The 57,671-nt window shown below is 37.7% G+C and carries 44 protein-coding genes (1 of these 44 running past the window's edge); 25 read left to right on the forward strand and 19 right to left on the reverse strand.

Going from position 1 to position 57,671, the window contains the following annotated elements; genetic code table 11:
* Window positions 1-147: 147 nt before the first annotated feature.
* The 4 genes from WC623_RS06045 to WC623_RS06060 form a co-directional block, all read right to left on the reverse strand.
* The gene (locus WC623_RS06045) at window positions 148-1,401 is read right to left on the reverse strand and encodes an anthranilate synthase component I family protein (protein ID WP_372848995.1); all 1,254 of its coding nucleotides are present in this window, start codon (window positions 1,399-1,401) and stop codon (window positions 148-150) included.
* Between the two features lie 471 nt (window positions 1,402-1,872).
* A complete protein-coding gene (locus WC623_RS06050) occupies window positions 1,873-3,150 on the reverse strand; it encodes an adenylosuccinate synthase (RefSeq protein WP_372848997.1) in 1,278 nt (425 codons plus the stop codon).
* Between the two features lie 34 nt (window positions 3,151-3,184).
* On the reverse strand, window positions 3,185-3,676 hold the full coding sequence (locus WC623_RS06055) for a transcriptional repressor (protein WP_349785988.1): 492 nt from the start codon (window positions 3,674-3,676) through the stop codon (window positions 3,185-3,187).
* Window positions 3,677-3,739: 63 nt separating this feature from the next.
* Window positions 3,740-5,947, reverse strand: a complete 2,208-nt coding sequence (locus WC623_RS06060) for a bifunctional (p)ppGpp synthetase/guanosine-3',5'-bis(diphosphate) 3'-pyrophosphohydrolase (RefSeq protein ID WP_372848999.1) — start codon at window positions 5,945-5,947, stop codon at window positions 3,740-3,742.
* 266 nt (window positions 5,948-6,213) lie between these two features.
* Here WC623_RS06060 and WC623_RS06065 point away from each other — a divergent pair, with 266 nt between their 5' ends.
* From WC623_RS06065 to WC623_RS06080, 4 genes are all read left to right on the forward strand, one after another.
* Window positions 6,214-6,831, forward strand: coding sequence for a DUF4294 domain-containing protein (locus WC623_RS06065; protein ID WP_372849001.1), 618 nt, complete (start codon window positions 6,214-6,216; stop codon window positions 6,829-6,831).
* Window positions 6,832-6,835: 4 nt separating this feature from the next.
* Complete coding sequence (locus WC623_RS06070) at window positions 6,836-7,312, forward strand: glutathione peroxidase (RefSeq protein WP_372849003.1); 477 nt, start codon at window positions 6,836-6,838, stop codon at window positions 7,310-7,312.
* A 16-nt stretch (window positions 7,313-7,328) separates the two neighbouring features.
* Window positions 7,329-8,045: a bacillithiol biosynthesis deacetylase BshB1 gene (gene bshB1 / locus WC623_RS06075; RefSeq protein ID WP_372849005.1), complete on the forward strand. Its 717-nt coding sequence runs from the start codon at window positions 7,329-7,331 to the stop codon at window positions 8,043-8,045.
* Between the two features lie 68 nt (window positions 8,046-8,113).
* On the forward strand, window positions 8,114-9,475 hold the full coding sequence (locus WC623_RS06080; RefSeq protein ID WP_372849007.1) for an acyl-CoA dehydrogenase family protein: 1,362 nt from the start codon (window positions 8,114-8,116) through the stop codon (window positions 9,473-9,475).
* On the opposite strand, the gene WC623_RS06085 is transcribed toward WC623_RS06080, so the two are convergent.
* The gene (locus WC623_RS06085) at window positions 9,450-9,866 is read right to left on the reverse strand and encodes a hypothetical protein (RefSeq protein WP_372849009.1); all 417 of its coding nucleotides are present in this window, start codon (window positions 9,864-9,866) and stop codon (window positions 9,450-9,452) included. The genes WC623_RS06080 and WC623_RS06085 overlap by 26 nt on opposite strands.
* Entirely contained in the window at window positions 9,866-11,197 is a 1,332-nt protein-coding gene (gene lat, locus WC623_RS06090) for an L-lysine 6-transaminase (RefSeq protein WP_372849011.1), read from the reverse strand. Before lat ends, WC623_RS06085 begins: the two co-directional genes overlap by 1 nt.
* A gap of 297 nt (window positions 11,198-11,494) precedes the next feature.
* Here lat and tkt point away from each other — a divergent pair, with 297 nt between their 5' ends.
* From tkt to WC623_RS06105, 3 genes are read left to right on the forward strand one after another with little or no spacing between them, the layout of a single operon-like run.
* Window positions 11,495-13,495 (forward strand): transketolase, encoded by a 2,001-nt coding sequence (gene tkt / locus WC623_RS06095; protein WP_372849013.1) that lies wholly within the window; start codon window positions 11,495-11,497, stop codon window positions 13,493-13,495.
* A complete protein-coding gene (locus WC623_RS06100; RefSeq protein ID WP_372849015.1) occupies window positions 13,492-14,103 on the forward strand; it encodes an HAD family hydrolase in 612 nt (203 codons plus the stop codon). The genes tkt and WC623_RS06100 overlap by 4 nt, the downstream gene beginning before the upstream one ends.
* A gap of 9 nt (window positions 14,104-14,112) precedes the next feature.
* Window positions 14,113-15,144: a class I fructose-bisphosphate aldolase gene (locus WC623_RS06105; RefSeq protein ID WP_372849017.1), complete on the forward strand. Its 1,032-nt coding sequence runs from the start codon at window positions 14,113-14,115 to the stop codon at window positions 15,142-15,144.
* 1 nt (window position 15,145) lies between these two features.
* Here WC623_RS06105 and gdhA read toward each other — a convergent pair whose 3' ends face one another.
* The 3 genes from gdhA to WC623_RS06120 all read right to left on the reverse strand — a co-directional run bounded on the left by gdhA (window position 15,146) and on the right by WC623_RS06120 (window position 19,115).
* Window positions 15,146-16,486: an NADP-specific glutamate dehydrogenase gene (gene gdhA, locus WC623_RS06110; protein ID WP_372849019.1), complete on the reverse strand. Its 1,341-nt coding sequence runs from the start codon at window positions 16,484-16,486 to the stop codon at window positions 15,146-15,148.
* Window positions 16,487-16,602: 116 nt separating this feature from the next.
* Window positions 16,603-18,099, reverse strand: a complete 1,497-nt coding sequence (locus WC623_RS06115) for a PAS domain S-box protein (protein WP_372849021.1) — start codon at window positions 18,097-18,099, stop codon at window positions 16,603-16,605.
* A gap of 134 nt (window positions 18,100-18,233) precedes the next feature.
* A complete protein-coding gene (locus WC623_RS06120; RefSeq protein ID WP_372849023.1) occupies window positions 18,234-19,115 on the reverse strand; it encodes a 1-aminocyclopropane-1-carboxylate deaminase/D-cysteine desulfhydrase in 882 nt (293 codons plus the stop codon).
* Between the two features lie 306 nt (window positions 19,116-19,421).
* Here WC623_RS06120 and WC623_RS06125 point away from each other — a divergent pair, with 306 nt between their 5' ends.
* Together WC623_RS06125 and WC623_RS06130 are read left to right on the forward strand one after the other, a co-directional pair.
* Window positions 19,422-20,453 (forward strand): RluA family pseudouridine synthase, encoded by a 1,032-nt coding sequence (locus WC623_RS06125; RefSeq protein ID WP_372849025.1) that lies wholly within the window; start codon window positions 19,422-19,424, stop codon window positions 20,451-20,453.
* A gap of 18 nt (window positions 20,454-20,471) precedes the next feature.
* Window positions 20,472-21,311, forward strand: a complete 840-nt coding sequence (locus WC623_RS06130; protein ID WP_372849027.1) for an aminotransferase class IV — start codon at window positions 20,472-20,474, stop codon at window positions 21,309-21,311.
* A 64-nt stretch (window positions 21,312-21,375) separates the two neighbouring features.
* Here the strand turns inward: WC623_RS06130 and fmt are convergent, their stop codons facing one another.
* From fmt to WC623_RS06145, 3 genes are all read right to left on the reverse strand, one after another.
* Window positions 21,376-22,284, reverse strand: a complete 909-nt coding sequence (fmt, locus tag WC623_RS06135; RefSeq protein ID WP_372849029.1) for a methionyl-tRNA formyltransferase — start codon at window positions 22,282-22,284, stop codon at window positions 21,376-21,378.
* Between the two features lie 119 nt (window positions 22,285-22,403).
* Entirely contained in the window at window positions 22,404-22,619 is a 216-nt protein-coding gene (locus WC623_RS06140) for a hypothetical protein (RefSeq protein ID WP_372849031.1), read from the reverse strand.
* Window positions 22,620-22,671: 52 nt separating this feature from the next.
* Window positions 22,672-23,946 carry an exo-beta-N-acetylmuramidase NamZ domain-containing protein gene (locus WC623_RS06145; protein ID WP_372849033.1) on the reverse strand — a complete coding sequence of 425 codons (1,275 nt, stop codon included), beginning with the start codon at window positions 23,944-23,946 and terminating at the stop codon, window positions 22,672-22,674.
* A 120-nt stretch (window positions 23,947-24,066) separates the two neighbouring features.
* Here WC623_RS06145 and WC623_RS06150 point away from each other — a divergent pair, with 120 nt between their 5' ends.
* The gene (locus tag WC623_RS06150; RefSeq protein WP_372849035.1) at window positions 24,067-25,287 is read left to right on the forward strand and encodes an ABC transporter permease; all 1,221 of its coding nucleotides are present in this window, start codon (window positions 24,067-24,069) and stop codon (window positions 25,285-25,287) included.
* Between the two features lie 64 nt (window positions 25,288-25,351).
* On the opposite strand, the gene WC623_RS06155 is transcribed toward WC623_RS06150, so the two are convergent.
* On the reverse strand, window positions 25,352-25,777 hold the full coding sequence (locus WC623_RS06155) for a VOC family protein (RefSeq protein WP_372849037.1): 426 nt from the start codon (window positions 25,775-25,777) through the stop codon (window positions 25,352-25,354).
* A gap of 212 nt (window positions 25,778-25,989) precedes the next feature.
* Between WC623_RS06155 and WC623_RS06160 the strand changes: the two genes are divergently transcribed.
* Window positions 25,990-27,279: a DEAD/DEAH box helicase gene (locus WC623_RS06160; protein ID WP_372849039.1), complete on the forward strand. Its 1,290-nt coding sequence runs from the start codon at window positions 25,990-25,992 to the stop codon at window positions 27,277-27,279.
* A 100-nt stretch (window positions 27,280-27,379) separates the two neighbouring features.
* On the opposite strand, the gene mazG is transcribed toward WC623_RS06160, so the two are convergent.
* The 4 genes from mazG to mnmD all read right to left on the reverse strand — a co-directional run bounded on the left by mazG (window position 27,380) and on the right by mnmD (window position 31,209).
* Window positions 27,380-28,186 carry a nucleoside triphosphate pyrophosphohydrolase gene (mazG, locus tag WC623_RS06165; RefSeq protein ID WP_372849041.1) on the reverse strand — a complete coding sequence of 269 codons (807 nt, stop codon included), beginning with the start codon at window positions 28,184-28,186 and terminating at the stop codon, window positions 27,380-27,382.
* Between the two features lie 43 nt (window positions 28,187-28,229).
* Window positions 28,230-29,342, reverse strand: coding sequence for an AI-2E family transporter (locus WC623_RS06170; protein WP_372849043.1), 1,113 nt, complete (start codon window positions 29,340-29,342; stop codon window positions 28,230-28,232).
* Between the two features lie 95 nt (window positions 29,343-29,437).
* Entirely contained in the window at window positions 29,438-30,391 is a 954-nt protein-coding gene (locus WC623_RS06175) for an aldo/keto reductase (RefSeq protein WP_372849045.1), read from the reverse strand.
* A 149-nt stretch (window positions 30,392-30,540) separates the two neighbouring features.
* On the reverse strand, window positions 30,541-31,209 hold the full coding sequence (gene mnmD / locus WC623_RS06180) for a tRNA (5-methylaminomethyl-2-thiouridine)(34)-methyltransferase MnmD (RefSeq protein ID WP_372849047.1): 669 nt from the start codon (window positions 31,207-31,209) through the stop codon (window positions 30,541-30,543).
* A gap of 55 nt (window positions 31,210-31,264) precedes the next feature.
* On the opposite strand from mnmD, the gene WC623_RS06185 reads away from it, so the two are divergent.
* A complete protein-coding gene (locus WC623_RS06185) occupies window positions 31,265-31,600 on the forward strand; it encodes an MmcQ/YjbR family DNA-binding protein (protein ID WP_372849049.1) in 336 nt (111 codons plus the stop codon).
* 186 nt (window positions 31,601-31,786) lie between these two features.
* Here the strand turns inward: WC623_RS06185 and WC623_RS06190 are convergent, their stop codons facing one another.
* Window positions 31,787-32,659, reverse strand: a complete 873-nt coding sequence (locus WC623_RS06190) for a DMT family transporter (protein WP_372849051.1) — start codon at window positions 32,657-32,659, stop codon at window positions 31,787-31,789.
* A gap of 77 nt (window positions 32,660-32,736) precedes the next feature.
* Here WC623_RS06190 and WC623_RS06195 point away from each other — a divergent pair, with 77 nt between their 5' ends.
* From WC623_RS06195 to WC623_RS06210, 4 genes are all read left to right on the forward strand, one after another.
* The gene (locus WC623_RS06195; RefSeq protein WP_372849053.1) at window positions 32,737-34,899 is read left to right on the forward strand and encodes a DPP IV N-terminal domain-containing protein; all 2,163 of its coding nucleotides are present in this window, start codon (window positions 32,737-32,739) and stop codon (window positions 34,897-34,899) included.
* Window positions 34,900-35,336: 437 nt separating this feature from the next.
* Window positions 35,337-35,597: a DUF2683 family protein gene (locus WC623_RS06200; RefSeq protein ID WP_372849055.1), complete on the forward strand. Its 261-nt coding sequence runs from the start codon at window positions 35,337-35,339 to the stop codon at window positions 35,595-35,597.
* Window positions 35,588-35,854, forward strand: a complete 267-nt coding sequence (locus WC623_RS06205) for a Txe/YoeB family addiction module toxin (RefSeq protein WP_372849057.1) — start codon at window positions 35,588-35,590, stop codon at window positions 35,852-35,854. Before WC623_RS06200 ends, WC623_RS06205 begins: the two co-directional genes overlap by 10 nt.
* 56 nt (window positions 35,855-35,910) lie before the next feature.
* Window positions 35,911-38,574 carry a valine--tRNA ligase gene (locus WC623_RS06210; RefSeq protein ID WP_372849059.1) on the forward strand — a complete coding sequence of 888 codons (2,664 nt, stop codon included), beginning with the start codon at window positions 35,911-35,913 and terminating at the stop codon, window positions 38,572-38,574.
* Window positions 38,575-38,805: 231 nt separating this feature from the next.
* Here the strand turns inward: WC623_RS06210 and WC623_RS06215 are convergent, their stop codons facing one another.
* Window positions 38,806-39,855 (reverse strand): GntR family transcriptional regulator, encoded by a 1,050-nt coding sequence (locus WC623_RS06215; RefSeq protein WP_372849061.1) that lies wholly within the window; start codon window positions 39,853-39,855, stop codon window positions 38,806-38,808.
* Between the two features lie 414 nt (window positions 39,856-40,269).
* Between WC623_RS06215 and WC623_RS06220 the strand changes: the two genes are divergently transcribed.
* The 9 genes in view from WC623_RS06220 to WC623_RS06260 are tightly spaced (at most 44 nt apart) and all read left to right on the forward strand, a layout consistent with a single transcriptional unit that may run on beyond the window.
* Window positions 40,270-43,440 carry a SusC/RagA family TonB-linked outer membrane protein gene (locus WC623_RS06220; RefSeq protein ID WP_372849063.1) on the forward strand — a complete coding sequence of 1,057 codons (3,171 nt, stop codon included), beginning with the start codon at window positions 40,270-40,272 and terminating at the stop codon, window positions 43,438-43,440.
* Window positions 43,441-43,456: 16 nt separating this feature from the next.
* Complete coding sequence (locus WC623_RS06225; protein WP_372849065.1) at window positions 43,457-45,052, forward strand: RagB/SusD family nutrient uptake outer membrane protein; 1,596 nt, start codon at window positions 43,457-43,459, stop codon at window positions 45,050-45,052.
* A gap of 26 nt (window positions 45,053-45,078) precedes the next feature.
* Window positions 45,079-45,960, forward strand: coding sequence for a DUF5017 domain-containing protein (locus WC623_RS06230; protein ID WP_372849067.1), 882 nt, complete (start codon window positions 45,079-45,081; stop codon window positions 45,958-45,960).
* A gap of 28 nt (window positions 45,961-45,988) precedes the next feature.
* On the forward strand, window positions 45,989-48,604 hold the full coding sequence (locus WC623_RS06235; protein ID WP_372849069.1) for a beta-L-arabinofuranosidase domain-containing protein: 2,616 nt from the start codon (window positions 45,989-45,991) through the stop codon (window positions 48,602-48,604).
* Window positions 48,605-48,611: 7 nt separating this feature from the next.
* On the forward strand, window positions 48,612-52,061 hold the full coding sequence (locus WC623_RS06240) for a hypothetical protein (protein WP_372849071.1): 3,450 nt from the start codon (window positions 48,612-48,614) through the stop codon (window positions 52,059-52,061).
* A gap of 6 nt (window positions 52,062-52,067) precedes the next feature.
* Window positions 52,068-53,510, forward strand: a complete 1,443-nt coding sequence (locus WC623_RS06245) for an SGNH/GDSL hydrolase family protein (protein WP_372849073.1) — start codon at window positions 52,068-52,070, stop codon at window positions 53,508-53,510.
* Window positions 53,511-53,554: 44 nt separating this feature from the next.
* A complete protein-coding gene (locus WC623_RS06250; protein ID WP_372849075.1) occupies window positions 53,555-54,466 on the forward strand; it encodes a DUF4886 domain-containing protein in 912 nt (303 codons plus the stop codon).
* A gap of 8 nt (window positions 54,467-54,474) precedes the next feature.
* Window positions 54,475-56,157, forward strand: a complete 1,683-nt coding sequence (locus WC623_RS06255; protein ID WP_372849077.1) for a sodium:solute symporter family protein — start codon at window positions 54,475-54,477, stop codon at window positions 56,155-56,157.
* A 39-nt stretch (window positions 56,158-56,196) separates the two neighbouring features.
* Window positions 56,197-57,671 carry the 5' portion of an FAD-dependent oxidoreductase gene (locus tag WC623_RS06260; RefSeq protein ID WP_372849079.1) on the forward strand. The gene runs 802 nt beyond the window's last position, so 1,475 of the gene's 2,277 nt are visible here — the first part of the coding sequence; the start codon lies at window positions 56,197-56,199; the stop codon falls past the right edge of the window.

The following is a 57,671-nucleotide window of genomic DNA, read 5'->3' on the forward strand; positions in this document are numbered from 1 at the left end:
GATTTTGCAGAACGGTATTGTTCCAACATTTGTCGTACACAATGCAACTTGAATTCAAGACTGTGTTTCTTTTTCTTTATCATAAAAATGCCCCCAGAAAGTGTCTAACTTTTTGGGGGCACTGCAAAATGGTGGCCTTTTTAGATTTTAAGAGCCAAGAGTTTGGATGATGGCCGATGCTTTCAACATACATTCCTCATACTCTGAATTTGCATCTGCGGCAAAAGTTATTGCACCACCAACCTGAAAGGATAAATAGTCTTTCTCAGCATTGTACATAATGCTGCGGATAATGACATTAAAATCAAAATCAGATTCAGGACTTATGTAGCCAAATGCACCAGAATAACTACCTCGCTTACTTGATTCGTATTCTTCTATCAGTTGCATTGCTTTTACCTTAGGTGCCCCAGTCATAGAACCCATTGGAAAAGTATGTTTAATGGCATCTATGAAATGTACATCAGGGTTTAGTTCACAACTAATCGTTGAAATCATTTGGTAGACTTGTGGAAAACCATAAATTCCAAAAAGTTCATCCACTTTTACACTTCCACTTAAGGCCGCTTTGGTCAGGTCATTCCTAACAAGGTCAACTATCATCACATTTTCAGCCTGTTCCTTGGTATTCTCCCTTAGTGCGGTTCTGATTTGTAAATCTATTTTAGGGTCTGCATTGCGTTTTGCAGTGCCTTTTATAGGCTGGGAGATTAAACGGTTTTCTCTTTTACATAAATATCTCTCCGGACTTGCAGAAAGGATATACTGATCTCTAACTTTAAAGAATCCGGCAAATGGAGTGGGAGAGATCTGACACAATCGTTGGTAAATCTCGATCGGATTAATAACAGCGTGTTCAGCAAAAAATTCCTGGCAAAAGTTTACCTCATAAATATCACCACGAGCAATATGTTGTTGTAGGGCCTTGACTGTCTCAATATAGGCCGTTTTTGAAATCCTGTTTTGTACATTGATAGGTGAATGGTTTTTCTCAATAGAACCACTATGTTGATTTATTATATCAATTACTTCTGGAGTACCTATTAATACTTCTACTTCAGCTGCTTTAACAATAATCAGGTGCTGGGGGACAAAGAAAAATAATTCAGGGAAATTGAGTTGATCTGAATTTTTTGATTCTAATTGCTCTATTTCGTTTTTTAAATCGTAACTGAGTAAACCAAACATCCAGGTTTTATGTAACTCATAAAAGGCTTTCAGTTCTTCAAATTTACATGCGGAACTGGCATCGAGTTCTGCTCTGGCACCAACGGCAAGTAGCAAATCATATTTGCCATAACGATCTGCATAGTTATTGGAGTCTAGGATGCAACATACTTCAAAAGTAGCAGCCCATTGCAGCGCTTTTTGTTTAAATGAGGGTAGGTCCTGAACTTTCATTTTAATCTGCGCAAATGTAGCGCATTTATAGTATACAAGGTAGGAGCAAAATGAAATGGTACTTGTTTTAATTACAAATTAAATCTATATTACATTATAATTTGGAAGAATTAGTTATTTTTGCCCATGGCATAGGTCATTTTCCAGCAAGTCTATTCTTAAAAAAACAGAAATAGAAAAGACCATTAAATTATAAAATACAAACAAATTTTTCAGACTGTTATCGAGCTTAGGAGAACGCTCGATCGGCCTTAAAGGTTAGGTCGAATCTAAGAGGTACCTCCTTCGTGTCTCGTTCGTGTTTGTTCGGTAAAATATCAATCAATATTGGTCGCAATTAGCTACAATACTAAAGGTTATTACGACTAAACTATTCGGGCCAATCAGCAACTCATAAAAATTTCAATTGAGAGAAAAAAAAGGCTGCATTCTAAACAGAATGCAGCCTTTTTGGAGTATGATATTTAAATCTTAAATCAATTCTAATGTTTGAACTCTGTCTGGACCTACAGAAAGGTATTTAACAGGTACTTCAAGCTCTTTCTCTAAGAAGGAAATATAGTTGCTGAGTGCAGCTGGTATTTCTTCAACCTTGTTTACTTTGGTCACATCAGTTTTCCAGCCTTCAATTGCTTTCAATACAGGCTTTGGTTGAACAGAGATGATGTCGTACGGCATATAGTCGATTGTTTCACCATTGTGCTCATAATGTGTACATACATAAATGGTATCAAAACCATCCAATACGTCAGCTTTCATCATGATCAGCTCAGTAACCCCATTCAACATGATAGCATATTTCAATGCTGGCAGGTCAATCCATCCACAACGACGAGCGCGTCCAGTAGTTGCACCGAATTCATGTCCAACCTGGCGTAAAGTTTCACCAACCTCATCGTTTAATTCAGTAGGGAAAGGACCACCACCAACACGAGTACAGTAAGCTTTAAAGATACCATACACATGGCCCACTTTATTTGGAGCAATACCTAATCCGGTACAAGCACCAGCAGTAGTGGTATTAGATGAAGTTACAAAAGGGTAAGAACCAAAGTCTACATCTAACAATGTACCTTGTGCACCTTCAGCAAGTACGGTTTTACCTTCTTTTAGATAACCATTTACAAAATGCTCGCTATCTACATGAGGTATATTTTTTATGAATTCAATTGCTTCGAAGAAAGCAGCTTCCTTTTCAGTCAGATCGTATTCAAACTCATAATGAGAAAGTATTTCTTTGTGTTTTTCTACCAGTTTATTGTAACGTTCTTTAAAGTCAGGTAATGTAGTATCACCAACCCTAAGACCATTACGTCCGGTTTTGTCCATATAAGTAGGGCCAATTCCTTTTAAGGTAGAGCCAATTTTATTATTACCCATTTTTTGTTCATTTGCTGCATCCAGCAATTGGTGGGTAGGTAGAATAAGGTGAGCTTTACGGGCAATTACCAGTTTGCCTTTAGCAACCGGATCATGACCTGCTTTTTTCAGGTTATCCAGTTCCCTTTTCAAAATGATGGGATCGATTACCACACCATTTCCAATAAGGTTCATTGTTTTTTCATTAAAGATACCAGATGGAATGGTGTTTAGAACAAACTTTTTGCCATCAAATTCTAAAGTATGTCCGGCATTCGGACCGCCTTGAAAACGAGCTATCAAATCATATTGTGGACTAAGTACGTCAACAATTTTTCCCTTGCCTTCATCGCCCCATTGCAGGCCCAGAAGCACGTCTACTTGCGTCATTATTTTAATTTAAAAATGGAAATATTATAATTGTTTAACTTGCATGTTTAATGTCAGAGTTCTGATTGTTCATTGCTGTTTTAGCAGAACAATCGAAACAAACGCCATAAAGATTTAAAGAGTGGTGTTTGATTTCAAATTTTAACAGTTCACCAACCATACTTTGTATCTGGTGAATGCGTGGATCACAGAATTCAACAACTTTTCCACAATCAATACAGATAATGTGGTCATGTTGGTGGTAACCATAAGATTTTTCAAACTGAGCCATGTTTTTACCAAACTGGTGTTTGGTAACCAGGTCACATGAAACCAATAACTCTAGAGTATTGTATACCGTAGCCCTGCTCACACGGTATTTCTGATTTTTCATGTGGATATAGAGCGTCTCTACATCGAAATGGTCATCTCGTGAGTATATTTCTTCTAAGATGGCAAAACGCTCCGGTGTTTTTCTCAGACTTTTATTTTCGAGGTAGGCTTCAAATATTTTCCTAACTAACTCGCTGTTGTGGTTTGTCGACATAGTTTTTAAACTCCTTTCAAAGGTACCAATTTTTTATATAAACGGTATGATTTATTGTTTTTTTTAGGCATCAAAGCGGGTAACTCCTGTAACGCCTTTTACTTCTAACAGATTTTTAATCAGGTTATCAAGGTGTTCCTTGTCGTTTACAAACACCATAATGGATCCATCGAAAATACCGTTATCTGTATCTATCGTTAATGAACGCATATTTACCTTGAAATCGTTTGATATAACCTTTGTAATATTATTGATCAATCCAACATCATCAATACCAATAATGTGAAGCCCGGTTAAGAAAGTTAGTTCTTTTTGACGGTTCCATTTTGCTTTTACAATACGATATCCATAATTGGCCATTAATTGTGCTGCATTCGGACAATTGGTGCGGTGTATTTTTATGCCTTCATTAACAGTAACAAAGCCAAAAACATCGTCTCCAGGTATTGGATTACAGCATGCTGCCAGTGTATAATCTATCTTTTGTAAGTCTTCACCAATTAAAAGAATATCAGATTCAGGGCCTTTAATTTTATGTAATAAGGCATCAATCTGCTGATTGTCATTTTTATCTGCTCCCCGGTTTTCAATCTCTTTTTCACTCGCCAGATAATCCTTTAAATCTTTTAATTCAATTTTTCCTTTTGCAACTGCAATGAAGAGGTCCTGTGTTGATTGTAGTTTAAAGAAGTAGCTTATCTTATTTAAGTTATCAGTATTGTAAGTGATCTTTAGCGATTTCATTTTGCGTTCCAGGGTTTCTTTACCCATCTCCGCAATCTTTCTCTTCTCTTCTTTTAAAGAGGATTTGATCTTTGATTTCGCTTTGGCCGTTACAACGATATTCAGCCAGTCTTCTTTAGGAGACTGCTTACTCGAAGTGATAATCTCTACCTGGTCACCATTTTGCAATTTGTGCGATAAAGGAACCAGCTTGTGGTTTACTTTAGCCCCAATACATTTGGCCCCAACATCTGTGTGAATCTCAAATGCAAAATCTAGTGCAGTAGCACCCAATGGTAATTGTAATAATGCACCTTTAGGAGTAAAAATAAAGATCTCATCAGAGAAAAGGTTCATTTTAAAGTCATCAAGGAAATCCAGGGCATTTGCTTCCGGATTATTTAACATCTCACGAACTTTCATGATCCATTGATCAAGGCCATTGTCATTGCTGGACTCTTTGTATTTCCAATGTGCAGCAAATCCTTTTTCCGCAATCTCATTCATACGCTGTGTCCGGATTTGTACTTCCACCCATTGTCCTTTAGGTCCCATTACTGTGGTATGCAGGGATTCATATCCATTTCCTTTTGGTGAAGAAACCCAATCACGCAAACGGTCGGGGTTAGGACGGTATAAATCTGTCACAATAGAATATGCTTTCCAACAATCTGCTTTTTCATTTTCAGGTGCACTGTCAAGTATAATTCTAATCGCAAACAGGTCATATACTTCGTCAAACGGAATGTTTTTGCTTTTCATCTTGTTCCATATGGAATGGATAGACTTTGGCCGTCCGTAAATATCTGCCGTTAAACCCTGTTCCGCCAATATTTCATTTATTGGTTCAACAAATCTTTTGATAAAGAGGGTTCTTTCTGCTTTCTTTTCATTGAGCTGTGTAGCAATATATTTATAGGTATCAGGCTCCAGATATTTCATGGAAAGGTCCTCCAGCTCAGATTTTATTGCATATAAACCTAAACGGTGTGCAAGCGGTGCATATAGGTAAATGGTCTCAGAAGCGATTTTTAGCTGCTTTTGTCTGGGCATAAAGTCCATAGTCCGCATATTGTGCAGTCTGTCCGCTAGTTTGATCAGAATTACCCTGACATCATCAGCTAGGGTTAGCAGCATTTTTCTGAAATTCTCTGCCTGCAGGGAGCTGTTGTAATCAAAAACTCCTGATATTTTGGTTAGTCCATCGATAATCTTGGCCGATTTTTTACCAAATTCACGTTCAATATCTTCTAAAGTGATGTCTGTATCTTCTACTACATCATGTAACAAAGCGCATACGATTGAAGTTGTACCTAAGCCAATTTCTTCCGCTGCAATCTGTGCTACTGCAATAGGATGATAAATATAAGGTTCGCCAGATTTTCTTCGCATATTTTTATGGCTTTCCAATGCCATATCAAAGGCCTTTCTGATCTCCTTTTTATCCCCACGTTGCATAGTAGGCTTACAGGCACGCAAAAGAGCACGGTATCTTTTCAGTATCTCTTGTTTTTCCGCTTCTAAATCTATCACTAATGCGTTCTTCATTCTAATATCCTCGTTTTATTCTGTTCTGGTTAGATTTATCCAATTTTGTGATTCCCTTAATATAAATCTTTTTACAAAGATTAGAACTATTACGGACAATAATTCTACCAAATGAATGTTTGTCATGTATCAGCATTTGTTGAATGAGTAAAATGGATGTATTATTTACGTAAAAAATATACCTATTTATGTCGAAAAAGGTATATTAGATTGTTATTGGAACAAAAGTATAAAATTAGCCCTAACTTTGCTGGACTTATAAAAGTATGAATTTTTACAGGTTGTTTATTCCTTTAATTGTCATTATTACAAGTACTTCCGCTGAAGCACAGGAGACTACTATGCCTGTCAAGATGCCTGTATTGGGAAAGAACGATACGATCAGAGTAGCAGGAACCAATGATAATGGAGAAATGATTCCCTGGATTTCATTAAAAGAAGTAGTGATTTACGGTGTAAGAATTTTTAAATCACCAGCAGACCAAGCTGCATATAACCGGTTGCGTTACAATGTGATGAAGGTAATGCCTTATGCTTTATTTGCCAAAAGGAGGTATGAACAACTGGAAAGGGAACTTGCCGTTACAGCAGATAAAAAGGAGCAGAAAAAGCTGGTTAAACAATGTGATAAGGAAATTAAAGAAATGTTTAACAGAGAAATTAAAGAGCTTACCATTAGCCAGGGACAAATTTTAACAAAATTGATAGACAGGGAAATAGGACGTACAACTTTTGATATTATTAAAGAGACTAAGGGCGGTGTTACTGCTTTCTTATATCAATCTGTTGCACGCGTAGTGGGACATAATTTGAAAAGTACCTATAGTGCAGAAGAAGACAGAGATATCGAGTCTATTATTATTTCCTCAGGATTTTACCATTAATGCTATGTTTGACGAATCTAAAAGCATACACCAGTTTAAGGTGAAACTAATCAATGGAACAGAAAGAAACCTTTCTGATTATAAAAATAAAGTATTACTTATCGTTAATATAGCATCAGGTTGTGGCTTCGCTCCTCAGTTGAAGGAGTTACAACAGTTACAGGAAGAAATAGGAGCTGATAATTTCGAAATTCTTGGATTTCCATCAAATGATTTTGGCCGGCAGGAGCCATTGGAAGGTCAGGCAATTACAACGTTTTGTGAAATAAATCATGGCGTGAAGTTCCCTGTATTTGCAAAAATAATGGTTAGAGGTGAACAAGCACACCCATTATTTAAATTCCTTACGCAAAAGTCTACACCACGCTGGAATTTTCATAAATACCTTATCAATAAGAATGGAGAAGTAGTGGACTACTTTTTCCCATTTACAAAGCCGCTGTCTTCAAAAATAAAAAAGAAGATTCAGCGTCTGATTTAATTATTAAAAGCATACTATGAAGTTAGATATATTGGTACTTGCCGTCCACCCGGACGATGCGGAGCTTGGTTGTTCCGGAACAATTTTGAAACATATTGAATTAGGAAAAAAAGTTGGAATTATAGATTTTACAAGAGGAGAGCTTGGTACCAGGGGATCGGCAGAGATCAGAGATGTTGAGGCTGCCGATTCAGCAAAAATTATGGGACTTCATGCACGTGAAAACCTTGGATTAAGAGATGGTTTTTTTGAGAATAATGAAGCTCATCAGCTGGAAGTGATCAAAATGATCCGTAAATACCAACCTGAAATTGTGCTGACTAATGCTTTACATGACAGGCATCCTGATCATGGACGTGCAGGGGATTTGGCTAATGATGCCTGTTTTTTAGCAGGGTTGGCAAAAATTGAGACAGAATTGGATGGCGAGAAACAATTGGCCTGGAGACCAAATCTGATATTACAATATATTCAGGATCGTTATATTGAACCAGATATCATTATTGATATTACCCCTTATTTTGAAACAAAAATAGCCGCAATTAAGGCGTTTAAAACTCAGTTCTTTAATCCTGACCTGGATGAACCAGATACTTATATCTCTTCTCCAGAGTTTTTTGAAAGCGTTATTGGCCGTGCCCGTGAATTCGGTAAATCAGTTGGTGCGACATATGGAGAAGGCTTTACGTCACGTAAACTTTTGGGTGTCGACAACCTGTTTAACCTGAGGTAGTTATTTTTTAAAATTAAGCTGATTACAACAAAAGCCATAGTATATTGTTTAAATTAAAACAGTATACTATGGCTAATATCTTTTCTTCTTTAAAAAACGCATATACACTTTTTAAAACTGTAGACTTTCAAAAGCTGGAAGCATTATCAAAAAAGGTAGACCTTACCAAGATGATGGATTCGGTTTCTAATCTGGATGAAACCCAGTTGCAGGGACTGATGAAAATGATGGGGACCCCTCATAAAAAGAAAGAATTACCTGCTATTGAGGGGGATTTTTATCATCTCGGAGAAGAAGCCTTAAAAGATGAAGACCGTGCGTTACAACTCTATGTAAGATCATTTTTAGAAAAGGAAGTGAAACCACTTGTTAACAAATATTGGTTAAAAGCAGAATTTCCTTTTGAGCTGATTCCAAAAATTGCAGAATTAAATATTTGTGGCCTTACTTATCATGGCTATGGTTGTCCAGGTAAAACAAATTTGATGGAGGGGATGCTGGCCATGGAAATGGCAAGGGTTGATACTTCTATGTCTACTTTTTTCGGTGTACAGAGCGGCCTGGCTATGGGGTCCATTTATTTACTTGGTTCAGAGGCTCAGAAGCAACAATGGTTACCTGATATGCAGCAGATGAAAATTATTGGGGCATTTGGTTTAACGGAGCCGGAAGTGGGGTCTGGAGTTGCCGGTGGTTTAACTACTACAGCAAAAAGACAGGGTAATAAATGGGTGTTAAACGGACAGAAGAAATGGATTGGTAATGCGACATTTTCAGACGTTACAATCATCTGGGCCCGTGATCTTGATGATAACCAGGTGAAGGGTTTTCTGGTTAGAAAGGGGACAAAGGGTTTTGCTGTCGAAAAGATGCAGGATAAAATGGCCTTGCGTATTGTTCAGAATGGCTTGATTACTTTAACCAATTGTGAGGTTGATGAAGAAGATCGTTTACAAAATGCAAATTCATTCAAAGATACTGCGAAGGTATTGAAAATGACAAGGGCAGGAGTAGCCTGGCAGGCAGTCGGTTGTGCCAGAGGTGCATATGAAAGTGCTTTGGATTATACACGCAAAAGGAAGCAGTTCGGTAAGCCTATAGCTTCTTATCAGCTTATACAGAACCATCTTGTTGAAATGTTATCTAATCTTACAGCCATGCAAACCATGTGTTTCCGTCTTTCTCAGTTACAGGATCAGGGCTTGTTAACCGATGAGCATGCTTCGTTGGCTAAGGTATTCTGTTCCATGCGTACAAGAGATGTCGTGAGCCGGGCAAGGGAAGTAATGGGTGGTAATGGTATTTTACTGGAATATGATGTAGCCCGTTTTGTAGCCGATGCGGAAGCAATTTATTCTTATGAAGGTACAAAAGAAATCAATACGTTAATTGTAGGGAGAGCTATTACTGGTTTCTCTGCATTTGTTTAAACATCTCAACACTTGCATTGCCCATTGCTGTTTTTTCATACAGCGCGATACAATACTGATTAAACCGGGGGTCAAAGTTAACCTTGCCGGCATAAAGGTTTTCCGGTACCGGAAAACCTTCTAAAAAGAAATAAACTTTTGTATTGCCTCCTTTATGGTGAGGCATAAAATTTCCATAAGTCTCCAATTCTGCAGCAGAGGCATCTTTTATGGTAACGGCAAAAATATGCTGTATTGGTCCGGTATTGTTTTCATTGCGATAGTGCGCAATCTCTTTAAAGCCGCCCTTCAAATCATTTACTCCGGGCTGCATAAAGGTTCCTTTTACCATCCATACTACTAACACAAGAATGAGTATTGCCAGGAATGTATTAAACTTTTTATTGCCCATTATAATGTTGGTAATATACGGTCCATCACCGCCATTCCTTCATCTATATGCTTTTTCTCAATACACAATGCCGGTCTGAAGCGTATGGTCTGGCTACCACAGCCTAAAAACATAACATTGTTTTCCAGACCTTTTTTGATGAATGAATCACGCATTTCTTTGTTCGCAAAGTCGAAAGCACACAATAAACCTTTCCCTCGAACATTACTTATGATGTTATATTTGCTGGCTAGTTTATGGAGTTCATCTTGTAAATACTGACCAACAACTGCTGCATTTTCACAAAGGTTATCTTCTGCTATAATCTGCAGAATCTGTGAAGACCTGACCATATCTACAAGATTACCTCCCCAGGTTGAGTTGATTCTTGACGAAACCTTAAACACGTTTTGTGGTATCTGATCTACCTTGTTGCCTACTAATATTCCACAAACCTGCATTTTCTTGCCAAAAGCAAGGATATCAGGTCTGGCTTTTTCGCTAAAATTCTGGTGGCACCAGAATTTTCCGGTAAGTCCTACACCTGTCTGTACTTCATCATAAATCAGAAAGGCATCATGCTCATCAGCAATAGCTTTCAGCTCGATTAAGAATTCTTCACGCAGGTGATTGTCGCCACCCTCTGATTGTACAGGTTCCACAATAATTGCGCAAATATCATCTTTATGATCAGCAAATGACTGTTTTACTTTGGCAATTGAAATAGCTTCAGTTTCAATGGCTGTTTTTAAATTCTCACCCTGCAATGGAAACTTCACAACTGGAACAGGTATTCTTGGCCAATCAAATTTTGCAAACCATTTTGTTTTATCTGGTAATGTATTGGTCAGGCTTAAGGTGTATCCTGTACGACCATGAAAGGCTTTTTCAAAGTGAAGTACTTTAAATCCTCTTTCTTCTTTATATCCTTTGGCAAAGTTTTTCTGAACTTTCCAATCCATTGCTACTTTAATGGCATTTTCTACTGCCAAACCACCTCCGGCAATAAAGAAAGCATGAGGTAGGTAATCAGGGATGCCGTGTTTTGAGAATGTATCTACAAACTGAGCATATTGTTGGGTATAAACATCCGAATTTGAAGGGTTCGCCAATGCAGCCTGTAATAAGTTTTTCTTGAATACTTCATCATTGATCATCTTTGGATGATTGTATCCTAAAGGTACAGAGGCAAAACAAGTGAAGAAATCGAGTAGATTCCGATCGTTTTTTGAATCATAAATATAAGCGCCCTGACTTTTCTCCATGTCATAAGTTAAATCAAACCCATCTGCTAAGATGTGTTTGCCAAGTGTCTCGTTTACCTGTTCTGGAGTAATTGTTAGTTCATACATAGACTGAGTTTTTGGTATGTTCCAAATGTAATAAAAACCGCCAAATTAACAAATGCAGGCGCTTTTTTGAATGATTAAGCAAAATATAGCTTTAAACAGTTTAAAGTATGTTTTTGAAATGAAATGGATTTTGGTCTTGCAAATGTGATACAAACTTGTGACGTAGCGCAGACCTGTTTTCTCATTTTTCATCGATTTTCTGCTAAAAATTCTTCTGAAACTTTTTGCATTTATATCACGAATTCGCTTTTTCATTCCTTACTACAAACCATTTATAAAAATGGCTGTTAATATGATATGACCACTATAAAATCTATTCAACAAGCGGGCATAAATACTGTCCGTACATTATCTATAGATGCAGTGCAGAAAGCAAACTCAGGACATCCCGGTACACCTATGGGGCTTGCTCCAATTGGACATGTTTTGTGGACGGAGAGTATGAATTACAATCCTCAGAATCCGGAATGGGTAAATCGTGACCGCTTCATCTTATCTGCTGGACATGCTTGTATGCTTCAGTATAGCTTTTTATATTTAACAGGCTATGATGTTACTTTGGATGATTTAAAGCATTTCAGGCAATTACATAGTAAAACAGCGGGACATCCAGAATATGGTTTGTTGCCAGGTATTGAAGTTACAACAGGTCCTTTAGGGCAGGGTTTTGCGAATGGGGTAGGATTCGCTATAGCAGAGCAACATCTTGCCGCACGTTTTAATAAACCTGGATTTGATATTTTTAATTATAAAATATATGCGATTTGTAGTGATGGTGATTTAATGGAAGGCATTACCTCTGAGGCAGCTTCTATTGCTGGACATCTTCAATTGGGCAATCTGATCTATTTATATGATGACAACCAAATCACTATAGAAGGTAGGACTGACCTGACATTTAATGAAGATGTGGTACAACGTTTTGAAGCGTATGGTTGGCACGTACAGGTTGTGGGAGATGGAAACGATATAGAAGCGTTATCTATAGCGATAAAAAATGCGCAAAAAGAAAATGGCAGGCCTTCTTTAATTAAAGTGCGTACGCATATAGGTTATGGTAGTCCAAATAAAGTTGATACTGCTGCTGCTCATGGTTCACCATTAGGTCCGGATGAAATCCGCTTGGTAAAAGAAAATTTTGGCCTTGACCCTGATAAGAGTTTCGAGGTATCAGCTGAAGTTCTTAAATATTATAGAACGGCTGGTAAAAGAGGAGAACAAACTGAATCTGAGTGGAATGAATTGTACAAACAATACAAAAAAAAATATCCGGATTTGGCGAGAGCATTTGAGGCGACAAGTAGTGGTAAACTCCCACATGGTTGGGATAAAGATTTGCCTGTTTACCAAGCCGGGGAGAAGATCGCTACACGCAAGGCTTCGGGTAAAGTATTGAATTCGATTGCTGATAAACTTCCAGATTTAATAGGAGGTTCTGCAGATCTTTCTCCATCAACTGATACAGATCTTCAAGGTTATCAATCCTTTTCTGCCACGAATCGTGAGGGACGGATTTTTCATTTTGGCATCCGTGAACATGCAATGGGCGCAATATTGAATGGTATGGCACTTAGCAAATGTGTTATCCCATTTGGTGCAACTTTTCTTATATTTTATGATTACATGAGGCCTTCGGTAAGATTGGCCGCAATCATGAAGATCAAACCTATTTTTATTTATACACATGATAGTATTGGATTGGGTGAAGATGGTACTACTCATCAACCTGTAGAACAGCTGCTGGGTTTAAGGTCTGTTCCCAATTTGGTTATGATCCGGCCGGCTGATGCAAATGAGACAGTAGCTGCATGGCGCGCAGCACTTGAACATACTGGTGGTCCCGTGGCGCTGGTATTAACCCGGCAGGAATTGCCTGTTATCGATCAAGAAAAATATACAAAAGCAAAGGAACTCAAAAAAGGTGCTTATATACTCTCGGAATCAGATGAAACACCACAAGTTATATTAATTGGAACAGGTTCCGAAGTCCATTTATTACTGGAAGCACAGAAGAAATTGAAAACAAAGAATGTAGCCGCGCGCGTTGTCAGTATGCCCTCGTGGGAATTGTTTGAACAACAAACTCTGGCATATAAAGAAAAGATATTTCCGAAAGGATTAAGAAAACGCCTGGCTGTAGAAGCTGGTTCGCCATTGGGTTGGCATAAATATGTAACCGATGAAGGCGATATCATTGGCATCAATAAATTTGGTGAATCTGCTCCGGGAGAAGAAGTATTTAATGAATACGGTTTTTCTGTAGAAAATGTGGTAAAAAGAGCAATAGCATTAATATGAGTAATAAGAAAATAAAAGTAGTTTTTTCGGACGTTGGCGGTGTATTGTTAAACAATGGCTGGGGACATGAATCCAGGCAGGCGGCGGCCCGAAAATTTGAACTCAATCATGAAGAAATGGAGGTTTTACATGGCTTCATCTTTAATGTTTATGAAATCGGAAAAATAACATTAGACGAGTATCTCGATACTGTCGTATTTAATCATCCAAGGGATTTTACAAAAGAAGATTTTAAATCATTCATGTTTGAACAATCAGTAGAGTTACCTGGCTTTCTTAAATGGTTAAAGGATTGGAAAAAAAACTGTGGAGTAAGGGTCATCTCTATTAATAACGAAGGGCGGGAGCTGAATAATCATCGTATCAAGAAGTTTGGTTTACACGATTGCTTTGATGCTTTTATATCATCTTGTGAAGTTGGAATGAGGAAGCCCGATCCCGGTATTTTTACACTTGCTATGGGGATTGCACAGGTTACTCCAGATGAGTGTATCTATTTTGACGATCGTTTAATGTTAGTACAAGCAGCACAGAAGCAAGGTATACGTAGTTATCATCATCAAGACTTTTTACCCACTAAAAATATACTGGAACAAATCAGGTCTTAATTCTAGGTTATGAGCATACATGAACTTAAAAATACGGCGCAACGGTTAATGGATGAAGGCAAAGGCTTACTTGCGATGGATGAAAGCCTTGGTACCTGTAATAAAAGGTTTAAAGCCCTTGGTATTCCTCAAACAGAAGAATATCGTAGGAAATATAGAGAACTGATTGTAACGACTCCAAACCTGGAAGATTTTATTAGTGGGACTATTCTTTTTGAGGAAACAATTTACCAAAAGACTGATGCAGGAGTTCCATTTTTAACTGTGCTTAAGGAAAAAGGGATCATTCCAGGCATAAAAGTAGACCAGGGAACAGTACCCCTGGCGGGTTTCCCTAATGAAAAAATTACGGAAGGATTAGATGGTTTACGCGGCCGACTGGCAAGTTATTATGAAATGGGATTACGGTTTGCTAAATGGCGTTCGGTGATCAATATTGATGCAGAAAGTCCAACGAGAGTAGGGATAAAAGCGAATGCATCCACACTGGCACGTTATGCTGCGCTTTGTCAGGAAGCTGGGATTGTTCCTATTGTAGAGCCAGAAGTATTGATGGATGGCGATCATACGCTTCAAAAATGTGCAGCAGTTACACAGGATGTTTTAAAGGAAGTTTTTAATGCACTTTATGATCAGCAGGTATCATTGGGAGGTATGATTTTAAAGCCAAATATGGTTTTGCCGGGAATAGATTGTGCAGACCAGGAGGATAGTGAAGCTATTGCCGAAAAAACGATCTCCTCCTTTTTAAAAGTTGTTCCGGCTGCGGTAGGTGGTGTGGCATTTCTTTCAGGTGGACAGCCTTTTATGCTGGCTTCCGAACGCTTAAATGTAATGCAACTTCGATTTGGACAAATTATGCCCTGGCCCCTGACTTTTTCATTTTCCAGAGCCATACAAGAGCCTGCTCTGGAGATGTGGAAAGGTGAGGACCGCAATAAAGAAGTGGCACAAATGGAACTTTATCATCGTGCTAAATGCAATAGTGCGGCCCGCAATGGAACATATTCAGTTGAAATGGAAAAGATTAAAAGTGTTTAATCTAAACTACACCTTGGGCAATCATTGCATCAGCAACTTTCACGAAGCCTGCAATGTTAGCACCTTTTCCATAATTGATATAACCATCTTTTTCTTTACCGTATTTTACACAAGCAAGGTGAATCTGTTCTATAATCAGTTTTAACTTGTCATCTATTTTCTCACGTTTCCAAGAATAACGGAGTGAATTTTGTGACATTTCCAATCCTGATACAGCAACACCGCCTGCGTTAGCAGCTTTACCTGGAGCATATAATATTTTAGCTTTTTCAAACACATGTATAGCAGCAGGAGTAGAAGGCATATTTGCACCCTCTGCCACACAAAAACAACCATTCTGCGTTAGTAACAAGGCATCTGCCTCATCAAGCTCATTTTGAGTAGCATTAGGAAATGCAATGTCGCATTTTACACCCCAAGGTTTCTGTCCTGGGAAGAATTCGCAGTTATAGCGATCAGCATATTCTTTTATTCTACCTCTGCGGTTATTTTTAAGATCCATAATAAAGGCCAGTTTGGCTTTATCAATTCCTGCCGGGTCATATACGTAGCCTTCAGAATCTGATATTGTTAAAACCTTTGCACCTACAGATATACATTTTTCAACTGTATACTGAGCTACGTTTCCTGATCCAGAAATGATTACATTTTTACCTTTCAGTGAGTCGCCACGAAGCTTAAGCATTTCTTCTACAAAATAAACTACTCCATAGCCTGTAGCTTCAGGTCTGATTAAACTACCACCCCACTCAGGCCCTTTACCTGTTAACACACCGGTAAATTCGCCTCTAATGCGTTTATATTGGCCAAACAAGTAACCGATTTCTCGCGCACCCACACCAATATCACCTGCTGGAACATCAATGTCTGCACCAACATATTTGTACAACTCAGTCATGAAACTTTGGCAAAATTTCATCACTTCAGCATCTGATTTTCCTTTAGGATCAAAGTCGGAGCCACCTTTTCCACCACCCATTGGTAAACCTGTCAAACTATTTTTGAAAACCTGTTCAAAGGCAAGGAACTTCAAAACACTTAGATTTACAGAAGGGTGAAAGCGTAAACCACCTTTGTATGGGCCAATAGCACTATTCATTTGTACCCTGAATCCACGGTTTACTTCAACTTCTCCTTTATCATTTAACCATGGTACTCTGAATATGATTACGCGCTCCGGCTCAGCAATACGCTCTAATATTTTATGGATTTTGTATTTCTGATTTTCTTCACTAAAAGGAATAATTGATTCTGCAACTTCAAATACTGCTTGCAAAAATTCTGGTTCATGCGCATCACGGAATTCAAGTTTTTTCATGAACTCATCAATCAAATTATTCATTGTTTTTTAGTTTTTAGGTTTTTTTATTATCTGTCCGCTAAAAATAGCTTTTTTTTAAAATATAGATGAATAAAAAACAATTTTTATAATGAAAACTTGAAAATAGTGTGAAATTCTTATTCTCTAATCTTGAAATGAATTGTAAATGTTGTGCCTACATTCACCTCACTTTCAAGGGTAACTTTACCTCCCATAGCTTCAATTTGGTTTTTAGTGATAAATAAGCCTATTCCTCTTGCATCAGTATTTGCATGAAAGGTTTTATACATGCCAAATATTTTATCCTGATTTAATGCCAGATCAATACCCATACCATTGTCTTGTATACTTAAGGTAACTTTATTACCCTCTGTTTCGGCTCTGAGGACTATGATCAGGTTTCTGTCTGGGGATCTATATTTAATTGCATTGGTTAAAAAGTTGAGCAGAATACTATCCAGGTAAGCAGGGACAGCATCAATAACTACATCTTCTTTTACTTCATTTCTACAGATCCCATCAGCAGCTTTTAATAAAGCCTCAACATTACCAATAGCGCAATTGATAGCTCCTTTAAGGTTAATACGACTCAGGTTCTCAATTGTTGTGTTTACTGCTACTACTTCATTTAGATGTCCTACCGTTTCCTGAAGATTGGATGTTGCATGACGGAACATTTTAAAAAGTTGTTGTCTGGACTCTTCATCAGTATCTGTTTCAATAAAGTTTAAAAGCATAGAAAGATTGCCGGAGTGTGAACGGAGATTGTGTGATACAATATGTGCAAAGTTGAGTAGACGCCGGTTCTGGTCATTGGTAACCTCCATCATAGATTGTATTTCCTGTTCAGTAGCCTTTACTTTACTAATGTCAGTAAGCTGGGAAATAAAATGTAAAGGTTCGCCAATACTGTTTTTTACAATTGATACAGTTAGAATAACCCAAACAATATGCCCCTCTTTATGGAAGTACCTTTTTTCCATTTGATAAGAGTCTCTTTTTCTTTCTAAAATTTCATTTAAAAGATTAAGGTCTTTATCCAGGTCTTCCGGATGTGTAATGTCTTGAAAAGTAAGTCTTAATAATTCTGATGGCCGATAACCAAGTATATCGAAGAGGCTACGATTAACACGTAACCACTTACCCTCTAAGCTGACAATGGCCATACCTATTGCCGCATGTTGAAAAGCCAGTCTAAATCTTTCTTCACTTAATTTTAGCTTTTCATTTAAATTCTCTTTGGTCAAACCATTTGAATGCCCATTTAGTAGTTGTAAACTTTCTCTGGATTGATGACACTGTTCAATCACAATGAGTAAAGCATACGGTAATCCTTCTGAATCTTTTTGGAGCATCCCATTACAAATGGTTTGTAAAATCGATCCATTGTGATGTTTGTAATCAATTTGGTACTGAGAAGAAGAATTAAAATCTTTCTCTTGTAAATCGTTAACCATGAAGTCTAACTGGTCTTTAAAGACGAAGTCTTCAGTGACTAATACTTGCTGTCTGGAGTCATAGCCTAAAGCCTTTCTCCATTCAGGGTTAATCCATGTTTCCTTATTTCCCAAATGGCAATAACATAGTCCTTTGGGCGATGTTTCGAGAATGAAATCAAAAAGATCCTCATTCATTTTTATCAGTTGATAAAAATCATTTTTTAGCGAGTCCATAAAATTGTACAATCTCTTGCACTGCTAATAGGGGAAGCAATGAGTTATACTCAAGATACGGAATAATCAGAACTAAATGATATATTTTTTATTTCTTAGCGAAATTTATCTTTCATTCCCATTAGTCCCAACAGACCTCCGGTATGTAGTGCCACAATTTTATCATCGGGTTTAAAATAGTTCATTGAAAGCAGATGATCTAGCGCATAAAACATCTTACCTGTATAAACCGGGTCAATCAGTATACCTTCAGTTGCTGTAAATTTTTTAATAAAGGAAATTAATCCGGGAGTAGTTTTGGCATAACCGCCAAAATGGTATCCTGTATGTAGTGTAAGCTGATCAGTATTACCAATGTATCTGTGTATTTCGTCAGCTATAAAATCACCACCTTTTAAAACAGGGATGACGTGGAGCTGGGTTTTTAACTTTCGTTGTTGTATGCCAATAAGTAGTCCGGCTGCTGTGGTACCAGTACCAGCAGCACAAAATATATGGTCTATGTCGCCTGGAAGTTCTGCTATAATCTCAGCACACCCTTTAATAGCTTCAAGGCCTGCTCCGCCCTCATCGACAAATAATGCTGATGGATTGTTGCCAAATTGATTATCGAATAAAGCAGCTTTATTTTTGTAGCTTAATCTATCTGTAAAAATAAGCTGCATACCAAAAAGACTACACAACATGAGCATTTCATTGTTCGCACATTCGCTCTCAGTTCCCCTTACAAATGCAGTACTCTTTAAACCTTTTCTGGAGCAAGCCGCTGCGGTTGCCACCAAGTGATTAGAGTAAGCACCTCCAAAGGTTACCAAATGTGTTTTTTGTTGTATTGTAGCTTCCTCTAGAATATATTTTAGCTTACGCCATTTATTCCCTGATATATAGGGATCAATTAAATCATCTCTTTTTACCAGGACTTGATGATAGGGGGAGCTTTTTAACCTTTGTAGTGGACTATCAATATCTGTAAACATTAATACAAATATAGTTGGCTTTAACTATCAATTATTGTTTAAAATAAATCTTTTTTAGTAGGTAAGGGAAGAAGTTAAGTATGATTTTAACATTCTGAGTAAAATTTTTCATATGTGTGTTTTTTTTGTTTTTCATTAATAATGAAATCATTAGCCTTTCTTTTTCTGCCTAGGCGGATCAAGTTGGAACAATTTCACGGTTGATTAATCAGTAGTAGGCGGCCAAACATATCAAAAAGCAGACCAATTCTTTGTAGATATGTAATTGTTAAAGATTAGTTTTGCAATATGGAAGTGGCAAAAAGTATGGAAAACATTAATTCGGTGGTAGAGCTAGAAGATCAGGATTTATATGAGCATTTTAATATTGTTGTAGATAAGGGACAGTCCTTACTGCGTGTAGATAAATTTTTGATGCACCGTCTTGAAAATGCGTCACGCAACCGTATACAAAATGCGATAGATGCGGGGAATGTATTGGTGAATCAGAAAACCATTAAGTCGAGCTACAAAGTAAAACCACTTGATGAGATCTCAATTGTATTTCCACACCCTCCAAGAGATACGGAAGTTTATCCGGAAGATATTCCTTTGGAAATTGTGTATGAAGATGAAGACTTGCTGGTTGTGAATAAGGCTGCTGGTATGGTGGTTCACCCAGGATTTAATAATTATACCGGAACATTGGTAAATGCATTAGCTTTTCATTTTGAGTCATTGCCTCAATTACCAGGTAATGACGGTCGTCCGGGATTGGTGCATCGTATTGATAAAGATACATCAGGTCTTTTACTGATCAGTAAGAATGAAATCACGATGACCAAACTTGCTAAGCAATTTTTTGATCATACGATTACACGGAAATATGTTGCACTTGCATGGGGTGATATAGAGCAGGACGGTACTGTAACCGGCTACATTGGACGCAGTGCAAAGAACCGTATTGTTATGGATGTTTATGATGATGAAGAAAAAGGTAAGTGGTCTGTAACACATTATAAGGTGTTAGAGCGTTTAGGTTATGTAACCTTAATTACTTGCCAGCTTGAAACTGGCCGTACACATCAAATCAGAGCGCATATGCAACACATAGGACACCCGTTATTTAATGATGCCAATTATGGTGGAGACAAAATTTTAAAAGGAACAACCTTTACTAAATACAAGCAATTTGTTCAAAATTGTTTCGAGTTATTGCCTCGCCAGGCCTTGCATGCACAGACTTTAGGATTTATTCATCCAAGGACTAAAGAGTATATGGAATTTGAGGCACCTTTGCCTAAGGATTTCGATTCGGCCTTAAATAAATGGAGAAACTATATCGTCCAATCATCCTAACGTTTTGGTAAGAAATAAATGCAGCACGAATATATTTTACATAATGATGAATTTGTCATTATAAATCACCCGATTCTTACGGCAGCTAACCGTGGATTTAGATATGGCGACGGGCTCTTTGAGACGATGCGCATGTGTAACGGCAAGTTAAAATTTGCCGAGCTACATGCGGATAGGTTGAGAGCCGGAATGAAAGCTTTAAAAATAGATGGCAGTATATTGCTTGATGATTATTTTTTAAAGCAGAAGACCGCTGAGCTTTGTAAGAAGAACAAATTAAAAGATAATGTCCGTTTCAGGCTTTCGGTTTACCGGGCTGGAGATGGCTTATATACTCCAAATAGTAATAAGTTTGGATATGTCCTGGAAGCCTCGGCCCTTCATGAAGACAATTACGAACTGAATAAAAAGGGTTTAATTATCGATGTGTTCGATGAGTTGACCAAACCAGTAAACAGCTTGTCGAACTGTAAAACAAGTAACTCGCTATTGTATGTAATGGCCGGTTTATATAAAAAACAACATCGCCTTGATGATGCTTTTATTCTAAACCAGCATGGATTTCTATGTGAGAGTATCAGCTCAAACATTTTTGTAGTTTATGACAAGCAGATTTACACTCCAGCTTTATCCGAAGGATGTGTTGCCGGTGTAATGCGAAATGTAGTAATGGGAATGGCCAGGGCACATGATATTGCTGTTATTGAGGCACAGATTAACCCAGAGATATTAAAAGCCGCAGAAGAAGTATTTATTACCAATGCAATCAGTGGTATCAGGTGGGTAATGGGCTATGGAAGGAAACGTTACTTTAACGAGGTCACCAAACTGTTAAGCGCCAAGCTGAATACGCTTTAAATTAAAATAGCCCTGTTTTATCAGTTTTTATGATACAACAGGGCTATTTATTAAATGATATATTTTACAAACGCATACCTCTGAGAAATTCATCAATCTGCATACGTTTTTTGCCTTCATATTGTAGATCGGTAAGCCTAATAAACCCGTCTTTGGCGGCGAATTTTAAATAGGTTTTACCATCTGATAAAAAAGTACCTGGAGCCAGGCCGGTTTCTTTTTCTTCCAGTTCAGCCTTAAAAACTTTCAGCGTTTTATCATTCAGTTTGGTAAATGCAGTAGGATATGGACTTAAGCCTCGAATAAGGTTGTAGACGGTTTGAACTGGCTGATTCCAATTTATTAAACAATGCTCCTTGAATATTTTAGGGGCATGTTTCAGTTCATCACTTTGTGGTTGAGGCTGTTCAGTATAATTACCCTCAGCAATTGCTTGTACAGTATTTACCAGCAAACCAGCTCCAACATTCATTAGCTTATCATGCAGGTCGCCAGCAGAATCTTCAGAAGTGATGGTTACTTTTTCTGAAAATATAACATCGCCGGTATCTATTTCATGTTTTAAAAAGAAGGTAGTAACACCACTTTCAGTTTCACCGTTAATAATTGCATGGTTGATTGGAGCAGCTCCACGATATTGTGGTAATAAGGAAGCATGTAGGTTTATTGTTCCTTTAGGAGGCATATTCCAAACGATTTCTGGTAGCATCCTAAAAGCTACAACTACTTGTAAATCGGCATGTAAAGATTTTAATTCTGCAATAAACTCCGGGTCTTTAAGTTTTATCGGTTGTAATACTTTTAAGCCTTTAGCTATGGCATATTGTTTTACAGCACTTTCCTGAAGTTTTTGTCCGCGCCCTGCAGGTTTATCAGCAGCAGTTACCACACCAACTACATCAAATCCAGCTTCTACAAGTGCATTTAAAGAAGCTACAGCAAAATCGGGGGTGCCCATAAAAACTAATCTCATTATCCTTTATTTTAGATCGCAAAATAACTAAAAATTTAGTGTTTATTTAATTCACGTAGGGTTATTAAGTATTCGAATTATAAGCAAAAAGCCTAAACGGAATGGTTCAGGCTTTTTGTTTATTCTTTAGGCGCTTTTTTTATTGGATGAACAGGTTGCTCACTTTCTTCCCTTTTCTTAGCTGGATTTTTAAAACTCGCATTTTCGCGGTTATAATCCTTGTCTTCTGTTTTTTTTACAGCTTTATCTCCGGCAGGAACTTTATCCTTTGGGATTTCTTCCCTGTAATTGCTGCTAGGATTTTCGCTTTTCTTTTTAGGTTCACTGTTCATCATCTTTATCCTTAGTTTACAATGTATGCCCTATAGCGGATCAGCATATAGACACTTAGGGATATAACAAATATTTTTTGCGCATTGTTTTATATTTACTCAACCCTGGCTCCCAGCTAGCTCTAATTTCCTTTTCAGAAACACCTGCAATGATCTGTTTCCTGAAATCTCCAACACCAATTAGTTTTTCAATTGTTCCCATCTGCTTGCTCAGACTTGAATTAAAGAAATCGGCTTTATTTGGAGAGTTTTTATAAAGTTCAATGATCCATGCCAGGTTAATCTGTTTAGTTTTCCTGAAGATATTGGTGTCGTAATTTCTAAGGTCTATACCATAACAAACCTGGTTCATAAATAAAGGACTCTCCGACATACCTTTCAAACTAACAGGGGTGAAAGAAAAACTGTATTTACCCTTCAATGCCGGTGCACCTACAATTGTGAAAGGGAATTGAGTACCACGACCATAGTTTAAATATGTTCCTTCAAATAAGCAGGTGGTAGGATACAACAATATCGATTGTGGAGTATTCAGGTTTGGCGATGGGTTTACAGGTAACTCATAAGGTGTGTCATGAGTATAGTTCGCGACTTTAATAATCTTGATTTTACACTTTAACTTATTGTCAAGCCAGTTTTCTCCATTTAACATTTGTGCATACTCGCCTACTGTTAAGCCATGTACTGCTGGTATTGGTTTTAAACCAATGCCCGATTTATATTTGGGATCTAATACTGGCCCGTCAATATAAAAACCATTAGGATTTGGCCTATCCAGAATCAGTACTTCTTTTTTATTGGCAGCGCAAGCTTCCATTACATGTTGTAAGGTGTTGATATAAGTGTAGAAACGAACACCAACATCCTGGATGTCAAATACCATTATATCAACATCCGCCAAATGCACTTTGGATGGTATAGAGTTTTTGCCATAAAGGGAAATTACTTTGATTCCTGTTTTGGTATCTACTTCATCGTCAACATGTGTCCCATTACTCGCATTGCCTCTAAAGCCATGTTCGGGACCAAATATTTTAACAATGTTGACACCCAATTTTAGTAAGCTGTCGATCGTAGTTTCTTTACCGATAATGGAAGTTTGGTTCACTACCATTCCGACACGCTTTCCTTTCAGGTAGGGAACATATAGATCGACCTGTTCTGCTCCAGTGAGTAGTTTACCTTTAACAGGTTTGTCGAAATCTTCTGCCTTAACTTTATAGGGATTAGGTACAGCCGAATTAAAAGCTACAGTTGTCGACGGGCCACAAGCCTGAAGCAGGATAGCTAGTACAACAGTATTAAGAATTTTAGTTATAGATTGTGACATAAGAACCTTTTTGCTTTAATATATTAAATATACTCATGCTAAAGGTAGGAAAAACATAAAAGTTTTGTTTACTCTTTTTAAAATGAGCATTTTTGCTGAGATACACTTTACTAAAAAAGGTTGAATACAGAATATTTCATAGCGAGGCGTATAGCCATAAAATCCGAACGTACTTTTTCAAAGCTGATTGTTAGAATAGCAATAGCAGGAGTGATGCTCAGCCTTTCGGTTATGATGCTTTCTGTAGCTATTATTAAAGGTTTTAAAACCGAGATACAGGAAAAGGTAAGAGGTTACATTGGTGATGTAAGGATATTTAAGTATGGACTGAACAACTCTTTTGAACTAACGCCTTTTGTCGCTGGAAAGGAAACACTGGAAAAACTTAAGAATAATCCTGATGTCGAGTTTTTTCAACCTTATGCTACTAAACCGGCTATCATTTCTGCCAATAATGAGGTAGAAGGTATTAATTTTAAGGGTATTGATAAGACCTTTAACTGGGATTATATCCGTAAGCACCTGGTCAGTGGCACTGTAATGGACTTTGCAGATAGTGCTAAGGCTACCCGTCAAATTCTGATTTCTCAGTTCACAGCGAACAGGTTGAAATTAAAAGTAGGTGATGATTTTATCATGTATTTCGTTCAAAATCCCCCGCGTAAACGCCCCTTTAAGATTGTCGGTATCTATGATATAGGTGTTGAAGAAATAGACAAAGGCTTTGTTATTGGTGATTTGAATATAATCAGACGATTAAATAACTGGAAACCTGATGAGGTAGGAGGGATTGAGATTAGGATTAAAGATTTTGCTAATTTAAAACCAGCATCAGAAGGTATTTATGAAAGTTTGGGATTGGATTTAAAGTCGGAATCAGTTGCCGATTATTTCCCTGCTATTTTTACCTGGCTATCACTGCTAGATGTTAATACAAAGGTATTGCTTGTGTTGATGATGATTGTAGGCGTGATTAATATGATTACTGCATTGCTGATCATGATTCTTGAGCGTACAAACATGATTGGTATACTGAAAGCTTTTGGAATGTCGGATTATAGTGTCATGAAAATATTCCTCTATAATGCGGCCTACCTTGTAGGATTTGGTTTGCTATTAGGCAATATATTGGGCCTCGGACTGGGTTTTTTACAGCAGTATACTCATGTTTTTAAGTTAGACCAGGCTTCTTATTATTTATCTTATGTACCAATAGAAATACATTTTATAGATGTGCTGATTCTGAATCTGGCTACAATGGTTATTTGTGTATTGGTTTTAATTCTCCCATCAATGCTGGTGAGTAGAATAAGTCCTTTAAAAGCGATCAGGTTCAAGTAAGTTAAAACCCCAGGTATATATTTAATAACGAAAAGAGGCTGACAATATCAGCCTCCATTCTGTTTTATTTCTGACCTGCGTTAAAGCTCATCATCCATTGGGTACCGAATTTGTCGGCCGTTATACCAAAATAGTCGCCCCAAAACATATCCGCCATAGGCATTTCTACTTTACCTCCTGCAGATAGATTAGTGAATATACGATCGGCCTCTTCCCGGCTTTCTGCGCCTATTGATAAGTAAAAGTTGTTTCCCGCTATTAATTTCTGACCCATTGATTCTAGCGTATCTGTAGCCATCAGCAGCGTTCCATTCGGAAGCTGTAAAGAAATATGACAAATTTTATCTTTTTCATTTTCCGGAGTTTTATCATCCGGTATGTCTCTGAAACGCATAATCATGGTGATTTCTCCACCAAATACTTCTTTATAGAAGTTAAACGCTGCTTCGCTGGTTCCTGCAAAGTTTAAATAAGGATTAATGTTTATCATCGTTTTGATTGTTAAAAGGTTAATACTAATTGTTTATTCAAATTTAACAGGTGTAACTCAGTTTCTCGGGGTGTGAGTACGGCAATATCAGGGGTGGCATGCGACATAATTATTCATCAATTACCAATATTTCCATCTTTTACATATAGAAAGCTATAGTACATGGTAAAATCAGTAAATTTGCAGCTTCATTAATAAATAAAAAAGATACTGTGTCGTTAGATAAATTAAAACTAAGTAAGTCGCTGGTAGCGGCAATGACTGATGCCGGATACATCTCTGCAAAGGAAATTCAGGCAAGAACTATGTCCCGCATTATAGGTGGACAAGATATCATTGCCATTGGGCCAGAAGGCTGCGGTAAGACTACTACTTATGTATTAGGGGTTTTAATGAAGCTAAAATACAGCTCAGATGAGGCTCCTAAAGTTTTGATTCTGGTGCCTGATGGTGAACGTGTTGAAGCTGTAATAGCTGAGTTTATGCTGTTGAGCAAGAACAGAAACCTTCGTATTAAAGGTTTGTATGGTACAGGTGGTATGGATGAAGATATTAATGACCTGCTGGACGGGATTGATATTGTGGTTGCAACACCTACAAGAGCACGTGCCGTTTATCTGAAGCTGGGATTAAACTTAAACAAGCTGCAAACTTTAATTGTTGACGATGCAGAAGTGATTGTAAAACAAGGTATGCAGCTGCCAGTGGCCGAATTGGCCAGGAGTGCAGGGAAAGTGCAACATCTAATCTTTACAACTGTAATGCACGATAAACTGAATTTATTAATTGATCAGTTTATGGAGTTTCCTGTTACTATTGAAGTTGAGGACCTCGGTGAAACACAAGCTGAAACGCATGATCTTCTACTATATCAGGTGCCTAATTTTAAAACAAAGATTAACCTGCTGAATTATCTGTTAAGAGATGATGAAGTATTTGATAAGGTAGTGGTATTTGTAAATAGTCGTTTAACAGCCCAAAAATTATCTAAGAATTTACATTCTGCGAAACCAGGTGCAATAGCGGTATTAAATCCTTTGTTTTTTGATGAAGAGGGTTTTGATCATATTGATGATTTTAAATATACACCTGAAGCTCGCGTGCTGATTATAGCAAATGAAGGTTTCTCTGGACTGGATCTTTCCGGGATTAACTTCATGTTCCATTTTGAGGTTCCGGAGGAGAAAGAAACATTCTTGAGCAGGGTTGTGAAAGATGATTCAGAAGAAGTGGTTGCTATTACTTTTGCAACAGACCTGGAACTTGCTGAAGTAAGGAAGATTGAACAATCTATGGGTAAAAAGATTGAAGTAATGGATTTACCTGAAGATCTTGTCATTGATAAAAGTGTTAAAACGGCCTCAGTTAAAGTTAAAAAAGAAGTAGTTGAAAACCCTAAAGGAGGTGGTGCTTTTCATGATAAAAAAGAAAGCAATGCTAAGACACATAATTATGGGATAGGGCAGAAAGCTAAAATGAATATGAAGAAAAAGCATAGTTAACAGCCTATCCACCATGCTTGACAAAAAAAATCACCTTCTTTGAGGAGACCTAAGGCGCTTTTGCTTTTTCAGCAAAAGGTGCCAGCTCCGAAAAGAATGGTTATTTTTTCTTTGCTTCATTCCAATAAACATCCATTTCCGCCAGCGTCATATCCTGTAAAGCCTTACCGTTCTCTTTAGCTTTTTCTTCCAGATACTGAAAACGCTTTATAAATTTTTTATTCGTTTTTTCAAGTGCATTCTCCGGATTAATATTGATGAACCTTGCATAATTGATTAGTGAAAACAACAGGTCCCCAAACTCAGCTTCAGCCTTTTCCACATCAATCGCTTCATTATCCACTACATTAAATTCATCTTTAAACTCCTGCATTTCCTCTTCCACTTTCTCCCAAACCTGCGATTTATCTTCCCAATCAAAGCCAACACCACGTGCCTTTTCCTGTATACGACTAGCTTTAACTAGTGAAGGAAGACCAGCAGGTACACCGGCTAAGACAGATTTATTACCCTCTTTTAGCTTCAGCTTTTCCCAGTTACGCTTTACATCATGTTCATCTTGTACCTCTACATCACCATAAATATGTGGGTGGCGACTAATGAGTTTATCACATACGCTATTTAACACATCTACAATAGTAAAATCGTTGGTTTCTGAGGCGATTCTGGCATAAAATACCAGGTGCATCATAACATCTCCAAGTTCCTTTTTAACCTCTTCCAGATCCCCTTCTAAAATAGCATCCGAAAGTTCGTAAGTTTCTTCAATGGTAAGATGTCTTAAAGTTTCCATAGTCTGTTTTTTATCCCATGGACATTCTGTACGTAGGGTATCCAAAACAGTTAACAAACGAAGAAAAGCAGAAGATGGTTCTGAAGCAGTAACAGGAGGTATATTATTAGGCATTGTGTATTTTGTTTTATGACGTTAAAGGTAACAATCATTGAAGTTATTCCTGCTCTTCGAGTTTTATTTTCTTTGTGATACGATATACCTTTCGTTTTTTTGCAGGCTTCACTTCACCACCAAGTAATATGCCCCAGGGTTTCAACTGGTCAACCTTGTCGAAGATAATCTTAAGTACAGCCAGGTAAGGAATGCACAAGAACATACCTGAAATACCCCAGATCATTTCGCCAACTACGATACCGATAAAGGCAAATAAGGCATTGATTTTAACTTTTGAACCTACCACTAGTGGCATTAAAACGTTACCATCAAGAGCGTGGATACTTACAAATGCAATCACTACCAATAAGACCTTTGCTGCACCAGCTGTGGCAAAAGTGATCAATACACTGATCAGCAAAGCCGTAAAAATGCCGAGATAAGGAACGATATTAAAAATGCCTGAAATCAGTCCCAGCAATACTGCATATTTAACATTCAATATCCATAATGTAAACATCATCAGTACCGTAACGATAAACATTTGTAAAAATAGCCCGGTGATATATTTTTTGATAATGTATTGCACCTGACGCACGATCTCACCTACTTTTTGTTTGTGTTTCTCTTCGAATACAGAGGTGAGAAAGTTGAAAAGTACGCCTCTGTAATTGAGAATGAAAAAGGTAAATAATAATAAGAAAGATAGGAACAGCAAGGTTGAAGATAATGTAAGCAGGGTGGCACCAAGAACTGTTGCACTTGTAGCTATTGCGCTGCTTGCACTTTCTTTAAGGTAGTCTATTTGCTTTTGTGTGTTGACATTAAAGGTCCTTGATACCCAGTGCTGAATGTCATGAAAGGAAGTCTCGGCCTGATGCCTTAACAATGGCCAGTCCTGCCAAAGATCCGTAAGCTGATTGGCTAAGAAGAACAGAATTGAAGATATGACAACAATCATCAATACCACAGAAATAATAGAGGCTATACTTCTTTTAAAACGCCATTTCTTCTCCATGAAATTTGCCATAGGTAACAAAAGAAGGGCAAGTAAAAAGGAAGTAAGCAATGGTGCCAGGATAGTTTGTCCTTGAATAGCCAGGTAACCAAGACTGATAATGGAAAATAAAACCATTGCCAGCTTGGTGTAAAATGGTAAGGAGATGTCTTTCATTTGTTGAGGGGCTTTAAGATGTAAATTAACAAAAAACAAATGCCCTGCCAAATATTTGACAAGGCATTCCAGAATCCAAAAATTCCTAATTATTTTTATTCCCAGGCACTGGCATCATCAAGTATGGCAATGTCTTCTGTGTTTAGGCGTAGGTTTGCTGCTTTTATCAGATCCTCAAGTTGTGTAAGAGTCGTTACACTGGCAATAGGAGCGGTAACCGATGGTCTTGCAATAAGCCAGGCTAGGGCTATGCTCGCGGGATTCGCATTGTATTGCTCAGAAACCTGATCAAGTGCATTTAAAATTTTAATGCCGCGATCGTTAAGGTACTTTTTAATCCCCTCGCCACGCTGACTTTTATTAAGGTCAGCCTCTGACCTATATTTTCCACTTAAAAATCCACTGGCTAAGGCATAGTAGTTAATTACACCAAGCTGATTGTCAACGATGACCTTTTCTAACTCTTTCTCATATCTTTCACGTTCGTATAGGTTGTATTCTGGTTGAAAAGTTTGATATAAGGGCAGGCCCAATCTTTTTGCTGTTTCCAGGGATTCAGTTAAGCGTGCAGCAGAGAAATTAGAAGCGCCTATCCAACGTACTTTTCCAGACTTTATGAGTTGATCGTAAACTTTAAGGGTATCTTCAATTGGTGTTTCAGGATCATCGTAGTGCGACTGATAAAGATCTATATAATCAGTTTTTAATCGCTTTAAAGAGGCATCTACAGATTTAAGGATATAGTCCTTTGCAAGACTTTTTTTAGGGGCTCCCGGTATAGAGCCAACTTTGGTAGCAATGATAATCTGCTGCCTGTTTTTGCGCTGCTCCATCCAGTTTCCGATAATGGTTTCTGATTCTCCACCTTTATTTCCAGGTGCCCAGTGTGAGTAAGAGTCTGCTGTGTCTATAAAATTGAACCCTGCATTCGTAAAGCCATCTAGTATTTCAAATGATTGCTTCTCGTCAATTGTCCAGCCAAATACATTTCCGCCAAAAGTGATGGGATAAACGAATAAGTCTGAGTTACCTAATTTTCTTTTCTCCATTGTTCCTTTCTGTTTTATAATTTTCATGCTCCAAATGTTCCTGATGCAATTGTTGCTGAGATCTTCTCGACTTGCGAGATGGAGTATGCTATATGTTTAACAAAAATAGCTGAATGGAGTTTGCTTATAGTCCTTGATTTGTAATTTCCTTAACCTTTTGTCGCTCTTAACATTTCTCTTTTTCCTGGTGCTCCCGGTAATTTTTCTATGCTAAAACCAATGCTTTTTAGGGCGCGTTTTAATTTTCCTGTAATGGCATAGGTTACGAAAATACCACCTGGTTTGAGGAACCGGCAAACATGAGCAATGATTTCATCTGTCCACATTTCTGGCTGATGTTGAACTGAAAAAGCATCATAGTAAATCAGATCAAACTGCTGACTTGTTTCGTAACGGTGTAGATAACTATGTACAATTCTCAAATGTTGCCTCGGTATAATTTGCACAGTTTGTTGGAGTGCTTTTCCATAGTTGTTAATCAACCCATCCCAAATGTCCTTCGGGACGTAATTGTTGTATCCTGTTGATTCTAATTCTTCAACCTGTAAAGGAAATGCCTCCAATGAGGTGTAGTTTAACTCAATCTTATTTTCCTGTCCGTAGGCTGCACTGTGTAAAAAGTTTAACCCTGTTCCAAAACCTACTTCCAGAATGTTGATTTGCTGATCAGGGAAGGAGTTAATGGCATGTTTTAATCCTGCATCTATGAATACATGGATGCTTTCCTGCACAGCACCATGTTTGGAATGGTAATGTTCGCCAATGGTTTCATTGTATAAAGTATTGGAGCCGTCTGCAGTTAAAGTGATCTTATTCATTCCTGCAAACTTAGAGAAAATAGTTTTTAACTTTAGGCCTTATTAATCGATCGTTATGGATATTGAATCTTTAAGAGACTACTGCCTGAGTTTAAATGGAACTACGGAAGGAATGAAATGGGATCATCTCTGTTTTATGATTGAAGAGAAGATTTTTGTACTGGTATCTCTGGATGACGGACATCTTTGCATGAAGTGTGACCAGGAAGATTTTGATGCTTTAACAGCCAAGCCGGGGATTAAGCAGGCGCCTCATTTCGCGAGGCGACAATGGGTAGTCCTTGAAGGTTTAGATGCCTTATCTTCTGCTGAACTACAAAGTCGGATTGCTGAATCAAGAAAACTGGTTTTAAGTAAGCTGCCTAAAAAAGTTCAGGCTAAATACGAATAGTATTACTACTTATTGAACCAGTAATAAATTTTGGTTAATCCAAGTCTTCTGAGGATGGTACCAGTAAAGGAAAATACATTTATTGTCTTCATCTCTTCTCTTTTTATATCTATTTAACATATTTTAACACAAAATATTGTGTTTGAGCTAAAATTTATGTTATAGATATGTACTTGGAGAGAGAATTTAAACACCTAGTTTTTTGCGCTGACCAATGTATAAGCCTGTTACCACCAACAGTGTTCCGGCTATAGTATAGAGTGTTATTGGCTCATCTAAAAGCCACCAGGCATAAAAAAATCCAAACAGTGGACAAAGGAATAGCCATAATGAGGCTTTTACTGTATCTATCTTTAATAGATAAAACCAGCAAATCAAACCTACAACAGAGACAGCCAGACTGAGCCATAATACGGAGTAAATTAGTCGGTTATCAAATTGTATAGTACTAAAATCACTCATTGCAATGGTAAAAGGTAGTAAAAAGATTCCCCCAAGTGCTACCTGCCAGCCATTGATCAGCAGGTTGGGTAAGGTCCATTTTACTCTTGCATAATACACACTGGCAAAAGAAACGGCAATCATACTAATCATTAATACCGTTACCCCTAAAATGCTGGTATTGCTACTTTTAAGTAGTGGGTAGGTAGCCAGACCTATACCTGCCATACCAATGATAATACTGAAGATCTCTGCCTTTGCGGGTTTACGGCCCATTAACCAAGAGGAGAGTAGAACAATGATCAAGGGGTTGGTTGAGGTAGCCAGACTGCCAATTCCTGCTGCGGTATATTTCATCGCATATACATACAAACCTAAATATACCGTAGTATTAAGGAATCCAAAAATAGAAAGTTGTTTCCATTCAGAGTAAGTGGGCAATCTGTATTGCTTATCTCTGCTAATGAGGTAACAAAAACCTAATAAAACAAAACCTGCGATAAAGAAACGGAGATTTCCAAGTACTAATGGTGGAGCGGATAATATACCAAACTTCGTGGCAACCGAAGCGGAAGCCCATAACATGGCAAAGAGTAGTCCGGTAAGTATCGTTTTCATTACGACAAAGGTACGGTATGAAGTAATGTTTTTTGCGCCATTTTATATAAGTTTGTCGAAACTAATTTTTTATACGAATGAAGAAACTGATTCTGCTGTCGTACCTGGTAGCAATTGCTTTTTGTGGTTATGCGCAAAATAAACAATTGACCATGCAGGATGCGATGAGCAATGCACGTACAACACTTGCACCAGAGAACTTATCTCAAATTCAATTTATCTACGGAACAGAGGATTATATTTATGCAAAACGTGTTGGTAATAGTCCGGTATGGTTTAGTGGTAACGCGAAATCTGCTGCTGATAAACCCTTCCTGACATTAACACAACTCAATCAAAAATTAACTGCTGCTCAAAAGGATACTTTAAAAATGATGCCTATGATTCAGTTTAATCGTGGGCCAGAGTGGATTGTGTATGTTAATGGTAGCAAGGTAGCTCTTGATCCGGTTAAAAACACAGCAACTGTATTGGTGGATAAATCATTGATGGGAAAATCTATCGTGGAAGAAAGTAAGGCTGGCTATGTTGCTTACCTGGATGACTTTAACTTATTTGTAGCCAAAGGTGGGGATCAGAAACAAGTAACTACAGATGGTTCAGCAGATATTGTTTACGCTTCTACTGTTCACAGAGAAGAGTTCGGTATTACTAAAGGAACATTTTGGAGTAATAATGGTAAGACGCTTGCTTTTTACAGAATGGACCAAAGTATGGTTACTGATTATCCTATCATAGACTGGACAAGCAGACCTGCAAAAAATGTAAATATTAAATATCCCATGGCTGGTGATAAAAGTCATCATGTAACAGTGGGTGTTTATAATGCCGAAACTAAAACTGTTGTTTATTTAAAAACAGGTGAGCCTGTGGAGCAATTCTTGACGAATATTGCCTGGAGTCCTGATGATAAATATGTTTATATAGCGGTATTGAACCGTGGACAAAACCACATGAAGCTGAATCAATATGATGCGGTAACTGGTAATCTTGTAAAGACAGTATTTGAAGAGAAAGATGAAAAATATGTGGAACCTCAGGTTCCTGTATTGTTTCTTAAGAATGACCCCTCTAAATTTATCTGGCAAAGTAGCAGAGATGGCTGGAACCACTTGTACTTGTATGATTTAAAAGGTAAAGTGCTGAAGCAGCTGACAAAAGGTCCCTGGGAAGTATTGGAAGTAAAAGGCTTTGATGCTAAAGGTGATCAGTTGTTTTATGTGTCGACAGCCGAATCTCCGATTACTAGAAATTTATATGTGTTGAATGTGAAGTCAGGTATGTCACGCAGAATTACCCAAGGTTTTGCAGTGCACAATACTCAGGTAAGTAGTTCTGGAAATACAGTAATTGATAATTATAGTACACCTGATGAACCAAGAGTAATCCAATTGGTAGAGACTGCTAATGCTAAAGCAAAGGTATTGTTAAAGGCTGCAAATCCTTTAGCAAGCTATGCTACTCAGAATTCTTCAATATTTACCATCAAGAGTAAATCTGGTGATGACTTGTACATGAACTTGTATAAGCCTGTAAATTATGATACAAATAAAAAGTACCCGGTAGTGGTTTACTGGTATGGTGGCCCTCATGCGCAACTGATTACTAATGGTTGGAATGCAGGTGCTGGAGATTACTGGTCTAGATACATGGCACAAAACGGGTATGTTGTATTAACAGTTGATGTTAGAGGTAGCGATAACAGGGGTAAGGCTTTTGAGCAGTCTATGTTCCGTCGTGCTGGTGAAGTACAAATGGAAGATATGATGAATGCTGTAGATTACCTGAAAAGTCAGCCTTACGTTGATGCTGATAATATGGGGTTATTTGGATGGAGCTTTGGTGGTTTTGCGACTACGGATTTCATGCTTACGCATCCCGGAGTATTTAAAGCTGCAGTAGCGGGTGGGCCTGTAATTAACTGGGCTTTTTATGAGATCATGTATACTGAACGTTATATGGATACCCCTCAGGAAAACCCTGAAGGATATGCTGCGACTTATTTGAGTAATAGAGTTGATCAGCTGAAAGGTAAATTGTTGTTGATTCATGGCCAGCAGGATCCGGTTGTTGTACAACAGCATTCAGTTGATTTTGTGAAACATGCAGTTGACAAAGGAGTACAGGTTGATTATATGATATATCCTGGTCATGAGCACAATGTTATGGGTAAGGATAGGATACATTTGTATCAGAAAGTAACGGATTATTTTGACCTCTATTTAAAAGGGAAAAAATAACCATTCTCTTCAATCGCTGGAATCTTTTTCCTGAAGAAGGAAAAATTTTCCTATGCGCTTTCAGAGAAGGTAATTTTTTGTTCACAAGGAGCAGAGAAAGAGGGAAGTGCTTGCACTTCCCTCTTTCTCTTTTCAAAAAAAATTCAGTGCTGTGAGCTGACATGCAAAGATTTTGCTCTTCCGCAAAAGGTTTGAGGAAGCGAATGTCCTTCTTTCTCTTTAAAAAAAAACAGTGCTGTGAGCTGACATGCAAAGATTTTGCGCTTCCGCAAAAGGTTTGAGGAAGCGAATGTCCTTCTTTCTCTTTTCAAAAAAAAATTCAGTGCTGTGAGCTGACATGCAAAGATTTTGCTCTTCCGCAAAAGATTTGAGGAAGCGAACAGCATCTGTATTTTTTTCCTTTTCTTTTTATGGGCAATAAACTTTAAATTTGTAAGATGGGAACACTAATTGTACATCCGAAAAATAAAGAGCAGTTATCGGTGCTGAAAGCATTTATGAAGGCGCTTAAAATCTCGTTTGAGGAAAGTAAAAGTGATCTACCGACTTATAGTTCTGAAGTCGTCAGTGAAAATAGCCAGGTAAAAGAAGTTAAGGAACCTTATAATAAAAACTTTCTTAATAAAATAAATAAAAGTGAAGATGAGTTTAAGAGTGGGAAATTTACTGCAATTAAGACAAAGGATTTGTGGAAATAATTTATTCTCAACAAGCTCAATCTGATATTAAATTCTGGCTAAAATCTGGCAACAAGAAAATACAAGCAAAAATTACACAACTAATCAATGCAATACAAAAAGACCCCTTCAGTGGTATTGGTAAGCCGGAAGCTTTAAAATATGAATTGAATGGGAAATGGTCGAGGCGTATTGATGAGGAACATCGATTGATCTATGAAATGCCAGAAGATCAATCAATAATAAAGATACACTCTTTAAAAGGACATTACAGGTAACTATATCTGGTAAAAGTCTTAAATAGTTTTAAAATAAATCTGATACTTTCAAAATAATGAGCATTTCTACAAAATACGATCCGGCGGCGACGGAAGACAAATGGTATAGTTACTGGCTTTCAAAGAAGTTTTTTCACTCTGAACCAGATGAGCGGGAGCCTTACACAATTGTAATTCCTCCACCAAACGTCACCGGTGTGCTACACATGGGGCACATGCTGAATAACACGATTCAGGACGTATTGATTCGTAAGGCTCGTATGCAAGGTAAAAATGCATGCTGGGTACCTGGAACTGACCATGCTTCGATTGCCACTGAAGCAAAGGTGGTTGCAATGCTTAAGGAAAGAGGCATCAATAAAGCAGATATTACCAGGGAAGAGTTTTTAAAATATGCCTGGGAATGGAAAGAAAAATACGGAGGGATCATTCTTGATCAGTTGAAAAAGCTAGGTGCTAGTTGCGACTGGGATCGTACGCGTTTTACAATGGAAGATGATTTGTCTGACGCTGTTATAGATAGCTTTATCCACTTGTATAAAAAAGGTTGGATATATCGTGGTATCCGAATGGTAAATTGGGATCCGGCAGGTAAAACTGCTGTTTCTGATGAGGAAGTAATCCGCAAGGAAGTAAATCAGAAGTTATATTACATCAAGTATACGATTTCGGGATCGGATGATTTTATTACTATTGCTACCACACGTCCGGAAACCATTATGGCTGATGCAGCAATCTGTATAAATCCAAATGATGAACGTTATACACACTTAAAAGGTAAAAAGGTATTTATTCCATTGATTAATCGTGAAATCCCGGTAATTGAAGATGAATATGTAACGATGGACTTTGGTACTGGTTGTTTAAAAGTTACACCTGCACATGATTTGAACGATTATGAATTGGGTGTTAAACACAAACTGCCTGTTATAGATATTTTAAATGACGATGGTACGCTAAATGAGCTTGCTGTAGTTCTGATTGGTGAAGATCGTTTTATCGCCAGAAAGAAAATCGCTAAGTTGTTAGATGAGGCAGGTCATTTAGAGAAGGTTGAAGATTATAAATCACAGGTTGGTTTCTCTGAACGTACTGATGCTGCTATTGAGCCTAAATTGTCGTTACAGTGGTTCTGTAAAATGGATCAGATGGCAAAGCCGGCACTGGAAGATGTATTGAACGGTGATGTAAAGCTGATTCCTGAGAAGTTCGTAAACACATACCGTCACTGGATGGAGAATGTGCGTGACTGGAATATTAGTCGCCAATTATGGTGGGGACAACAGATTCCGGCATGGTATGACAATCAAGGGAATTGGGTTGTTGCTAAAACTAAAGAAGAAGCATTGGATGAGTTTTTAAAACTGAAAGATCCTGATGGGAACTTCACTGCTGATGAAGCCGCTGGTTGTAAAAGTCAGCTTGCTCCATTTGTAAAGCAGGATCCTGATGTGATGGATACCTGGTTCTCTTCATGGTTATGGCCTATCTCTGTATTTGATGGATTTAAAAATCCTGACAATCCTGATATCAATTATTATTATCCAACAAACGACCTGGTTACTGCCCCTGAAATCCTTTTCTTCTGGGTAGCCAGAATGATTATGGCAGGTCATGAATTCAGAGGACAAAAGCCATTTACTAATGTATATCTGACAGGTATTGTTAGGGATAAGTTAGGACGTAAGATGTCTAAATCTTTAGGTAATTCTCCTGATCCGATTGGCCTGATTGAAAAATATGGTGCCGACGGTGTTAGGGTAGGGATGCTATTGTGTTCTCCTGCAGGTAACGACCTGATGTTTGATGAGAGTTACTGTGAACAGGGACGTAATTTTGCCAATAAAATCTGGAATGCATTCCGACTTGTAAAAGGATGGGAAGTAGATGAAAACCTTGAAAATCCAAATCAGCAAGCCATATTATGGTTCGAGAACCGTTTTAATGAAGCTTTAGCTGAAATAGAAGATAACTTTAAACAATACCGCTTGTCGGAAGCTTTAATGACGACCTACAAATTGGTTTGGGATGATTTCTGTGCCTGGTACCTGGAAATGGTTAAACCAGCTTATCAACAACCTGTAGATGCAGAAACTTTAAAAGCTACTGCCGGTTTCTTCGAGAAAATATTAACCTTATTACATCCATTTATGCCTTTCATTACTGAAGAATTATGGCATGATGAATTGTTCGGTGAAAAAGGAGAGATGGATTGTTGTATCGTTGCAAGCTATCCTGTTGTTGGATCTGCTGACACTGCTTTGCTTAAGGAAGTAGAAGTGATTAAAACATTGGTTGCTGAATTAAGGAATGTAAGAAATACAAAACAGATTTCTCCGAAAGAAGCATTGCCTCTAGCTATTAAAGTAAACTCTGGATTAGATTATGAAAAATGGTTAAATATCGTTTTCAAACTAGCTAACATAAGTCAGGTTGAATTGGTAAATGACAAAATTCCAGGAGCTGTAAGTTTCATGGTAGGGAATGATGAGTTCTTTATTCACTTAAATGAAGCTATTGATGCTGATGCAGAAAGAGAACGCTTAAATGCTGAATTGCTTTACCTACAAGGCTTTTTAAAGTCAGTAAATGCCAAGCTTAGCAATGAACGTTTTGTGCAAAATGCAAAGCCTGAAATCATCCAGAATGAAAGAAATAAACAGGCAGATGCCGAAGGTAAAATCAAAATAATTGAAGAAAGTTTAGCTGCTTTAGCTTAAGGGAAAAAATTACCGTTCTCCTCAATCGCTGGAATCTTTTTCCTGAAGAAGGAAAAAGTTCCTATGCGCTTTCAGAGAAGTAGATTTTTTCTAAAGCATGATGCTAATTATTTTTCATGTCGGCTATGCATCATGCTTGACACAAAAATTACCTTCTCTGAGGCGGCCTGAGGCACTTTTTCCCTTCAGAAAAAGATGCCAGACGCAGAAGAGAATGGTTATTTTTGACTTTTATACGGAGTTTCGAAGAATCACTTTTGCCGGATCCCTCATCATAATCGGTTTTTTCGTAAGAATTGCCTTAGCCGCTTCTTCACCCATTTTGTTAAAGTCAGTACTGATCACTGTGATTCCGTTTTCCAGTATTTCTTTAACCGCCGTATCATTATAAGAAATCAGGCCGATATCTTTTCCAAGTTTCCATTGGTTTTTTCTTGCTAATTTAATGATTGATACATCATCCTGATCATATCTGCTGAATGTGATATAAGCATCACCCTTTTTACAGCATGATTCATCTACAGTGTTGTAAATGATATGATTTTTATCATTCAGTTTACAGAAAGTCTCGAATCCATTAATTACTTCCCTGGCATGAAATGCTTCGAGTGGTGCAATCAAAACCAGTCTGGAATACTTCTCCAGTTGTGGAGCCAATTCAGTTAGTGATTCCTGAATATCTGTTTTATAATCCTGGTAAATGCAGGTATAATCTCCGCTTAGATTTTTTTCCTCATAATCCAATATGATTCTCTTTTGGGCTGGAATGCGATTAATTACCTCTGTGGTATTGCCATGCAGAAAAGTAGTGATCACAAAATGAGTATAGTTTGATAAGTTCTCATTCACCAGCTTTTCAAATACTTTAAAATTATGGTGATGGAAGTAAACATCAACTACACCCTTATCTTTGATGGTTTTAAGGAAGGAATCATATACCCGGTCTCTTAAAACATTCATCTTGTCCAGAATCATGCAAATACGATAAGGCTGATATTGTTTTTTCTTTTTTACATAATAGCCTTTTCGGTATTCAGACTCAATAATTCCTTTTTCCGATAAGTAATTAAGCCCTTTTAGTGCAGTCTCTTTACTGATTTTTAACTTTTCAATTAATTGATTTAAAGAAGGAAGTCTGTCATTAATTTTGAGTTCTTCAATTTCAATGAGGTGGTTGATATATTCTGCTAATTGCAGATACTTCATCCTGTGCGCAGAAGCCGGAGCTGACTCAGCCTCTGCAATTTTCTTTCCAATTTTATGTTTTGAATCTGAGGGCATATGTTTTTATTCCATTGCAAAACTAAACATATTTTTGAAAAAAGCAACCCATACCATACCAAACCAAAATAAAATTTTTTTTTATTCTTGTTTTGTTGTAAGTGATTGATTTTAAGATTTTTGTTGATGAATTTTGGCTTCGTAACAGTGATGTTGTGATAATTAAATTCAAATTGTGTTTGAAAATTAAGATTAATTTCTACTTTTGTTATGTCGGTTAAAACCAAACCAGACCAAACCAAGTATGAGCAATGTATTTTTAACCAAAAAAACGAGCGTTACATATTTCTGTACAACGTCTCCACCAGTCAAGATCAATGTAATTCTAGACATCTCTTTCGCTCTTCTATAAGCCAAATTATAAACTAATCAATGTATGTAATGAAATTTTACTTTGTATTTATCTGTTCAGTCTTGAGTATTTTATCCGTTCAGGCGGCTAATTATTCAGAACGCAATTTTGCACTAAGTAAGCAGTCTTCCAGGGCTAATTATTTAAGTCATAATGAAGGTGCGCTACTAAAAAGTGTTGCTGTTTATGTTTCTGGAGTGGTAAGAGATGATAATGGTGATGTTTTACCAGGTGTAAGCATCAGGCTAAAAGGCTCAAACACGGTTACTCAAACAAATGGTAACGGAGCTTTTAAATTTTCAATTCCTGAATTGAAGGGTACTTTAGTATTCTCCTATACTGGATTTGTTACTAAGGAAGTACCGATTACCACTGCCACCGTATATAATGTAAAACTTGAATCCAGTACAAGTACGCTGGACGACGTAATTGTGGTAGGTTATGGTACGACTACTAAACGTGATTTAACCGGAGCCGTTGGTTCTGTTAATGTGGTAGATTTACAAAAAGCACCAGTAGCTTCATTTGAAGAAGCATTGGGAGGAAGACTTGCGGGGGTTTATGTGTCTGCGTCAGATGGTCAGCCTGGTGCGCCTTTACAGATAACGATTAGAGGGAATAATTCCGTAACTCAAAGTAATTCCCCTTTGTATGTAATAGACGGTTTTCCAATGGAAGATCCGGAAAATAACACCCTTAACCCGGCAGAAATTGAATCTATGGAAGTATTGAAAGATGCTTCTGCTACTGCTATTTACGGTGCCAGAGGTGCAAATGGAGTCTTTATCATTACGACCAAAAAGGGTAAAATTGGGACTCCTACCATCAGTTATCAGAACTACTTCGGTGTTCAGGAAAACATCAGACAACAGAAAATGATGAGCCCTTATGATTTTGTTAAGTACCAGATAGAATTTAATCCATCGGTATACACACCTATTTATTTAAAAAATGGGAGGGACCTCGACTATTATAAAGGTGTAGAAGGGATAAATTGGCAAGATAAAATTTATAGAACTGGTCATGTACAGAATCATTTTCTGTCGTTAAATGGTGGAACGGATAAAACCAGGTACTCCATTTCCGGCTCTATGTTAGATCAGCAAGGAATTATAATCAATAGTGGTTTCCGTCGCTATCAAGGTAGAGTGGTATTGGATCAAACAGTTACACCTAAATTGAGAGTTGGTGTAAATGCGAATTATACAAATACAAAAACATATGGTACAATTGCTACAGAACAGAATGGAAGTGCCACGGCAAGTTTAATGTATAGTGTTTGGGGCTATAGACCGGTTACTGGTGATCCTTTAATGGACGAGCAGCTTTTAGAAGAACCATTTGACCCAGAGATTGATCCTACTGCAGAGTATAGGATTAATCCATTCATATCTACTACAAATGAATTCAATCCTTCTTATGTAAATGCTTTGAGTATTAATACCTATGCTGAGTATAAGTTTGGAAATAATCTGACTTTCAGGACAACGGGAAGTATTGTAAATAGAAGTACTAAAAAAGAAATATTTAACAATTCAAATACTCGCGCCGGTAATCCACTCTCTAGTGTAAATGGTGTAAATGGTTCAATTCTGCATTACGACGTGACAAATCTATTGAATGAAAATACATTGACTTACAAAAAGAGCTTTAATAAAGTTCATAATGTAAATGCGGTAGCTGGTTTCTCTCTTCAGGAAATATCTAATTCAAATTCAGGATTTGGTGCAAGTATGTTGCCTAATGAGTCATTGGGTATTAGTGGGATAGAAGAGGGAATCCCTTTCAGATTGTTATCAGGTAGTTCAAAATCAGCACTAATGTCATTTCTAACCAGGCTGAATTACAACTATAGATCAAGATATTTTTTAACAGCAAGTTTTAGAGCTGATGGCTCTTCAAAATTTGCTTCTCAAAATAGATGGGCATACTTTCCTTCCGGATCTGCGGCATGGCTATTTAGCGAGGAAGATTTTATGAAAAATCTTTCATTCGTTTCAAGTGCTAAAGTTCGTGCTAGTTATGGTTTGACTGGAAACAATCGTGTATCAGATTATGCAAATGTGCTGGCCATGCAAATTAACAATGGCTCTGGCTATAACTTTAATAATTCTGCAATGAATGGTATTGTTCCATTCACTTTAGGAAATAAAGATTTGAAATGGGAAACTACCAGTCAGGCTGATATAGGTATTGATTTAGGTTTATTTAAAAATAAGGTAACCATTACTGCAGATTACTATAGCAAGAAAACTTATGATTTATTGCTGAACTCTTCTTTGGCGCCTTCTCAAGGTTATCTTAATGGTTTGAGAAATGTTGGTAAAGTAGGCAACAAAGGCTTTGAGTTTACAATAAATACGGTAAACATAAAAAACAAGAATTTCTCATGGAATACAAATTTCAATATTTCATTTAACAGAAATAAAGTGTTAGCGCTTACTGAGGAAGATCCTTCTATTTTATCCAGAATTAACTGGGGTAATTTTAGCAATGCCTATCCGTATATTGCAATTCCTGGGAAACCAATTGCATTGTTATATGGATATGTTTGGGATGGTGTGTATCAGTATAGTGATTTCAATCAGCTTTCAAATGGTACATATGTATTGAAAGATAATATCCCTAATAATGGCCAGTCGCGTGCCACTGTTCAACCTGGATTTATAAAATACAAAGATCTTAATGGCGATGGTGTGGTTGATGGTTTTGATCAGACAATTATTGGAAATCCAAATCCTACTCATACAGGTGGATTTTCAAACAACTTTACCTATAAAGGATTTGATTTAAATGTGTTTTTTCAATGGTCTTACGGTAATGACCTGCTGAACGCAAATAGAATAGTATTTGAAGGTGGTGAAAATCGTAACTCTTTAAATATGTTTGCTTCTTATGCTAACCGTTGGACACCTGAAAATCAAACGAATGACCTTTATAAAGTGTATGGACAGGGGCCTTTAGTATATTCTTCAAGAACAATTGAAGATGGTTCCTATCTTAGATTAAAAACAGTTGCACTAGGCTATACTTTTAATAATTCACTGCTTAAACGCATTAAGGTTAAAACATTAAGGGTGTATGCTTCTGGGCAAAACCTTTATACCTGGACAAATTACACGGGGCTAGATCCAGAGGTATCTACTTTTGCATCAGCACTTACACCTGGGTTCGACTGGTCTGCTTATCCAAAGGCTAGAACTGTCACTTTTGGAATCAACCTTACGCTATAATCCTAATCAATTTTATATGAAAAGTTTTATTTATTTATTTGGCATATTGCTCATATCCTCCTTTACATCATGTTCAAAGTTCCTGGATTTAGAGCCAACAGATTTTAAAACACCTGAAAATTATTTTAATACTGAAAGTGAGATGAATATTGCCCTGGCAGGAGTATATAATAAGCTTGCTGATGAAAGAACTTATAGAAGGGGTTTATTCACCTATTTGTCGATAAGCGACGAGTATTTTTATAGAAATGTTTCAACGAGTTCCATTTTTGTCCTTGACTTTGATGCTGCTCATGTTGATGTAGGAAGATTTTGGGAAGCTTGTTACCAAGGGATAGACCGGGCAAACTTGTTACTCGAAAACATTAACAAGCCTGAGATGGATGAACAAAAAAGAGCTGCTATTCATGGTGAAGCATTGTTTTTAAGAGGATATTATTATTTCCTTCTTGCTGATAATTTCGGTGCTGTTCCATTGAAATTGGTTTCCAGCAAAAACCCTGTTGAAAAAGCCCTTCCAAGATCACCTGTAAAAGATGTTTACGATCAGATTCTAAAGGATATGACCGAAGCCTATCCACTAGTGTTGGATATTAAAAAGGATGGAGTAAGTGGAGGTCTTGAGTATACTGAACGGATTACAAAATCTGCAGTAGCAGGAATATTGGCGAAGGTTTGTTTAACCATGGCTGGTCAGCAGTTGAATGACAATTCAAAGTATGCAGAAGCATTAAAATGGTCTGAAATAGTGATTAACTCTGGCAGACATGCATTGAATCCAGATTTCAAACAGATATTTATCAATGCAGCTAAAGACATTACAGATCCAAAGGAGTGCATCTGGGAAATAGGTTTTTATGGAAATAATACGGGTAATATTATGCAGGGTGGTACATTGGGTATTAGCAATGGTATTACCAGTACTGATATGACTAACCCGGGATATTCAACAGGACCTATCAACGTTACAGCAAGATTATACAATTTGTATAATGCAAATGATGTTCGTCGCGACTGGTCTATCGCTCCATTTAAATATACAACTACTGATAATGTGACTACAGAAACGTATTGGACAAGTGCTGAGATTTATGATCGTAACATAGGTAAATGGCGTCGTCAATATGAAACTGTAGCTCCAAAAACAAAGAGTTTTAACTCAGTTAATTTTCCTGCATTGAGATATTCAGACGTGTTACTGATGTATGCTGAAGCTTATAATGAAGTTTATGGAGCACCCAATTTACAAGCTGAAACCTATGTGAATATGGTTAGAAGAAGAGGATATAATAAACCGGTAGACCAGGCATCACCTACAGTTGATATTGCTACAGGCTTGTCGAAGATTAAGTTTCTTGAAGCAATTCAGGATGAGCGGGCCAGGGAATTTGCTTTTGAAGGAATGAGACAGCATGATCTGAAACGTTGGGGTATCTATGTTTCAAAAATGGCCTCATTGGTAACAGAAACAGCTACGGCTCCAACAAAATGGAGATATGCAGGGTCTGCAGGTAAAAATGTAACCGTAAGGAATTTGCTTTTACCTATTCCCAATTCAGAAATAGTACTTAACCCGAATATCGGTGTTCATGATCAAAATCCAGGATGGTAGGCTGTTTTAAAATAAATACAAGAAAAATGAAATATCAAACTTTCGTCATCGGTACGCTATTTATCTTACTTTCTTCATGTTCAAAAGAGAAAGTAGAAGAACCAAAATTTAATGTCTCTGCATCATCAGTAACTGCAAAGGTAGGGGAAGAAATTGCATTTCAATTCTCCGGAAATCCTGACAATATTACTTTCTATTCTGGTGAAGATGGGAAGAAGTATGAATATCGTAATCGTACGAATTTACCAGGTAAGCTTCAAATTCAATTTACATCGCTTGTGCAATGGGGAACGCGCAGTAACTTGTCCTTATTTGTAACTACTGATATAGCTGGGAAAATAGATGCGAGTACAGTTGAGAATGCCAAATGGACAGATATTACCAATCGTGCTGTGTTTTCGATGGGATTAGACAATACGCCATCGGGTGTTATCGACCTGTCAGAATTCTCTGACCTGGGGAAACCGGTTAATATTGCTTTCAAATATACAGATGTGAAAAGTACCACAGCACAGCAAAACAGGTGGGTAATCAGAACATTTAATGCTGGTACAGTACGTAATGATGTTGTCACTCCTTTGGCAGTGATGGCTGATGCAGGGTGGGTTAGTGTAAGTGTTAAAAACCCTACAAATGTCTGGACGATTACGACTGCTCAACTGCTGATGTATGGAGGGCCAATTGGAGCTGATGATAATGAAGATTGGGTAATATCAAAACAGTTAGATCCGAACTTTATCAAATCTGATGTCGGCTTTGTACTTAAAAACATAAGTGCACCAAGGAATGATTTTAACTATAAGTACAACAAGGCTGGTGTGTATAAAGCTTCTTTCTTAGCATCTAACATGATAGGAAAAACCTCAAAAGAAGTAGTTAAAGAACTGACAATAACAGTAACTCAATAAAATCTGACAAGCTAATACCGCAATATCCATGATAGTTAGAAAGTATCTATTTTATATCTCCTTGTTTTGCTGTTTATCAATAGCCATCACTAGTATAAGTTGGGAAGCTGACAATAGCATAGTACTAAAGGGAACATCATTAAATTTACGTTGGGAAAATAAATTCAAAGAATGGAAGTTTGCTGCCATTCAGGTTAAAAGTAAGGACCGATGGGTAGACATGTCTGTTCCAGACGGAGGATATACTATACTTTATGCTGCAACAAAGCCTGCTGACACAAACTCAACTTTATATAAAAATGGTAAGAAAATAGATTTTCCTGAGCCTATTTATAGATATGCAGTCTCACATTGGAAAGGTGTTATTAGTCCTGTTCAGTTAAATACTGCTGGTGAAGCGTATCATTTTTATCCTAAAAATGTAACTAAGGGGGCAGATCAGTCGCTTTTGTTTTCTGACGAGTCTGGACTTGCGAAAACGAAAGCAGAATGGAAAATTGACCCGAAATATCCTACTGATGTTTTGGTGACATTAACTTTAATCGCAAATAAGGATGGGTACTTTTCTGTAGCCAGTCCTACACTTGCCAATATTTCAAAAGATCAATTGAGCTGGGGTTTAATTCCAGGGTATTTTCAAGGTGCAACGGTAGAGCCTGATTTTGTTAAGGCTTATGCTTATGGCCAAGGGATTCCAGACAAACCTGTTATTGTAAGAGAACGTGCTGCGAGTACACTTTCACCATTAATGAGCTTAAAAAATGGTATCACAATGGCTGTAATTCCCGATCCTTCTGTAGGAAGAAACCCTTGGGAAAAAGATAAGAGTACTCATACAGAATGGAAAGTAGGCTTGTCGTTAATGAATAGGAAAGCACAACTTAGTCCTACCATATATCACCCTGTACTGGGAGAAAAAGGTTCTTATCTGAAGAAAGGTGAGAGTACAAGTTTTACATTCAGGTATACCTTGCAAGTGGCTGATTGGTATGATGTATTTAAACATGCGGTTAATGATGTTTATCGTTTTAAAGACTTTTTATCACTCAAACAAACTGCTCAATCATTAACGGATAGAATATCTGCTATGCATACCTATCTGATGGATGCGAAAACATCCATGTGGAAGACTGAGCAATATAAGGGCTTAACAATTGGTGCACAAGCTTATCTGGGCGGTGTCCTTGGTTCTGAAAAAGATGCCATGAAAAACTCTGATTATGGTGCAATGTGGATGCTTGCTAAAATTGCAGATGATAGTGCTTTAAAAGCAGACAGATTACCATATGCACGAAATTTCAAATTGCTTCAACAAGAAGATGAACCTGGTTTTTTGCAGGGTGCTGCAATTGGACAGTATTATCTGACTAAAAGTAAGAAGTTTACTGAGGAATGGGGACCATATGTTGAGCCTATTGGTTTAACTTATTATACCATGATGGATATTGGCAATGTATTGCTGTTTGAACCTCAGGATAAAGAATTGAAAAATCGTTTAAAACAAGGTGCTGAACGATTGATGAAATGGCAGAATCCGTCTGGAGGATGGGTAGTAGCTTATGACAGAGCTACACATAAGCAGCTGTTTAATGAGCTTGAAGACTTGAGACCGACATTCTATGGTCTTGTAGTCGCATACCGTATTTTGGGAGATAAAAAATACCTTGATGCGGCAGCTAAAGGTGCTGATTGGTACATTAAAAATGCGGTTGAAAAGGGTCACTTCTTAGGTGTTTGTGGTGATACCAGATTTGTACCTGATTTTGCGACAGGACAAAGTGTTCAGGCCTTATTAGACCTTTACGATCTGACCAAAAAGGATGCTTATTTAAATGCAGCAATAAAAACTGCGCGTTATTATACAACATCTATTTATACCCATCCCATCCCAACAAAAGAAGTTAAAACTGTTAAAGGAGTAAAGAGAGAAGACTGGGAACTTAGCCAGGTTGGTTTAAGCTTTGAACATGGGGGTAATATTGGTTCAACGAATTCATTGGGGCCAATTCTATTAGCGAGTCATGCAGGAATGTTTGTGCGTATGTACAACTTTACTAAGGATCAGATCTATTTAGATATGGCAAGGGCGGCCGCATGGGGAAGAGATGCTTTTGTAGATAAAAGTACAAATGTGGCTTCGTATTACTGGACAAAAATGGATACCGGTCCTGGTTCATTCCCTCATCATGCATGGTGGCAGATTGGCTGGATAACGGATTACTTAATGGCGGAAGTAGAACTTCGTAGTCAGAACCAAATTAGCTTTCCTCGTGGCTTTATCACTCCAAAAGTTGGTCCGCATCAAAGTTATGGATTTGCACCTGGCAAAGTATATGGTAACGTAGCTTCATTAAAGCTAATTGATGGTCTTTTAAAAGCTGAGCATCCAGTTATAGATCATGTCATCGCCATGAATAGTGATGAGAAAAAATGTTATCTGATCCTGTTGAACAATAGTGTAAATAGCCTTAAAACAAAGGTTGAAATTGATATAGAAAAAATTCCGGGAGCCTCAGGCACTAAAATAAAGAGTGCTGCATTTATAGATGCTGAGGGTAAAAAAGGAGCTATCGTAGATACTAGCAAATCATTAAATATCGACTTTGCTCCTAATGGTTTAAAAGTTATTGAAGTACTTTATTAAAAAGAGTATGAATAAAATATATAGATTCAGTTGTCGGACTTTCTTGTACTCAGCATTAGTTTATACTATTCTCGGTGTAAAAGATGTTTCGGCCCAGCAGAAAATACATCATTTGATTGAAGCGGAAGATTTTCAATTCCCTGCAGGTTGGACAATTGCCAAAGAAGCAGGTACAAATGTATCTGGAAAAGGTGCTTTATTGGGTGCTAACAATAAAGAAGTAACAGCTGATGCACTTACTGTAATCGATATCAAAACTAAAGGCAACTATGTTGTCTGGACCAGATCAAGAGATTATGCACAAAACAATCCTGGAACCAGAAGGTATCATTTGTATGTGAATGAAAAGCCTATGGCTAAAGAGTCAGGTATGCATTTGCAAGAGGGTTATGAATGGGAAAAGGTAGGTGTAGCTGATCTTGAGATCGGACAAACAGTATTGAGATTAAAGAATACAAAATTAAACTTCGCCAGATGTGATGCTATTTTCCTTACTACTGATGAAGCGTTTAATCCCAACAAAATGAATGCTTCTCTAAATACTTTTTCTTTAAAGCCTGTAGAGGTAAAGGAGAATGCATCCGCATCAAAAATGGAAAGCCCATTCACTTTTGTAAAAAAGGAAAAAGCTTTAGGATCACTTCAAAATAACAATATCAAGATAAGCTTTGAAGAGGCAGTAGATGCTAAAACAGGGAAGACCAGGATTGTATCTACTACCCAAATTTTACAGGACAAAGTTTGGACCAGCTTAAATGATAAAGTGGAAGAACATAGAATATTTCTGTTATCTGCTAAACAAGCAAAGATCGAATTTGGTGCTTATTTCGGTTTCTGGAAAAATTCCAAAAGCTTAACTGAATTCGTTGTTAATGGAAAGAATTACCAAACGATAGATCAGAATGGAGCGAAAAATCCTTTTCTATCCGGAGAACTACTGTTGTGCGAAGCGAAAGCTGTAAAACAGGTGTCGGCCAATGAGTTATTGGTTACTTATGTAACGGGAACAGGAGCGGAAGTAACCGGTCGTTGGGCACTTAAACCTGGAATGTCACATTCAGAACTTAGTTTAACTTATAAAGCTACTGAACCGGGATTTTACAGTTTCGTTGTTTCAGCCTTTCAGGATAGTCCGGAGGCGAGTGTGAATAATGTACAGCTTCCACCAATGTTTAACTATAAACGTTTGCCGGAAGGACCAATGTTAATTCCTGGTGCTATGACACCACAGCCATTGGCAATAGTGGAGGTTAATCAAAATAAAAAGCCATTAAGTTATTTTATTACTGGTGCTTTAACAGATTTTCCGGTAGACTGGGTAAAGGATATTACTTCAAGAATCGGTTTTTCTTTAAAAAATGAATTCAATAAGGTGCAACCTATCGCTTTCTCCCCGGTTTTAGGACTGGAAGATTCTAAGCTTTCTGTAGGACAATCATTAACCAGATCATTTAATATTGGTGCAGTTGCCGATAAATGGAGCGGAGCCCTGGAATATGCATCCAATTCAATTTTTAAGGTTAATGATTATAGGGTTCAAGATTCAACGTCTTTAACAAATGCGGTTTTCAATATCATCGATCTCATTAAAAATGACAATGCTTCGGGCTGGAGTGCTCCTTTAAAAGGTTTTTTTGATATCGAGGCTGATCCGAAGATTGCACCAACTGTTGCCCAATCATCTCCACTGGCAGTAATATCTGCCGCAGTGATGGGTAAAGATGAAGAACTTTATATTAGTCGTGCTTTGCCGACAATAGAATATACTTTGTCGCGCAGTGCATTTAGATGGGCAAAAGCTGCGGGGGCACCCTACAATCGTACGGCTGCATCTCTTGAATTAAACCCATATAAAAACGTGCAGTTTAATACTGCATACTTTGAGTCTTTAGCTCAATTACTGGAGTACAAGAACCCCTGGATCGTGGATGTGGCAATGCCAGATAAACAACCTAGAAAGCTTTCGGGATATAGTGTCAATCTTCCGGCATGGACCCAGGAGCTTGCTGCTTATAGATTAACAAAAGATAAGAAATGGTTAACAGCTGCAGTCTCTAATGCGAAAGAATTTGTTGCGAAAGAAGTGTATGGTCAAAAGACAAACCTGTTAACAGCTCAGCCATTTTATAACACTTCATTTTACCCGTATTGGTGGGACTTAACAGATCTTTATGAAGTAAGTAAGGATAAAACATTTTTGAATGCAGCGGAGTATGCCTCTTATTTTACTTTGGCAGGTATACGTTCTTACCCTCAGGTGGAGCATAAAATGCAATTGATTCATGAAGGTGATAAGTATGAAGGCAATACCAATTTATGGTGGAAAGACGGCGAAAAATTCCGTCTAGGTTTCCCCAGACAAAATGGAGATGTGAAAGCCAAGGAGGTTCCAGAATCTTTAGTGTCACCAGTCGGACTTGGCCTTGAACAGCCTATTACCTTCTTCCTTCCCAAAAAGAATGTTCGCCATATTTTTATGTCAACATGGGCGCCACATTTGTTGCGTTTGTCGGCCGATACCGAGCGTAAGATATTTGAAGTGTATGCAAGAAATTCAATCATAGGTAGGTTTACAAATTATCCTGGTTATTATGCAACGGGATATACTGATCTTACTTACAGAGAGAATTACCCTTATAAAGGACCGGACATCAATTCTATTTATTACCACCACATTTCACCTCATCTTGCATTTAGTTTAGACTTCCTTGTTACCGAGGCTGTGCAAAGATCTAAATCTGCAATCAGTTTTCCATGGGGAAAACAAGAGGGTTTTGTTTGGTTCAATAATCGTATTTATGGCGGAGGCAAGGGAACCATTTTTGATGATAAAAATGTGAAGATCTGGCTGAAAAAGGGTTTGGTAACATTGAATAACCCATCTGTAAATTATCTTACGGGTATATCAGATGATCGTTTCTGGGTAGTATTGTTGAACGAGTCTGCTCAGGAACAAAATATTGAACTTGGAATAGATTTGCTGCAGACAGGTGTAAAAAATGCTGGTATTAAACTGTATAAGGGAGCAACTGCAGAATCAGGTAGTTTATCTATGCAAGGAAATAAAATGAATGCGAAAATACCTGGTAAAGGCATAACCGCTTATTCATTTCCATTGGCTTCCCCTAAGGTTACGAAAGAACTAAAGCCTGTTAAAAATGGTTTGCAGGAAGTTGATCTTGGTGCGCCATGGGGCAAGCTTTATGCATTCAGAATCCGCTCTCCATTTGGTTGGGATTCTATTTATGCCTATTTAAGTACACCTCCAGCACCTGGAGTAGAGGCTGAACTTGAGTTGAATGAAGATGGCGCGACAATGGAAAAACGTAATGCTTATCCTTTTGAATGGTCATTTAATCGTTTGGATCCAGAAAAGCCTATTTCTATCAATTTGAAATTGAAAGGTAAAGGCAGCGAAGTGAGACAGGCACATATAGATTTTGAGGGTGTAAAGTAATCGGATATGAAATTGAGTACAAAGTTTATAATTGCTTTTGGATGTGTGATGCTGATGAACACCTTGTTTTTTAGTTTTAAAGTTAAATCGCAGAGCACAGATAAGGAAACTTTGGAAAGAGAAAGGCTCATTGCTGCAAGTCAAACTGGAGCAATGCCTTTATTCTTTGATCCCAGTGGTAATGATGTTCCGACGATAATTCCTGGTGATTTTAACAGTAATCAGGAATGCTATTTAAGAGATGGGCTACCTAATTTTTTCAATAAAGCAAGAGAGAAAAAAGAATTGGTAGTAGCTTATATTGGAGGAAGTATTACCAGGGGAAGCAATTTGTATAGAATGCAGTCTGCAAAATTTATACAAAACATGTTCCCCGGACTTCAATTGAAGTTTATAAACGCTGGTATTGCTGGTACTGGAACAGATTTGGGTGCTTGTAGAATACAAGAGCAGGTTATACAATTTAAGCCAGATTTGGTATTCATCGAATTCGCTGTTAACAATGCTTTTCCAGATGGAATGGAGGGCATGATCCGTCAGATCTGGAAAGCGAATCCAAGTACAGATATCTGCATGATTTACAGCATATTTAACGGACAGTCTAAAATTTATGCCTCAGGAAAAGTTCCAGATAATATTCTGGGTTTGGAAAAGATTGCTGATCATTATCAGATTCCCTCAGTACATATGGGACTTGAGGCAAGTGCCTTAGAACAAGATCAAAAGTTATTGTGGAAAGCAGCAAATGGCACTGATACGGATAAGATCATTTTCTCAAATGATGGTACACATCCATTAGTCGCAGGTGGTAATCTATACGCACAATCTATTGCCCGTTCTCTTCTAAAAATGAAAACTCATGCAAAAGAGCTGAAACATAAACTCCCACAGCCATTATTGGCAACTAACTGGGAAGATGCAAAGATGTTTGCTCCATTGGATATAGCAAAGTTTAGCATAGGATGGAGTAAAGTTGATCCAATGGGCTTCCCTTCATTCAAACAATTCTCGGACTGGTTTCCTTATGTGATGAAGGCAGAATCGGCCGGCGATTCTTTCACATTTAAGTTTGATGGAAATATGATCGGCTTTTTTGATATCGGTGGTCCGGAAGTTGGACAGCTGGTTTTGGAAATTGATGGTAAGCCTGTTACTCTTCAAAAACAAAAAGGAACGCTTGCACTAAAGGCAAGTCAGGAAAGCAATTCTTTAGGCCAGGTTAACAGGTTTAATTCCTTTTGTAATAATCGTTATAGAGGACAGGCAGAGTTTATTGAATTGCCAACGGGAATACACACTGTAAAGTTTAGCATTTCTCCAGTTCTGGCAGATAAGAGAGCTATACTAGGGCCAAATCAATTGGAGGACATTGGCAATAATCCTGATAAGTATAATAAAACAACAGTGTATATAGGTAAGCTCTTACTAAGAGGGAAAGTGATTAAATAATGAAATCCAGATAATAACAGTATAAAACATAAAAATCATAAAAGATGAAATACATTAAAAGTTTACTTCTCATTTTCTGCCTCAGTACTGGTTTTGCATATGGGCAAGCAGGGCCTAAAAGTTTAAGGCTATTTATTATTGGTAACAGTTTTTCTCAAAATGCATCGGCGTATTTACCAAACTTTGCAAAAGAAAAAGGAGTAGAGCTAACAATAGGCAGGGCTGAATTGGGTGGACATACATTAGCACAACACTGGGGGTATGTAGAGGCTGCTGAAGCCAATCCTGAAGACCCTAAAGGGAAACCTTATAAGGGGAAATCACTACGTATGCTTTTATCGGAAGGAACCTGGGATGTTGTTACCATTCAGCAGGCTTCTTATTATTCTGCAGATTTGGAAAGTTATAGCCCATATGCTAAAAAGTTATACGACTATATTAAGAAGCTTCAACCGAATGTTGAGATTCTTATCCACCAGACATGGGCTTACAGAAGTGATGCTTTGAAATTTGGTCGGATAGCACCGGGTCAACTGGCTAAAAACCACACAGAGATGTGGGAGCGGTCAAGAGCAGCATATCATACCATTGCAAAACAGTTGAGTATCAGTATTCTTCCTGTGGGTGATGCCTTTAATACGGTGGCTTCGGACAAAGTATTTGGGTATAAAAAGGATGCTGATTTTGACTATACAAATCCTGTGAATCCTAATCTGCCTAACCAGGCAAACTCTCTTAACATGGGCTATTCATGGAAAAATGATAAGATGGCATTTGATGCAAATCATGCCAATGAAGCAGGCAGATATCTTGGTTCATTAATCTGGTATGCAGTTTTGTTTAAGGAATCTCCATTAAAACTAGAGTATGTACCAAATAAAGTTCCAGCTGAATTTGCTGCTTATTTGAAAACAGTAGCGGATAAAACAATTAAAAATTTAAACACAAATAAATAAACCAATACATGAATTCAATAATTGATACCTCAGTTATCGTCATTTTCTCAGTGTTTATTATGGTTATCGGTTTACTGTTTTCACGAACAGGACGAAACCTGAAATCATTCTTTGCGGGTGGCGAGGCCGTACCATGGTTTATTGGCGGCTTATCACTTTTCATGAGCTTTTTCTCTGCAGGCACTTTTGTCGTATGGGGATCAATAGCTTATAAATATGGATGGGTAGCTGTCACCATTCAGTGGACCATGTGTATAGGGGGCTTAATAGTAGGTTTATACATCGCCCCGAAATGGAAAGGAACAGGAAGTCTTACTGCAGCTGAGTTCATCAAAGATAGATTGGGGGCACATGTACAAAAGAGTTTTATTTATATTTTCATGCTGGTATCACTGTTCATCAAAGGATCGGTTTTATACTCAGTGTCTAAGCTGGTTGGCTCATCTTTAGAATTTCCACTAATCCCTGTTACTCTTGTTTTAGGGATATTGATGATTGCCTATACTGCCGTAGGAGGATTATGGGCTGTTATGGTGACTGATATTTTACAGTTTGTAATTCTTACAGCTGCCGTTCTTCTGATTATTCCTTTAGCATTTACAGAAGCCGGAGGTGTAAATACATTCCTTAATAAGGTTCCTGATGATTTCTTTAATCTGGTAAATGGGGAATATACCTGGGCTTTTATTTTTGCATATGCCGTTTATCATATCTTCTATATTGGTGGGAACTGGACATTTGTACAAAGATATACCAGTGTCGATACGCCAAAATCTGCTTCTAAAGTAGCCTTTCTATTTGCTGGATTGTATATCATCAGTCCGGTTTTATGGATGTTACCTCCAATGATCTATCAAACAATTAATCCTGGATTAACTGGATTGGAGACAGAAAATGCTTATCTGATGGTTTGTCAGAAAGTATTACCGGCAGGTTTAATGGGATTGATCCTGACAGGGATGTATTTTTCGACTTCAGCATCTGCAAATACAGCTTTAAATGTAGTGTCAGCTGTGTTTACCAATGACATTTACAAAGGGACAATTAATCCTAAAGCCTCTGATGAAAAGTTAATGAAGATTGCCCGTACCTCTTCCTGGGGCTTTGGTTTTGGGATGATTATAATTGCGCTTATTGTGCCTTACATCGGTGGCATTGTAGAATTTACATTAAGTGTTGGTGCAATTACAGGTGGGCCATTGTTAGCACCGCCAATATGGGCTTTGTTTTCTAAACGCATCACTGGTAAGGCTACGGTTTTCATTACCATGATTAGTTTGGCGGTTAATTTATGTTTTAAAATCGCTCTTCCTTATTTAATGGATTATAAACTTGACCGTGCAAATGAGATGTTGTTGGGTGTACTGTTACCATTTATATTATTATTAATTTATGAATTGTATGCTGCTTATAAAGGAAATGTAAGTGCCGAATATTTACAATTACAGGAGCTTAAAGCCGTTCGTGCGGCAGCTGTATATGAAGTAGATGAAGCAGAGGTAGAAGAGATTAAAAGACAGAACAAATTCGGTCTGCAAGTCATTTCATTTTCATTGGCGTTTATAGGTCTACTGCTATATATCCTATGTGCTTTTACAACCAAAGGGACAGGCATGGTAGCCATTATTGCTACTGTCATTTTAATGAGTTCAATTATTCCATTGAGGGCTTCCCGAAAGAAGTCAGTTTAATTTATATATAATAACCCAGGGGCAACCCAAATATTTACTATGATAAAATCAGAAGGAACAGATGTCCGTAGCTTGATGTCTGAAAAATTAAGTACAGAGTTTGTAATTGTTGGAGGTGGTTTGTCTGGCGTTTGTACGGCAATTACAGCTGCACGTAAAGGTGTTAAAGTTGTTCTTGTACAAGACAGGCCTGTTTTGGGTGGAAACTCCTCAAGTGAAGTCCGTTTATGGATTCTGGGTGCTACATCCCACATGGGTAATAACAACAGGTGGAGTAGAGAGGGAGGTGTTATTGATGAAATCCTGGTAGAAAATACTTATCGGAATAAAGAAGGAAACCCCTTGCTTTTTGATACCATATTATTGGATAAAGTAATTGCTGAACCTAATATCACATTATTATTAAATACCGTTGTTTATGAGGTTCATAAATTGGATAAGGACACTATTTCATCAGTAAAAGCATTTTGTAGTCAGAACTCCATGGAGTATGTCATCTCAGCACCGCTATTTTGTGATGCATCGGGAGATGGAATTGTCGGCTTCTTAGCTGGAGCTGCATTTAGAATGGGGGCAGAGAGTAAGGAAGAGTTTGGGGAGAAGTTTGCACCTACTAAAGAGTATGGTGAACTCCTTGGTCATAGCTTGTATTTCTACAGTAAAGACACTGGTAAACCGGTGAAGTTTGTTGCACCAGATTTTGCTTTAACTGATATTACAAAAGAAATTCCTCGTTTTAAGAGCTTCAATGCCAAAGAATATGGTTGCAAATTATGGTGGCTGGAGTATGGCGGAAGATTAGATACTGTACATGATACAGAAAAGATTAAATGGGAGCTTTGGAAAGTGGTGTATGGTGTATGGGATTACATCAAGAATTCAGGTGAATTCCCAGAAGCCGAAACGATGACATTAGAATGGGTAGGAACTATCCCAGGAAAAAGAGAGAGCCGTCGTTTTGAAGGCGATTATATGCTTCGTCAGCAGGATGTTGTATCACAACACACACATAAAGATGCAGTAGCTTTTGGCGGCTGGTCGATAGATCTTCATCCTGCCGACGGTGTGTTTAGCGAAAAACCGGGTTGTAACCAATGGCATAGTAAAGGTATTTATCAGATTCCTTATCGTTGTTTATACAGTAGAAATGTCAAAAACCTCTTTTTAACGGGCAGGATCATCAGTGCTTCCCACGTTGCATTCGCGTCGACCAGGGTAATGGCTACAGCAGCACATGTTGGTCAGGCTGTAGGTATGGCAGCATTTATAGCAGGTCAAAATGGATTGAATCCAGCGGAATTATTAGCAGATAACCTTATGGGGACGTTGCAAAAGGAACTGCTGAAAAGTGGTCAGCATATTCCCGGACTGGAATTAACAGATGAGGAAGACCTGGTACAATCTGCTGAGGTTTCTGCCTCAAGCGAATATGTATTGAATGAATTGCCTGCTGGTTTATTAAAAAATCTGGATATATCGATGGGGCAAATGCTTCCATTGGATAAAGGAAAGGT

Origin of the sequence: Pedobacter sp. (genome assembly GCF_041645105.1) — a bacterium.
Taxonomy (GTDB): domain Bacteria; phylum Bacteroidota; class Bacteroidia; order Sphingobacteriales; family Sphingobacteriaceae; genus Pedobacter.

Coding starts and splice junctions, on each gene's coding strand:
- WC623_RS06170 (WP_372849043.1), bottom strand. CDS start 29,342: ATGAAAGACATCTCCTTACCATTTTACACCAAGCTGGCAATGGTTTTA.
- WC623_RS06145 (WP_372849033.1), bottom strand. CDS start 23,946: ATGTCACAATCTATAACTAAAATTCTTAATACTGTTGTACTAGCTATC.
- WC623_RS06060 (WP_372848999.1), bottom strand. CDS start 5,947: ATGAAGAACGCATTAGTGATAGATTTAGAAGCGGAAAAACAAGAGATA.
- fmt (WP_372849029.1), bottom strand. CDS start 22,284: ATGAGATTAGTTTTTATGGGCACCCCCGATTTTGCTGTAGCTTCTTTA.
- WC623_RS06050 (WP_372848997.1), bottom strand. CDS start 3,150: ATGACGCAAGTAGACGTGCTTCTGGGCCTGCAATGGGGCGATGAAGGC.
- WC623_RS06100 (WP_372849015.1), top strand. CDS start 13,492: ATGAGTAATAAGAAAATAAAAGTAGTTTTTTCGGACGTTGGCGGTGTA.
- WC623_RS06190 (WP_372849051.1), bottom strand. CDS start 32,659: ATGAAAACGATACTTACCGGACTACTCTTTGCCATGTTATGGGCTTCC.
- WC623_RS06240 (WP_372849071.1), top strand. CDS start 48,612: ATGAATAAAATATATAGATTCAGTTGTCGGACTTTCTTGTACTCAGCA.
- WC623_RS06140 (WP_372849031.1), bottom strand. CDS start 22,619: ATGATGAACAGTGAACCTAAAAAGAAAAGCGAAAATCCTAGCAGCAAT.
- WC623_RS06115 (WP_372849021.1), bottom strand. CDS start 18,099: ATGAATGAGGATCTTTTTGATTTCATTCTCGAAACATCGCCCAAAGGA.
- mazG (WP_372849041.1), bottom strand. CDS start 28,186: ATGCCTAATAATATACCTCCTGTTACTGCTTCAGAACCATCTTCTGCT.
- mnmD (WP_372849047.1), bottom strand. CDS start 31,209: ATGAATAAGATCACTTTAACTGCAGACGGCTCCAATACTTTATACAAT.
- WC623_RS06225 (WP_372849065.1), top strand. CDS start 43,457: ATGAAAAGTTTTATTTATTTATTTGGCATATTGCTCATATCCTCCTTT.
- WC623_RS06065 (WP_372849001.1), top strand. CDS start 6,214: ATGAATTTTTACAGGTTGTTTATTCCTTTAATTGTCATTATTACAAGT.
- WC623_RS06155 (WP_372849037.1), bottom strand. CDS start 25,777: ATGATAAACATTAATCCTTATTTAAACTTTGCAGGAACCAGCGAAGCA.
- WC623_RS06235 (WP_372849069.1), top strand. CDS start 45,989: ATGATAGTTAGAAAGTATCTATTTTATATCTCCTTGTTTTGCTGTTTA.
- WC623_RS06080 (WP_372849007.1), top strand. CDS start 8,114: ATGGCTAATATCTTTTCTTCTTTAAAAAACGCATATACACTTTTTAAA.
- WC623_RS06215 (WP_372849061.1), bottom strand. CDS start 39,855: ATGCCCTCAGATTCAAAACATAAAATTGGAAAGAAAATTGCAGAGGCT.
- WC623_RS06200 (WP_372849055.1), top strand. CDS start 35,337: ATGGGAACACTAATTGTACATCCGAAAAATAAAGAGCAGTTATCGGTG.
- WC623_RS06055 (WP_349785988.1), bottom strand. CDS start 3,676: ATGTCGACAAACCACAACAGCGAGTTAGTTAGGAAAATATTTGAAGCC.
- lat (WP_372849011.1), bottom strand. CDS start 11,197: ATGTATGAACTAACAATTACTCCAGAACAGGTAAACGAGACACTTGGC.
- WC623_RS06130 (WP_372849027.1), top strand. CDS start 20,472: ATGCAGCACGAATATATTTTACATAATGATGAATTTGTCATTATAAAT.
- WC623_RS06255 (WP_372849077.1), top strand. CDS start 54,475: ATGAATTCAATAATTGATACCTCAGTTATCGTCATTTTCTCAGTGTTT.
- WC623_RS06175 (WP_372849045.1), bottom strand. CDS start 30,391: ATGGAGAAAAGAAAATTAGGTAACTCAGACTTATTCGTTTATCCCATC.
- WC623_RS06085 (WP_372849009.1), bottom strand. CDS start 9,866: ATGGGCAATAAAAAGTTTAATACATTCCTGGCAATACTCATTCTTGTG.
- WC623_RS06045 (WP_372848995.1), bottom strand. CDS start 1,401: ATGAAAGTTCAGGACCTACCCTCATTTAAACAAAAAGCGCTGCAATGG.
- WC623_RS06070 (WP_372849003.1), top strand. CDS start 6,836: ATGTTTGACGAATCTAAAAGCATACACCAGTTTAAGGTGAAACTAATC.
- tkt (WP_372849013.1), top strand. CDS start 11,495: ATGACCACTATAAAATCTATTCAACAAGCGGGCATAAATACTGTCCGT.
- WC623_RS06125 (WP_372849025.1), top strand. CDS start 19,422: ATGGAAAACATTAATTCGGTGGTAGAGCTAGAAGATCAGGATTTATAT.
- WC623_RS06245 (WP_372849073.1), top strand. CDS start 52,068: ATGAAATTGAGTACAAAGTTTATAATTGCTTTTGGATGTGTGATGCTG.
- WC623_RS06210 (WP_372849059.1), top strand. CDS start 35,911: ATGAGCATTTCTACAAAATACGATCCGGCGGCGACGGAAGACAAATGG.
- WC623_RS06105 (WP_372849017.1), top strand. CDS start 14,113: ATGAGCATACATGAACTTAAAAATACGGCGCAACGGTTAATGGATGAA.
- WC623_RS06195 (WP_372849053.1), top strand. CDS start 32,737: ATGAAGAAACTGATTCTGCTGTCGTACCTGGTAGCAATTGCTTTTTGT.
- bshB1 (WP_372849005.1), top strand. CDS start 7,329: ATGAAGTTAGATATATTGGTACTTGCCGTCCACCCGGACGATGCGGAG.
- WC623_RS06185 (WP_372849049.1), top strand. CDS start 31,265: ATGGATATTGAATCTTTAAGAGACTACTGCCTGAGTTTAAATGGAACT.
- WC623_RS06230 (WP_372849067.1), top strand. CDS start 45,079: ATGAAATATCAAACTTTCGTCATCGGTACGCTATTTATCTTACTTTCT.
- WC623_RS06120 (WP_372849023.1), bottom strand. CDS start 19,115: ATGTTTACAGATATTGATAGTCCACTACAAAGGTTAAAAAGCTCCCCC.
- WC623_RS06250 (WP_372849075.1), top strand. CDS start 53,555: ATGAAATACATTAAAAGTTTACTTCTCATTTTCTGCCTCAGTACTGGT.
- gdhA (WP_372849019.1), bottom strand. CDS start 16,486: ATGAATAATTTGATTGATGAGTTCATGAAAAAACTTGAATTCCGTGAT.